We start from the raw sequence: 46,302 nt of genomic DNA, 5'->3' as shown, positions 1-46,302 counted from the left end.
GATTGGGTGTGGGCATGATCTGCTCTCGCCGCAACAACTTCAAAACTCGGCTTACCCACGGCGTCATTCCCGCGAAGGCGGGAATCCATTCTTGTTGCGTTGAAGAGTGGATCCCCGCCTTCGCGGGGATGACGGCGCGTTTGTTAGGTCTCCTTGGGCCAGGCTAAGCGTCGCTCTCCCCCCGCCCCAGGTTCAGCGCATATTTCGCCAGTTCGATCCCCATGCGCTCCTCTACGAACGGATACACCGCCGGGTCGAGCACGGACGAGCTCAGCGGAATGATGGTCTTGGGGACATGCAGCACGAAGACATACATGCCGCGCCCGAGTTGGCCCACCGACAGCGCCTGTCCCGCCGCATCAAGCGTGGTGATGACATCAGGGAAGGTCGCCAGCCGCGCGCCGCCCGCATCCTCCACCGCCATATACTCGTTCATCACATGCAGCGTAGTGGCTTTGTCGCCCTCGCCGATCGTGACGCGGCCAATATCGAAGGCCTCCTTGGTATAGGTCACGTCGATATCGGTGATGTAACCCTTCACCAGGATCGAGCCGCCCGTGGTCTCGACGATGGCGTCGATGACCGACCCCGGTCCCCTGCCCTCGGCTGCGATCATCGCCTCGCCCAGCTTCAGCGCCAGCGAAATGCCGCCCAAGGCGGCATGCTTCTGCACATAGCTGGCCCGCAGCGGGTTGCGGCAGGAGGCGATGAAACCGCCCGACATATCGGCCGCCGTGCGCAGGATGGGCGAGACCTTGGCCGTCGCGCCGCGCGTCACCAGCTCGATGTAGCGGTTCTCTGCCCGATTGCCGCCCACCGCCGTCTGGATCATCTGCTCGGGCGAGCCGGCCATGCCGATCGACCCCATGTCCCCCGTCGGATGGGCGCGGATATCGCCCACGGCGTCCACGACCTTGGTTCCCAGGATGGCTGACGGGAGCCAGCCGTTGAGCGTGGATGATTTGCCGTTCTGCCCCACCATCAATCCGCTGAGCTTCTCGCCCAGCGCATCCTGCAGCAGCGCGACGGCCTTCACATAGTCGACGCCCTGCATTTCCCAGGCCGTGGTCGAGGCCGGTGCACCGATTGCGGCAGCCGTCGCCACCCAGTCGTCGGGATTCAGTTCCTCGATACCAACCAGTTCCGGCTTGCCGATGCTCACGGCAGCATGGCCCAGCATGCGCCCATGGTCGGCCCAGCCGCCGCCGCCCGCCGCATAGACCGAGCCGCCACGCACGGCGGCCTCGACGTCCCTTTCGGTAAGGATGCGACCCATCAGGTGTTCCCTTGCAGTTTGGTGTCGAGCGCCAGCACCGCATCGAGCAGGACCGAGGCGCCCAGCGCGATATCGTCTGAGGTGGCGAACTCGTCCGGCGTGTGGCTGCGGCCATCGGCGCAGGGCACGAAGATCATCGCCGCCCTGGTGATCCGCGCCATCCAGGCCGTGTCGTGCCCGGCGCCGGAGGCCATGCGCCGGTGCCGGGCGCCCGCCGTTTCGCAGGCGGCGTCCAGCACATCGAGCAATTCGGCGTTGCAGGGCATTGGTTGATTGTCCGAGACGATGCGTGGCACCGAGACGGTGACACCTGTCTTCTGCGCAATCGCGGCGACGCCACGGTCGAGCTCGTCGACGAAGCGATCCATGTCGTCGCGCCGTTCTGCCCGGGCGTCGATGAGCATCCGCACCCGCGCCGGCACGACATTGGCGGCGTTGGGAGTCATCCCGAATTCGCCAACAGTGGCGGCGAAATGGGCCTCGCCGCTGGCCAGGGCCCGGCCCAGTTCCTCGACGCCGAGGGCGATCCAGGCCGCGGTGGTCAGCGCATCCTTGCGCGAGCTCATGGGCGTGGTTCCGGCATGGTCGGCGCGGCCTTCGACGATGATTTCGAGCCGCGTGATGCCTGCGATCGCCGTCACCACGCCGACATCCAACTTTTCGTCCTGCAGCACCGGGCCCTGCTCGATATGCAGTTCGAGAAATGCCTTGATATCATCGCGTTGCGCCGGAAGCCTCGCTTCGCCGCCGACCTGGGAAATGCCCTGCTCCAGTGTCAGTCCATCGGCGGTACGCGCCAACCATTCCGCGGGTCGCGTGCCGCTCATGCCGCGGCTGCCGATGCATGACACCCCGAAGATGGAGACCTCTTCGGCCAGGAAATCCACCACTTCCAGCGTGTGATCGAGCACCATGCCGCGGTCGAGCAGGCCCCTGGCCACTTCCAGCGCCGCGACGATTCCGGCAATGCCGTCAAACCGGCCGCCATCGGGGACGGTGTCGGAATGGCTGCCGAGCATGATGGTACCGAGTTCGGGGCGCTTGCCGGGGATGGTGCCGACCAGGTTGCCGGCCGCGTCGATCCGGGTGACGGCGCCGGCCTCCCGCATGGCTTTTTCAAGCCATTTCCGGCCCTCGAGGAACATCGGGGTGAAGGCGCGGCGGGTGTATGGACGGCCCGGCTCGGTGATGGCAGCCAGCGCGTCGATATCGGCGGCAATGCGATCGGCGCGGATGGGAGTGTTTGGAATCAAGACCTTAGCTCCGGTCTGACGAACCGCCCGGTGCCCGGCGGCGCTACTGTGGTTCCGTCGAAGACCTGTTGTCCGCGCAGGTAGGTGAGACCCACGGTCCAGGGCAGTTCGATGCCGTTATAGGGCGACCAGCCCACGACATTGTGGCCGCTGGCGGCGGCGTCGTAGCGGATGGGACGCGGAAAAAGCACCGTGATATCAGCATCTTTGCCCGCTGTGAGGGCGCCCTTGCGGTGGTCGAGGCGGAAGTGCCTGGCGGGATTTTCGGCCATCAGTCTTGCCGCCCAGGTCAGGGGGATGTTGCGCTGGAGCGCGCCCCTCACGAAGAGTGGCACCATGACTTCGAGGCCCGGCACGCCGGAAGCATTGGCCAGCATGCTGGGAGAATTCTTGCGGTTTTCTGACCAACTGACGTGATCCGTGCTGACCATGGTGACGTTCCCTGCCCGGACATGGTCCCAGAGCTTTTCGACCTCGGCACGCGGACGGATCGGCGGATTGATCTTGGCCTTGCCGCCGAGCCGGGCGACGTCGTTTTCCTCGTCCAGCGTGAGGTAGTGGATGCAGCACTCGATGGTGGCAGCGTAGCCCTGGTCGCGGTAGGCGCGGGCGATTTCGTAGCCGCGCCCCAGGGAGCAGTGCACGACATGGGCGGGGCAGCCGGTCTGGGCGCCGGTTTCGTAGATCTGCAGCGAGGCCAGCAGTTCGGTCAGCGGCGGGCGGCTCAGCGCGTGGGCGCGGTAGTCGGTGATGCCTGAAGCCTGGACCTTGGCCATGGCTGACCGGACCATCTCGTCGTCTTCGTTGTGAACGCCAGCGGTGAGGCCGGTTGGCGCGATGGCGGCGAAGCACTCTTCGAGCAGAGCGGGCGGGATACGGGGGAAGCGAATCGGGTCGGTGCCGAAGGTAGAGAACTTGAAGGCGGCGACACCGGCTTCGACCTGTTCCGGAATGCGGCTGGCGCCCTCTTCCGGATTGATGGTGCCATAGAGGGCGAAGTCGACGCGCGCCTGGGGCTCGGCGTGATCGATCTTTCGGCGCACGGCCTCGGCGGAGCACACCAGGTTGCCCTCGTCATAGGGCATGTCGACGATGGTTGTGACGCCGCCTGATGCGGCCGAGCGGGTCGACCAGATGAAATCCTCCTGGTTCTTCTGGCTCAGCGAGTGGGTCTGCGCATCGATGGCGCCGGGGAGGATGAGGGCGTTGCCGAGGTCGTGACGCTCGTGGGCCGAGGGCGCCCTGCCCTCGCCCACATGGATCACCTTGCCGCCGCGCACGGCCACGTAGCCATTCTCGATGATGAGGTCGGGGAGGACGACAGTACCGGCGAGGACGAGATCGAAATCGGACATGTCACGCACGTCTCAAGATGGGCGATGTCATTCCGGCGCAGGCCGGAATCCATGCGCGGAGGGGTCCGCAACCACCCAAGCGTAGGGCAACATTCGGACATGGATTCCGGCATGCGCCGGAATGACCCGGTGGATAGACGTCGCTTCTCAAGCCGCAGCCCTCCCCAATTGTCCGGTGCGCGCCATCAGCCAGCGCTCCAGCGCCGAGAGTGCGTCATAGATCAGCACGGCCAGGACGCCGACGATGAGACCGCCCTGCAGCACGAAGGCGGTGTTGCTCGACAGGAGCCCGGCAATGATCACCTCGCCCAGCGTGCGCGCGGCGACGGTGGAGCCGATCGTCGCCGTCGCCAGCGAGATTACCACCGATAGCCGTATGCCGGCGAGGATCACCGGCAAAGCCAGGGGCAGTTCGACCTTAATGAGCCGCTGCCAGCCCGTCATGCCCATGCCCTTGGCGGCGTCGGTCACCGCCGGTGGCAGGTTGGTGAGACCGGTCAGCGTGTTTTCGAAGATGGGCAGCAGTCCATAGAGGAACAAGGCCAGCAGCGTCGGCTGCCAGCCAAAGCCGAGCATGGGGACGGCCAGAGCGAGGACGGCGACCGGGGGGAAGGTCTGGCCGACATTGGCGATGCTGCGCGACAGCGGCAGGAATTCTGCGCCGAAGGGGCGGGTGACAATGATGGCGAGGCCAACCGCGATCAGCGTGGAGGCCAGGGTTGCCAGCAGGACCAGCTTGAGATGTTCGTAGGTGATATCGAGCAGGTTGCCCTGGTTGTAGATGGCCGGCTGGTTGTTCTTGGTGAAGAGTCCGAAGAAGCCGCCGAACAGGTCCGGCCTGACAAGCAGCAGCACCAGGGTGAGCAGGACCACGCCACGGATGAGGTTGCCCACTGTCATTGCGGCCGCGCCGCCAGTCGCGACAGCTGCGCGAGCGTCACCTGCCCGACGATCTGGCCCTCGTGCCGCACCGGCAAGGCCGGGCGGCCTGACCAGAGCAGTTCGGCATAGGCATCGCGCAGCGAGGCCGTGTCGTTGATCGCCTCGCCGTCCACGACGCCCGGCTCGATATGGTCGGCCACCCGTGCCAGCGACAGCAGCCGGAACGGCCGTTCGCTGGTGCCGATGAGTTCGGCCACGAAGGGCGTCGCCGGGTTGGCGATGATTTCGGCAGGCCTCGCAAACTGCAGCAGCTTGCCCTTGTCCATGACTGCGATCCTGTCGCCGAGGTGGATGGCTTCCTCCATGTCGTGCGTCACCAGCACGATGGTGGTGCCGAACCGGCGCTGGATGGACAGCAGGTCCTCCTGCGCCTTGGCACGGATCACCGGATCGAGCGCTCCATAGGGTTCGTCCATCAGCAGGATATTGGGCGAGGCGGCGAGCGCCCGCGCCACGCCGACGCGCTGCTGCTGGCCACCGGACAGCTCATGCGGCAGGCGATCGCGGAATTCGGCCGGGTCGAGCTGGAACAGGGTCAGCAGTTCATCGACGCGGTTGGCGATCTTCGCCTTGTCCCAGCCGAGCAGCTTGGGGACGGTGGCGATATTCTGCCCCACGGTGCGATGGGGAAACAAGCCATGGCCCTGGATGGCATAGCCGATGCGGCGCCGCAGCTCATAGGCCTGGATACCAGCGATGTCCTCGCCGTCGATGCGGATATGGCCGGAGGTGGGCTCGACGAGTTTGTTGATCATCCGCATCAGCGTGGTCTTGCCCGAGCCGGACGTGCCGACGATGACGCAGATGGTGTGCGGCTCGATGGTCAGGCTCACACGGTCGACCACGGCGGTGCCGCTATAGACCTTGGTGATGTCGTCGATCTCGATCATGCGGCACCAGGCTCCAGTGGCTGCGGCGAGATACCCCCACCGTTGATCCCTCCCCATAGGAGGGAGGGAGCGAGGATCGGGGCTTCCGGGCTCATCGTGCCCCTCCCCGGCTCGTCATTTCCACCAAGGCATCCAGCACGACCGCGGCGGCGAAGGCCAGGGCGACGGTTGGCACGGCGCCGAGCAGGACCAGGTCCATGGCCGTCTGGCCGATGCCCTGGAAGACGAAGACGCCGAAGCCGCCGCCGCCGATGAGGGCGGCAATGGTGGCGAGGCCAATATTCTGCACCAGCACGATGCGGATGCCGGTGAGGATGACCGGAAAGGCCAGCGGCAGCTCGATGCCGATCAGCCGCTGCGCCGCGGTCATGCCCATGCCCTTGGCGGCGTCGACAGCTGATGGCGAAACGCTTTGCAGGCCCACCACGGTGTTGGAGACAATGGGCAGCAGCGAATAGGCGAATAGGGCGACCATGGCGGGCGCCACGCCGATGCCGGATATGCCGATCTCGGAAGCACCGGGCACATTGGCGGCGACCCAGGCCAGCGGGGCGATCAGGAGGCCAAAAAGGGCAATGGAGGGTATGGTCTGGATGATGTTGAGGACGTTGAGCACGGCTGATCGCAGCGGCTTGACCTTGTAGCAGAGGATGCCCAGCGGCAGACCGGCTACGGTGGCGATGGCGACAGAGCCGAAGGCCAGCGCCAGATGGGTGCGCGCCTCGGCCCAGAATGCCGGCGCGCGGGTGCTGTATTCCTTGAGCATGGAGAGGTCATTCCAGCTGCCGCTCCAGAGCAGCAGGGCAATGGCGGCGGCCACAGCGACCAAAATGCCGATCCGCACCAGCGGGGCGAAGTGCAGCCGGGTCAGTGCGTCGGTGACCAACAGGGCGAAGGCAAAGATCAGCAGCCAGAAGCCGGCGCCCGGCGAGACGCGGGCGAAGGTGTCGCCTTCGGGGGTGAGGTGGCTGCCGGACCAGCCGATGAAGACGAGCAGCACCGCCAGGACGACGAAGCCGCCCACAAGCTTGGCGATGACGGGGAAGCGCAGCAGCGCTGTGACGATACCGAGCAAGAGCACGGCGGCAAGGACAATGGCGGGCGGCTGCGGCAAGGCCGTGAGCAAGGATTGTGCCTCGCCGGGAACGATGCGGTTGGCGCGGAACAGGGCAAAAGGGAGAGCGGCGCCGACGGCGGCGATGAGCGCGATGAGGACGCCCAGCTTGTCGAGCGCGAGCCAGCCGGGTCGGCTATCGGCGATGGTCGTGTCGGCGATGCTCATGCTGGCTCCGGCTGGTCAGTCGCTGGCTTCGCTGCGGTGGCGTTGGTTGGGATATGTCTTGTCCCCAAACACCGCGCGTCACCCTCGGGCTTGACCCGAGGGTTCTTCACTTGCTGCATGTCCGTCAAGTGCAGGGCCCTCGGGTCAAACCCGAGGGTGACGGCCGGTGGGAGGTTGGATCCGGTGGCGGAGCTACCGGATCCTGTTCAGCCTAGCTCAGGAACCCACCCTTGGTCAGGTAGTCGGTCGCCACGGCGGCAGCGGCTTCGCCGCCGACCTGGACGCGGCCGTTGAGGTCCTGAAGGACCTCAAGGGTCAGGCCTTCAAAGACGGGCTTGAGCAGTTCTTCGATCTGCGGGTATTCGGCCAGCACTTCCTCGCGGATGATCGGAGCGGGCTGGTAGACCGGCTGCACGCCCTTGTCGTCTTCGAGAACCTTGAGGCCCGAGGGAGCGATGCCACCATCGGTGCCATAGACCATGGCGGCGTTGACGCCGTTGGTCTGCTGGGCGGCGGCGGCAATCGTCGCCGCCGTGTCGCCACCCGAGAGGGTCACCAGCTGGTCGGGCGTGAGGGTGAAGCCGTAGACTTCCTGGAACTTGGGCAGGGCGGCCGGCGAGTTCACGAACTCAGCGGAAGCGGCCAGCTTGACCTCGCCACCGCCGGCAACCCAGGCGCCGAATTCAGTGAAGGTATTGAGGTTGTTGGCTTCCGCCACATCATTGCGGACCGCCACGGCCCAGGTGTTGTTTGCCGGCGACGGGCTCAGCCAGACGATCTTGTTGGCTTCGAAATCGAGCTTGGCGGCTTCGGCATAGGCCGAGGCGGCGTCGTTCCACAGCGGGTCATCGGCCTTTTCGAAGAAGAAGGCGGCATTGCCGGTATATTCGGGGTAGATGTCGATTTCGCCAGCGGTGATCGCCTCGCGCACGATGGGCGTGCCGCCGAGTTGGATGCGGTCTTCAACGGGAATATCGTTGGCTTCGAGCACCTGCTTGATGATGTTGCCCAGGACACCACCCTCGGTGTCGATCTTGGACGAGACGACCACTTGTGCATTGGCTGATGTCATCGTGATGGCGAGCGCGGCAACGGCGGTCAGCAGCTTGGATGAAAGGCGCATTGGTTTCTCCGTTTTCTCCGGGCTCCAAGCCCGGCTGTCCCTAACGTAACGTCTTGTCAGAATTGGGCGAGGCCGCAAATTCTAGGCAATCGGGCCCAGGGCGAAAAACTCGTCCAATTCCATAATCGTCGAGTGCGAAATAAGTTCGTTCATCAGCGCATCGGAGGCGAGGGCCTGTTCGACGGCTTCGACTTCGGCCGATAGCGGCCGATCCTGCCAGTATGTGTCAGCATGTTCGCGCACCAGCCGGTAGATGATGGCCGGCACATTGCCGGGCGTGTCGCCCGATATGTCCATGGCTTGCGCCGCCAGCATGGCCTCGAGCGCCGCCAGGCGTTGCAAAGCCAGCACCTGCCGCTCGAAGCGCTCCACCACCAGCGGCAGGAAGGCAGCTTCATCCTCGAGCCCGCCGGCCACGACCATGGAATTGGCGGAGATGGGGTTGGTCATGGTGAGGACGCGGGCAAACAGCTCGCCCGCCAGCTTGATGACCGGCCCGAAGCCGGTGGCGATCGCCCCGGGCATGACCAGATTGACTGGCAGGTCGCGCCGCCCGCCATTGCCCAGCAAGACGCAGCGATTGAACGAATTGCGCGCGACATGCGCCAGGCCCAGTTGCGCGGTCTGCAGGAACACAGTGACATCGAGCGGCAGCGAGCCCCCTGACGTCAGCACCTGCCCCCCGGCGACCACCGGATTGTCATCCGTCCGGCCGGTGGCGGCCAGGAGGATCTTGCCCGCCGCGACCAGTGTCTCAAAGCCGGTGGCAAAAACCTGGCTCATCATGCGCAGTGACAGCGGGTCCTGAATATGGGTGGCGTTGGGCCAGTCCCAGCCCATGGCGTTGAAATAGAGCCAGGCGCCGATGCCCGCCTCGCGCTCGGTGCCGACATGGGCCACGGCCTTCCACGGGTCGCGCGAGGCGCCCAGCGCCCCGGCGGTGGTCAGCCCCGTTGCCAGCATGACTCGCACGACGCCCGCCGCCGCGCGGATGGCGCTGGCGGCGGCGGCGTAGCCCACCGCATTGGTGGAAATGGAGGCGAGGCTATCGCGGGGCGCGAGGCGAAAGGCCTTGAGGCCCGCGGCTTCCAGCGCCTCGCCCGCCGGCTGGCGGCGGCCATCGAAGGTGGCTTCGCCCGCCCCGGTCAGCACGGCGCCGATCTGTCCCATCAGTCCGATATCGGCGCAGCCTATGGATCCGGTGCGGCGCACGACCGGAACGACATCGGCAGACAGGAGTGCCAGATAGGCATCCACCAGATCGGTGGTGCAGCCCACCCGGCCGGTCAGCGCCATATTGACCCTTATGGCCATGGCGGTGCGGACGATCTCGCTGGAAAAAGCCTCGCCTGTGCCGAAATGATGGGCGCGCACCAGGCCCATATTGAAGGCATCGAGCTGGTCATCGGACCATTCGACGTCCTTCATGGCGCCAACGCCGGTCGTCGAGCCATAGACGGGCTGGTGATTGTTGATGGCGGCCTCGACCACGAGGCGGGCCTCGGCCACGCGCTGGAGGGCGGCGGCATCGGCCACGAGGCGGGCCTTGCGGGCACCAATTCGCGCAATATCGGCAAAGCTCAACGGCTTGCCGCTGAGAGTGATGGGCGCGCCGCGCACTGTCATCGCCAGATCGTTCATGGGGTCACGCTATTGGATATCCCGAATGCTGAACAGGCTCATGCGGTTTTTGTGTGCACTGGTGATGCCTGCCCGGATGGGCAGGCAAGTCGATACGGTGGCACCTCGGCACTATCGACCAAAGTAGCGCGCCCGAAGGTCTCATTGCCAAGCCGGTCGGGTGAGTGCCTGATCGAGGGTGCCGCCGGAGCCTGCGCATGGTCGAAATTCACCCCGCCGATCACCCCTATCGCGATGCGATCATGGACGAAGTCCATGCGCGGCCGGTCGAGATCATCGCCGACACCTGCCGCCTGCGCCGGCTGGTCTTCGTCATGCCGGCCGAAGTTGGCGTCACGCAGCGCGTGTTCCACCGCTTTGCGGCCTTTTGCGCTGAGACTGACGCCCTCGTCCCCCGTCCGGGGGACCGCCAGCACAGCTTCGACACCCAGACGCGCCACGTCACCTGGGAGTTCCATACCGAGTTCGTCACTGTCACCTGGCGTACGGGCTTGGCCGACCGGCAGAACTGGCCCGATGATATTGGCCTTGATGCGCTGGGTGAGGGCCTGCTGATTGGCGCCATGCGCATCGATGTCATCGCCGATAGCTGCATTCCCGAGCGACTGGTGCCTGGCTTCAATCTGGCCAGCTTGTGCCTGGCCGATATCGAAGGTGGCAAGGCGCAGGTGGCCACCGACTTCATTCCCGATGCCAACCGGTTCACCCGTTTCGAGCTGGCGGCAGGCGGCCTGACCACGCTGCGCCGCTCGATCATTGTGCGGCGGCTGCTCGAGGTCGAGACCTATCGCACCATGGCGCTGCTCGGCCTGCCGTTAGCGCGCAGTGTCTCGCCGGACCTGCGCACCATCGAACTGGAGCTGACGGCCCTAGTCGAGAGCCTTTCTGCCGCGACTACACCCGCAGCGGTGCAGGCCGCGCTGACGTCGCTGCATGGCCTGTCGGTCCGCTCGGGCCAGCTTTCGGAACGTCTGGGCTACCGCTTCGCCGCCGGCCACGCCTATGGCGACATCCTGCGCATGCGGCTGGCAGGGCTGCGCGAAAGCGGCACGACGCGCGGCTCGACGCTGACCCACTATATCGGCAATCGCGTCGATCCGGGGCTGGCCACCTGTGCCGCCATGGAGAAGCGCCTCGCCGTGCTCGCGGCCAAAATCGAGCGCGCCATCGGCCTGCTGGATGTACGCATCGGCGTCGACATGCAGATGCAGAATGCCGCGGTGCTCGACAGCATTGCGCAGACCGCGCGCAGCCAGTTCCTGCTGCAACGCACCGTCGAAGGGCTCTCCACCATCGCCATCAGCTACTACCTGCTCGGCATCCTGAGCTACGCCCTGGCGGGCCCGCTCGAAGAGCTGCACTGGCAAAAGACCATGACCCTCTCGATCGCCGCGCCCTTCGTGGTGTTGGCCGTGTGGCTCATGGCCCGCGCCGTGCGCAAGGCCCACACGCCGCAAACGCTAAGGTGATCACTTAATAGTTCTGCCATTAGCCGAACCATGTTACTAAGGCGCTGGCTTAACTGAAGGAATGATCATGGCCGAGTTGCTCTGGACTATCATCGCCAACCGCAGGCGCGCATGGATTGCCCGCCTTGATCGGCTCGGCAAGCTGCTTGCGGGCTGACGGCTACTTCATCCAGAACATCGGGACGAGGTCGATGGCGATGGGCTCGTTCCTGTCGTTGGTCGCCATCACGTCGGCCATGTGGGCCCACCAGCGCTGCATGATCGCCGTGTTGGGCAGGTCGGCCATGGTGTGGTCCTTGCGGCGCCAGAGCACGCCGAAGAGGATGTTGGTCTCTTCGTCGAGGTGGATGGAATAGTCCTTCACCCCGGCCTCATGCAGCAGGTTGACGAGCTCGGGGAAAATTTCGTCATGGCGCTTGCGGTATTCGGCGGCCATGCCGGGATTGAGCTGCATCTTGAAGGCGTGCTTTTCGTAGTCCCCGTCCTCAATCATGCGCGCTGCCTCCACATGCGAAAGAGAATGGGCAGCGCGATCACCACGATCAGCAACGAGCCGGTGAAGATGGTCATGACAATGCCGGGGACATTGAGCAGGCCCAGGCCGAAGGTGACGAGGCCGACGATGAGCGCGGCGAGCACGACGCCGAGGATGGAGCCTGCACCGCCGAGGATGGAGACGCCGCCCAGGACCACCATGGTGATGGCTTCGAGCTCGAAGCCCTCGGCGATTGAGGGGCGGGTCGAGCCGAGCCGGGCGGTCAGCAGCACGGCGGCAATGCCACTCATCAGGCCGGTGAGGCAGAAGAGGATGAACTTGATGCGATCGACGCGCACGCCGGAGAATTGCGCGGCGACGTCGTTGTTGCCAATGGCGAAGATGCGGCGGCCGAATACGGTGCGGTGCAGCAGCACCCAGTAGATGAGCGCGCAGACCAGGAAGAGCACCAGCTCGAACGAGATCACCCACCAGACATAGCCCTGGCCGAACCAGGAGAAGCTGGGCGGATAGCCCTTGAAGCTCTGGTCACCCAGGATGATGAAGGCGATGCCGCGGAAGAGGCTCATGGTGCCTATCGTGACCACGATGGAGGGGAGCTTGAGGCCGGTGACGAGGAAGCCGTTGAAGGCACCGCAGAGGATGCCGACGCCGATGCCGACGGCGACCAAAGTGGGTGTGTCGGCGCCATATTGCAGCGCAAGCCCCATCATGGTGGAGGCCAGGGCGATAATGGCGGCGACCGAGAGGTCGATTTCACCCGAGATGATCAGCAGCGCCATGGCCAGCGCGATCAGGGCCTTTTCGGTGAAGTTGAAGGTGAGGTCGGAAAGGCTCCAGGCGTTGAGGAAATAGGGCGACGCGAAGGAATTGAGGATGAAGATGGCGACAGCCACGAGGACAAGCAGGCTCTCCCAGCTCAAAACCGCGGATTTGAGCGGGTTGTCGAGGCGGTCGGGGAGGCTGCGGTGGAGGGTGGTGTCGGTCATGTTGCCTCCGCCTTCTTGAGAATGATCCGCCCCTTGCGGCGCTCGCCGCGGGCGTTGAGGACGACGGCCAGCAGGATGGCGGTGCCCGAGATGGCCATCTGCCAGAACGGGCTGATGTTGATGACCGGCAGGGCGTTGTTGATGACGCCGAGGAAGATGGCGCCCAGCAGGACGCCGGCCACGCTGCCGATGCCGCCGGCGATCGAGACCCCGCCGATGACGCAGGCGGCGATGATGGTCAATTCATAGCCGCCCGCAACTTCGACGGAGGCGATGACGTAGCGCGAAACCCAGAGATAGCCGCAGAGCCCGGCCACTGCGCCGGAGATGACGAAAGCATAGAACTTGGTGCGGCCCACATTGATGCCGGTATAGACCGAGGCCGTCGGGTTCACGCCGATGGCATAGAGCGAGCGGCCCAGGGGCGTACGGGTCATCACGACCCAGAAGACCAGCGCCGTCGCGATGGCGAACCAGCTCAGCACCGGCAGGCCGAGGAAGACGGCGCGCTGCAGCCCGATGAAGTCGGCGCTCATCTGCGCTGCGTTCACCCATGCGCCACCGGAAATCACGAAGACGAGGCCGCGGAAAATGGTCAGCGTGCCCAAAGTCACCACGATGGGCGGAATATTGAGCTTCCACACCAGGATGCCGTTGAACGCGCCAAGGCCGGCCCCGATCACCACGCACATGGCCATCAGCAACGGGATGGGCACGCCAGGGAAGGCCGCATTGGTCATGGCGACGATCATGCCCGTCAGCGCCAGGTTTGCCGCCATGGAGAGGTCGATGGAGCGGGTCAGGATGACGGCCATCTGGCCCAGCGCCAGCATCATCAGGATGGAGGTATCGTTGAAGATGGTCAGGAGGTTTCCCGGCTGGGCGAAGCGCGGGAAGCGCGCGGTGACCAGCACGAGGACGAGCAGGATGGCGAGGGCGAGGAAGATTTCGCGATGCTTGAGCAACCGGTTCATGCTGCCTGCTCCTCGGCAATGCCGGCGGCCAGCCGCACCAACGTCTCGGGCCTGAGTCCCTTATTGTCGAGCGTGTCGATAACCCGGCCTTCGCGCATCACGACGATGCGGTCGCTCATGCCAAGGATTTCGGGGAGTTCGGAGGAGACCATGATGACGCTGAGCCCCTGCGCCACCAGCTCGGCCATGAAACCATGCACGGCAGCCTTGGAGCCGATATCGATGCCCTTGGTGGGTTCATCGAGGATGATGACCTTGGGCAGGGTCGCCAGCCATTTGGCGATGACCACCTTCTGCTGGTTACCGCCCGACAGGGTCGAGACATCCTGGCTCAGCGAAGACGCGCGCAGGTCCAGCCGCTCGGTATAGGTGCGAGCCAAGGCGAATTCCTCCGCCATGCGCAGGAAGCCGGACTTGCTGGTCTTGCCCAGCGAGGGGAGGGAAACGTTCTTGAAAATCGGTTCGCCCGTGATCACGCCCTGCTTGCCGCGTTCCTCGGGCACATAGACGATGCCAGCATCGACGGCATCGGCGGGAGACTTCGGCGCGATGACCTGTCCATCCAGGGTCAGCGTGCCCGCCGAGGTCTGGGTCAGGCCGAATACAGCCTGCATCACTTCGGAGCGCCCTGCCCCGACCAGGCCATAAAAGCCGAGGATTTCACCCTTGCGGACCGAGAATGAAATGTCCTCGAACTCGGTGGGGTGGCTCAGCCCCTTGGCCTCGAGCACGGCCTGGCCGATCACGGCAACGCGCTCTGGGAAAATGTGGTCCACCGCGCGACCCACCATCAGTTGCACGATCTGGCTTTGGCTGGTGTCCTTGATGAAGCCTTTGCCCACCTGCTCGCCATCGCGGAACACGGTGAAGCGGTCGGCGATGCGGTAGATCTCGTCGAACTTGTGGCTGATGAAGAGGATGGCCTTGCCGTCCTGCTTGAGCAGTTCGATGAGCACATAGAGCTCTTCGATCTCCTTCTGGCTCAATGCGGCGGTGGGTTCGTCCATGATGACGACCTGGGCATCGATGCTGAGCGCCCGCGCCACGGCCACCAGGTGCTTCTTGGCGATGCCGAGTTCCTTGAGCTGGATGCCGGCGTCGATGCCAGCTGCCATGGAGTCGAGCGTCTCCTGCGCTTCAGCCCGCATCTTGCGCCAATCGATCATCCCGAAGCGATTGCGCGGCGCGTGGCCCAGATAGATGTTCTCGGCTACGGTCATCTCATCGAACAGCACGGTTTCCTGATGGATGGCGGTGATGCCCAGCGCGGAAGCCGAATGCGCCGTGGGCAGGGTGACCAGCTGCCCGCCAACGCGGATTTCGCCGGCATCGGGCTGGTAGATGCCGGTCAGCGTCTTGACCAGCGTGGATTTCCCCGCCCCGTTCTCGCCGATCAGCGCGGTGACTTCGCCGGCATAGAGTTCCAGCGACACATCATGGAGCGCCCGCACTCCGGGAAAGCTCTTGGATATGCCTGACAGGGTGAGGATGGGGTCGGTCATGGTGCTTGGGCTGCCGTGGCTATGCCTACCACCACGTCATTCCCGCGAAGGCGGGAATCCATCCTTGCCGCAGGTCGGCAGAGAAAGAGTGGATTCCCGCCTTCGCGGGAATGACGCCGTAGACTGTTACAAGAGTGTGGCCGGGCGCGAACGCCCGGCCATTTCGGTCTTAGTAGATCTTGGAGAATTCTTCGATGTTGGACTTGTCGAAGGTGAAGGGAGCGGCCATGGCGCCCGAATTGGTGTCGTCGAGGGTCAGTTCGCCCATGCGGCCCATCGAGAGCGTTGCGCCCGGAGCAGCTTCACCACCTTCGACCAAGTCATTGGCCAGCATGACTGCGGCATAGCCCAGGTCGATCGGGTTCCACAAAGCCACGGCCTGCGAAGCGCCGTTGTCGACGAACTGCTTGAACTCGGACGGGAGCGCGAGGCCGGTAACGTTGACCTTGCCGATGAGGTTCTGGTCGGTGACGACCTGCGCGGCAGCCACGACGCCGACGGTGGTCGGGGCAATGATGGCCTTGAGGTCGGGGTAGGAGGCGATCAGGCCCTTGGCTTCGTCGGTCGACTTGACCGAGTCGTCATCGCCATAGACGACGGCGACGAGGTTGATATTGGCGAACTTCTCGGGCAGCGCGGCCTTGGCGGCTTCGATCCAGGCATTCTGGTTGGTCGCGGTCGAGGAGGCCGAGAGGATGGCGACATCGCCGCCCTCAGGCAGGTAATCGGCGGCCAGCTTGATGATGGTTTCGCCAATCAGGGCGGTTTCCGACGGGTTCAGGTGCAGCTGGCGGCCTTCCGGCGCCACGCCCGAATCCCAGCTGATGACCTTGATGCCGCGTTCCATGGCCTTCTGCAGGGCCGGGACGAGAGCGTCGGGATCGTTGGCCGAGATGGCGATGGCATCGACCTGCTGGGCGATCAGCGAGTTGATGACTTCGATCTGGGCTTCGGCGGTGGCAGCGGTCGGGCCGGTATAGATGACTTCGACGTCACCCAGTTCGGCGGCTGCTTCCTGGGCGCCTTTGTTGGCGGCGTCGAAGAAGCCGTTGCCGAGCGATTTGACGACCAGCGCGATGCGGGTCTGGGCATAGGCCGGGGCGGCAAGCAGCACTGCGACGGCAGTGGTAGCGGCCAAAATCTTCAAGAGCTTCATTGGTAATCCCTCCCTGGGACATTCTGGTCTTGGTCTTGCGATCTCAGGCGACCGTGGCTTGACGGTCGGCCTGAGCAGTCGTTTCCGCCACGATGAGCCGCACGCCTGCCGTTTCCAGCATTTGGCGGTCTTCGTCGCGAATGCCGCTGTCTGTTATGACGGCAGCTATCCGGTCGAGCCCACACAGGATGAGGCTCGATCTTCCCGAAAACTTGGATGAGTCAGCCAGGACGATCAGCTCGTCGGCCTGGCCAATCAGGCCGAGCTCGGACTGGACGATCATGGGATCGGCCTCCATCAGTCCGTGCGCGCCGATGCCCTGGCAGCCGATGAACATGCGCTTGGCATAGAAATGCGATGCCACCACGCCACCGAAGGGCGAGAGGATGACATTCTGCTCGCGATAGACCGTACCGCCTGGAATGACGACGGAGCAGCGCGAATTGTGGATGAGATATTCGGCGATGCCGAAGCTATTGGTGAAGACGCTCAAGCGGCGATCGGTCAGGTGATGCACCATCTGGTAGGTGGTGGTGCCGCCATTGATGATGATCGGCTCGCCATCGTTGCACAGGTCAACCGCGGCACGGGCGATGGCGCGTTTCTGCGCGATGTTGATCGTTTCATTGACGGAGAAGGGCCGACCCATCAGCCCGCCCTGTTCCGGAGGCGTCAGCGCCTCGGCGCCGCCGCGCACCCGGCGCAACCTGCCCTGTACATGCAGCGCCGCTATGTCCCGGCGAATGGTGGCTTCCGACGATCCGGTGACCTCGCAGAGCTCGGCAACGGTTGCCACCGGCCGGGTCTGGACGGCTGCAATGATCACTCTCTGGCGTTCGGTTTCGTGCAAGGCTGCTATCTCCCTGGCGCATTCCTTCACACCGATTTCAATCACTGTCAATCATCAAACCGTCAATTTCGACATATGTTGGTCAAACATGCGCGCTTCTGATCGTTTGTGATTGACACCGATGATCGATCGTGGCCATGTCCGGCCAATTCTTTGTCAAATTGCCCTCTGGGAGGAGTTTCATGTCCACTTCAGCGCCCAAGCGCCTCGCCAACCTTTGGGACGATGCCAAGGCTGCCGCCATGAGCGAGCCGGAGCGCCTCGTCTATCGCAGCAACCTGCTCGGCAGTGACAAGCGGGTGACCAATTATGGCGGCGGCAACACCTCCTCCAAGATCATGCAGAAGGACCCGCTGACCGGCGAAATGGTCGAGGTCCTGTGGGTCAAGGGGTCGGGCGGCGACAGCGCCTCGATCAAGCTTGATGGCTTCTCGACGCTCTACATGGACAAGCTGCGGGCGCTGAAGGGCCTCTATCGCGGGGTGGAATTCGAAGACGAGATGGTGGGCTACCTGCCCCACGCCACCTTCAACCTCAACCCGCGCGCGGCCTCGATCGATACGCCGCTGCATGCCTATGTGAACCGGCCGTTCGTCGATCACATGCATCCGGACGCGATCATCGCCATCGCAGCTTCGCAGAATTCACGCGAACTCACCCAGCAAATTTTCGGCGACACAATCGGCTGGCTGCCGTGGAAGAAGCCGGGCTTCGAGCTGGGCCTGTGGCTGGGCAAGTTCTGCGAGGAGAACCCCAATGCCAAGGGGCTGATCCTGGAGTCGCATGGTCTCTTCACCTGGGGCGACACGCCCAAGGAATGCTACGAGACCACCATCGGCATCATCAACCAGGCCATCGAGTGGTTCGAACAGCAGACCGAGGGCAAGACGATCTTTGGCGGCGCTACGGTGCAGTCGCTGCCCGCAGAGCAGCGCCGCGCCATTGCCGCGCGACTGATGCCGAAAATTCGTGGCTTCATTTCGGAAGACAGCCACAAGCTGGGCCATTTCGATGACTCGGCCGCAGTGCTGGAATTCGTCAATTCCAACAACCTGAGGCCGCTGGCGGCTTTGGGCACGTCGTGCCCGGACCACTTCCTGCGCACCAAGATCCGCCCGCTGGTCATCGACTTCGACCCAGCCAATCCTGATGTGGACAAGGTCATCGCCGGCTTGGCCGACCAGATCGCCGCCTATCGCGTCGACTATCAGGCCTATTACGACCGCTGCAAGCACGACAATTCGCCTGCCGTGCGCGACCCCAATGCGGTGGTGTACCTGATGCCGGGCGTGGGCATGTTCACCTTTGCCAAGGACAAGGCCACGGCCCGCATTTCCGGCGAGTTCTATGTCAACGCCATCAATGTGATGCGCGGCGCCTCGACAGTCTCCACCTATGTCGGCCTGCCCGAGCAGGAAGCCTTCGACATCGAATACTGGCTGCTCGAAGAGGCCAAGCTGGCGCGCATGCCCAAGCCGAAATCACTGGCCGGCAAGATTGCGCTGGTCACTGGCGGTGCCGGCGGCATCGGCAAGGCCACGGCGGTGCGCCTGCTGCGCGAGGGCGCCTGCGTTGTGCTCGCCGATATCGACGAGAACGCGCTGGCTGCCGCCACCGAGGAACTTGGCGGGGTGTTCGGCAAGGACTTCGTCCGTCCGGTAAAGCTCAACGTGACGCAGGAGGCCGTGGTGATCGCGGGCTTTGCCGAGGCGGTGGTGGAGTTTGGCGGGCTCGATATCCTCGTGTCCAATGCCGGCATCGCCTCGTCCGCGCCGATCGAGGAGACGTCGCTGGAACTGTGGAACAAGAACATGGACATCCTCAGCACGGGGTATTTCCTCGTGTCGCGGGAGGCGTTCCGGCTGTTCCGGGCGCAGAAGATCGGTGGCAATGTGGTGTTCGTGGCGTCCAAGAACGGCCTGGCGGCTTCGCCCAATGCCTCGGCCTATTGCACCGCCAAGGCGGCGGAAATCCATCTGGCCCGTTGCCTGGCGCTTGAAGGCGCGGGCGAGCAGATCCGGGTCAATGTCGTGAACCCCGATGCGGTGTTGCGTGGCTCGAAGATTTGGGCGGGCGAGTGGCTTGAGCAGCGCGCATCGACTTACAAGACCGACAAGGATGGCCTTGAGGAAATGTATCGCGAGCGCTCGATGCTCAAGCGGTCGGTCTTCCCCGAGGACATCGCCGAAGCCATCTACTTCTTCGCTTCGGAAGCCTCGGCCAAGTCGACCGGCAACATCATCAATGTCGACGCGGGCAATGCCCAGAGCTTTACGCGGTAAGAAACAAGGCCCCCTCACCCGCCGCTTCGCGGCGACCTCTCCCCCAGAGGGAGAGGTGGGTGCCGCCCGTCGCGTCAGCGACACCTCTCCCTTGGGGGGAGAGGTCGGCCCGCAGGGCCGGGTGAGGGGGCCTTCTGCATCGGCAGGAGGAGAACAAAATGACCGAACACATCATCGACCCATCCGTCGTCGACTCCGAGAACGAGAGGCACATTGCCGATCTCAATGCTGACTATGACACGCTGGGTGAGCGGCTCGACCGGCGCGGCATTTCTATCGATGCCGTCAAGACCATAGTGGCGGACTTCTCGGTCGCCGTGCCCTCCTGGGGCGTCGGCACCGGCGGCACGCGCTTTGCGCGTTTCCCCGGCAAGGGCGAGCCGCGCGATATCTTCGACAAGATCGAGGATTGCGCCGTCATCGCCCAGCTGACGCAGGCGACGAAAACCGTGTCGCTGCATATTCCGTGGGACAAGGCCGATCCGAACCGGCTGAAGCAGGCGGCCAGCCGCTTCAACCTCGGCTTCGACGCGATGAATTCCAACACCTTCGCCGATGCCAAGGGGCAGTTGCAGAGCTACAAGTTCGGCTCGCTGAGCCATGCCGACGCTGCCACACGCCAGCAGGCCATCGAGCACAATCTTGAATGCATCGAGATCGGCAAGACACTCGGCTCCAAGGCGCTGACGGTGTGGATCGGCGACGGCTCGAACTTCCCCGGCCAGGTGAACTTCACTCGCCAGTTCGAGCACTACCTCGACTCGATGAAGGCGATCTATGCCGAGTTGCCGCATGACTGGCGCATCTATACCGAACACAAGATGTATGAGCCGGCCTTCTATTCGACGGTCGTGCAGGACTGGGGCACCAATTACCTCATCGCCAAGGAACTGGGCGACAAGGCCTATTGCCTGGTCGATCTCGGGCACCATGCGCCCAACGTCAACATCGAGATGATCGTCGCGCGGCTGGCGCAGTTCGGCAAGCTGGGCGGCTTCCACTTCAACGACAGCAAATATGGCGATGACGATCTCGACGCCGGGTCGATCGATCCGTACCGGCTGTTCCTGGTGTTCAACGAACTGGTGGATGCCGAGGGCCGCGACAAGGATTTCCACCCTGCGCACATGCTCGACCAGTCGCACAATGTGACCGACCCGATCGAGTCGCTGATGCTGTCGGCGGCCGATGTGCAGCGCGCTTATGCCCAAGCGCTATTGGTGGATCGCCACGCGCTCAAGGCGGCGCAGGAGGGCAATGACGCGCTCGCCGCTACCCAGGCCTTGCGCCTGGCCTATCGCACCGATGTCGAGCCGATCCTGGCCATGGCACGCTACGAAGCGGGTGGCGCCATTGACCTGCTGGGCACCTATCGTGCCGCCGGCTACCGCCAGAAAGTCGCCGAGATCCGCCCCGAAGTCGCGGCCGGATCGAGCGGCATCGTCTAGGCATTTCCGCGTTCCTCCTCGCGCGGAAAAGCGAAGGCCCGGTGAGCGATTACCGGGCCTTTGTGTTATTCGCTTCGGCCCTGAGACGATCGCAGCCCCTCGGTCGCAGGCACGATCCAGTCACGAAATGCCTTGATCTTGGGCGAGTTGCGCCGTGCCTCGGGGTAGGTCAGGTAATAACCGTGTCCGTCCCAGCCTGTGATATCGAAGGGCCGCACCAGCCGGCCACTGGCGACGTCGTCGGCATAGAAAGCCGGCGTAACCATGGCCAACCCGCGCCCGGCGATAGCGGCGGCGGCCTCGAGGTTCTGCGCCCCAAGGCGACTGAATGGACGATCCGGGGTCGGGGGCACCGATACGCCAGCCAGCTCAAGCCAGGCGTATAGCCATGGATCATCAGGGGTAATCTGGGGTACGCGCAACAGGTCCGCTGGCTCGCGCACCTGGTATTGCTCGACCAGCCTGGGGCTGAGCATGGGGGCAAACTCGGCCTTGAGCAGCAGGTGCCAGACCAGCCCATCCTGGAGGCGACTGGTGGCCCGGATGGCGACGTCGAATTCTTCCGTACCGAAATCCACCAGATGCGGTGAGGCCTCCACCCGAACGGCGATTTCCGGATTGGCCAGCTGGAACAAGCCGATATTGGCCGCCAGCCAGTGGCTGGCAAAAGTGGGTACGCTGGAAATGCTGAGCATGCCATCGACCAGTCCGCGCGAGTCGGCAAAGGTCTCGCGCAGGGTGTCGAAGGCCTTGGTCACGTCCGGCGCAAGGCGAGCCCCAGTCTCGCTCAGCGCGATCTGCCGCGGCCTGCGCAGGAAGAGCGGCGCGCCGACGCGCTCCTCGAGAATCCTGATCTGATAGCTCACCGCAGCCTGGGTCATGCCCAGTTCCTCGGCGGCCCTGGTGAAGCTGAGGTGGCGCGCCACCGCTTCGAAGGCGCGGATAGAGGTCAGCGGCGGCAATGCAGACATGGATCAAATCTCCTTATGCATGCTTATCGAGCTTTAGTTGGAAATGGGCCGCGCTGCCAGCCATTCTTGGATCATGGAAACCAAAGCAGGAGCCATCCCCATAAGGATGGTCGTAGCCATGATCGCCATTGCCAAGCCAATCTCCACTGCCTTTCACCAGCCCCGCTGGGTGTTCCCGCGCCTGTGGGGCAGCGAGCGCCGCCGCAAGCAGGCCACTGTTGATCTGATCCACGCCTCGCCGCATCTGCTGCGCGACATCGGGGCGACGGAGGGCAATTTGGACGGACGCCGGTAGGTCCTCCCTGGCGTCATTCCCGCGCAGGCGGGAATCCATTCTTTACTTGCCGGCCTGTTGGCAAGAGTGGATTCCCGCCTGCGCGGGAATGACGTTGTGGTAGGGTGATGCATATCCATTGCAGACGCCCTGGCCTCATGTCCAAAACCACCCCCGCCACAATGGCGCTCAGCAAAGCTGGCGTCCCCTTTGCCACCGCGACCTATGACTATGATCCCGATGCCGATCGGGTCGGGTTGCAGGCGGCCGAGGCGATGGGGGTTTCGCCGTCCATCGTGCTCAAGACGCTGATGGCCGAGGTCGATGGCAAGCCGGTCTGCGTCGTCGTTCCCTCGGACGAAGAGGTGAACATGAAGAAGCTCGCCGCCGCCTTTGGCGGCAAGTCGGCGCATATGATGAAGCCTGCCGATGCCGAGCGGCTGACCGGCTACAAGGTGGGTGGCATCAGCCCGTTCGGGCAGAAGAAACAGGTGCCGACAGCCATCGAAGAACTGGCGACGCTGGAAGACGAAATCTTCCTCAATGGAGGCCAACGCGGGCTGCAAATCCGGATGAAGCCGGACGACCTGGTCGCGGCCCTGGGAGGGAAAGCGGCCGACCTCATTCGCTGAACACCCCTGTTCAGGGATAGGCGCCGTTGCCGCGTTACCTATTGTCCCTCATCCTCGGAGGGACAATTTCATGAACAAGTTCCTGGCGCTGGGCGTCGCGGCTTTGGCTGCAGTCGCATTGGCGGGCTGCAGTATTTCGGGTGGCGACCTGATACGGCCCGGCCAGCCGACAGCAACCCTGATCATCATCAATGGCAGCTATGGCTATCTCGACGCCATCGTCATTTCCGATTGCGACAACTTCACCTACGGCTTCAACCGCCTGTCCGACGGCGACTCGATCGCACCGGGAGATGCCCGCAGCTTCACGCTGTCAGCCGGTTGCTGGGATGTCGGTGGCGGCGAGTTCGGCGGGGGCGAGGCCTATGAGCGGATGACGCTCAGCGCCGGCAGCGTGACGCGATTCACGATCACGGACTGAGGCGAGGCACACGCCCACCTCAGGAAACGGAATCCCGGACAGACAAAAGGCGCCCGGATGGACGCCTTCATCTCAAGTCTGACTTGGTCGGCTTGGGCCGCTATTAGCGAGCGCAGGGCGCCGCTTAGCGAGCCAGGGCGCCGCGAGCGATGTTCTTGATATCGCCCTTGGTGATGCCGAGATCGTTCAGCTGACGCTGATCGAGGGCGCTCAGTTCGCGCATGGTACGCTGATACTGGGCAAACTGTGCAAGGCGCTGACGGATGTTCATTTCGGTTCCCCTTCGTTTTCGATGACCAATATCTATAGCTAGCCAGTCGTGATTAGAAGATGGACTCTGTGCACATCCGTTATGCACACAGTGCAAACAAAAGCGGCACCCTGTTCATACTCGCTTCAGGTGAAAATTGTCGCCGCCGGTCGGCAAGCGACAGCCGTACTGATCTAAACTCTTGTTTTTCCATAACAAAACGGGCGCATCCTCCGCTGCGCCCGCCTTAACCGATTTTTGACCATTTGGTCATGAGCCATGCGGCTAGCGCTGGGTCGGCTCCCTGCCCTGCTCCCGGGCGATGCGCCGGTCCTCGCGCATTTCAAACCACATGGCGTTGAGAATGGCGAAGCTGCAGGCGAGCCCAACGCCGAGTATCCAAGAGAAATACCACATGAGATTCTCCTAATAAGCGTTGGGGTTCTTTTCGAGCGACTGCGTGCTGACCGTGCCGCGCATCACGCGGAACACCCAGGCGGTGTAGGCGAGGACGATGGGCAGGAAGAACAGCGTCATCAGCAGCATGATGAAGAGCGTCAGGTGGCTCGAACTCGCATCCCACAGCGTCAGGCTCGATTCCGGTACGGTCGAGGATGGCAGCAAGAAGGGGAACAGCGACAGGCCGGCAGTGGAGATGATGCCGAAAATGCCCAGGCTCGATGCCAGCAGCGTCGGCAGCCGCAGCCTGGCCTGCAAGCCGGCCGCCGCACCCGCCATGCCGACAAAGCCGAGCACCGGCCCTGCTATCATCCAGGGATAGAGGCCGTAATTTGCCAGCCAGCCGCCACGGGTCAGTGCCACCGTCTTGGCCAGCGGATTGATGGCGCCGTTGCCATCCACCGTGCTGGTTATGGCATAGCCGTCAATGCCCAGGGCTACCCACACGCCACCGAGCGCAAACAGTGCAATCGTCACCAGGGCCGCCAGCGTACCATAGGTCCGCGCCCGCTCGGCCAGTGGACCAGTGGTCCGGCCGGCGATCACGGCTGCGCCCTGGGTCACGATCATGCCCAGGCTCACCAGCCCGCATAGCAGGGCGAAAGGCATCAGCAGCAAGAAGAAGTTGCCGGTGTAAAAGGCGCGCATGGTGTCATCGAGGTGGAATGGTGCCCCGAGCAGGACATTGCCCACTGCGACGCCCATGATCAGCGCCGGCACGGCGCCGCCCACGAACAGCGCCCAGTCCCAGGTGGCGCGCCACCTGGCATCGTGGATCTTGCCGCGGAACTTGAAGCCGACCGGTCGCAGGATGAGCGCAAGCAAGATGACGATCATCGCCAGGTAGAAGCCCGAAAAGCTCACTGCGTAGAGGGGAGGAAAGGCCGCGAAGATGGCGCCGCCGCCCAGGACCAGCCAGACCTGGTTGCCCTCCCAGGTGGGGCCCACCAGGTTGAGCAGGACACGCCGCTCATCATCGGTGCGGGCGGCGAAGGGCAGCAGCGCACCGACGCCGAGATCGCGCCCGCCCATGACGGCAAAGCCAATCAGCAGCACACCGAGCAGCAGCCACCAGATGAGGCGCAGGGTTTGATAGTCCAGTGGAATGGCGCTCACGATCCTAGCTCCCTGTTGGCTGGTGTTGCCGGCAAGGCCGCGACGACGAAATCGTCGTCATCGGTTGCGGCGAACAGCTTGTCCTGCGGGCCGGCCTTGATGATCTTGACCATCAGCATGACCATGATGACCAAGAGGACGGTGTAGAGGCTGACAAAGAAGGTCAGCGAGATGACCAGGTCCCAGAAGCTGAGGCCCGACGCCGCATAGAAGGTGGGCAACACGCCTTCCACCACCCAGGGCTGGCGCCCGTATTCGGCGATGAACCAGCCGAACTCGATGGCAATCCAGGGCAGCGGCAACATGGCAAAGCCGAACCACAGCATTGGCCGGTTGGTATCGAGCCAGCCGCGCGAGGCGCGGTAGAACCACACCGCAAAGAAGGCGATGAAGAAGAAGCCCAGCCCCATCATGATGCGGAAGGTCCAGAACAGCGGCCACACATCGGGCACGGTATCCTGGGCGGCCTGGGCGATTTCCGCGTCGGTGGCGTTGCCGACATCGTCGCGGTAGCGCTTAAGCAGCAGGCCATAGCCGAGATCGGGCCAATGTTCGTCGAATATGGCGCGGGCCTGGCTATTGGTGCCGTCCTCACGGATTTCCTGAAGCGCGTCATAGGCGATCATGCCCGAGCGGATGCGGGTCTGGGCATGTTCCACCAGCTCGTCGATGCCGGGCAGCGGTTTGTCCAGCGAGCGGGTGGTGATCAGGCCACCGACCCACGGCACCTTGATCGAGAAGCTGGGGGCGCCACCATCGGGGCCCGGCAAGGCGAAGAGTGTCCAGGGCGCGGGCGCCGGATCGGTCTCGTAGCTCGCCTCCATGGCGGCGATCTTCATCTTCTGGTGTTCGGTCGCCACGTAGCCGCTCTCGTCGCCGAGCACGACAACCGAGAGCGCCGAGGCCAGCCCGAAGCTGGCCGCCACCACCATCGAGCGCTTGGCCAGTTCCACATGCCGCCCCTGCAGCAGGAAGAGACACGAAATGGCGAAGATGAACACCGCGCCGGTCACATAGCCGGCGCTCACGGTGTGAACGAACTTGGCCTGCGCCACCTGGTTGAAAATGACAGCCATGAAATCGGTGACTTCCATGCGCATGGTGTCGGGGTTGAATTTGGACCCCACGGGATTCTGCATCCAGCCATTGGCGATCAGAATCCAGAGCGCCGAGAAATTGGCGCCCAATGCCGTCAGCCAGGTCACGGCCAGATGCCCCACCTTGCTCAGCCGGTCCCAGCCGAAGAAGAACAGCCCGATAAACGTGGCCTCGAGGAAGAAGGCCATCAGGCCCTCGATGGCCAGCGGGGCGCCAAACACGTCGCCGACATAGTGGCTGTAATAGCTCCAGTTCATGCCGAACTGGAATTCCATGACGATGCCGGTGGCCACGCCCATGGCGAAATTGACGCCGAACAGCGTGCCCCAGAACAGGGTCGCCTTGCGCCAGACGTCGCGCCCGGTCATCACATAGACGCTCTCCATGATGGCCATCATGAAGGACAGGCCCAGCGTCAACGGTACGAAGATGAAGTGATACATTGCCGTGGCGGCGAATTGCCACCGCGAGAGTTCGACAACGGTCATGTCGATCATGGCGTTACTGCCTCTATCGTTGGCGGCGCGCGAGTCGGCACCGTCGCTGTGCACTCTATGCCCGCTCAGACTTGCGCGCGCGTTGATTCAGATCAAGGCTTTCGAGCCGTATCCCTCTATGGTTGGCTGATGTTCCAGTTCGACACTCCCCCATTCCCTGGCCGACCATCTCCCTCGACGGGGGAAATGCCGCTCAGCGCATCGGACGGGCGATGTGACTGATACCGGACGCCGCAATAGCCGAACCCTTTCCGGCCTCCGCCACCAGGGCGGCCCAGCGCTGTGGCTTGCCATCGGCGCGCCGCTGCTGGGCGGTGCGCTGCTCGTCTGGCAGGCCTGGACGCTGGCCGATATCCTGGGCCGCAGCATTGAGGGCGGCGTCCCCCTCGCGACGCTTGCTCCCGGCATCCTTCTCATCCTGGCACTGCTGCTTGCGCGTGCGGCGCTGGGCGCCATTGGCGAGCGGGCGGGCACGACGGCGGCCGAAGCGATCAAGCTGCATGTCCGCGCCACGCTGTTCTCGCATCTGCTCGCCCGCTCGCCCCGCGCCGCCGAGCAGCCGCAGTCGGGCGCGGCCTCCGCGGCGATCATCGACCAGGTCGATGCGCTCGATGGCTTCTTTGCCCGCTACCTGCCGGCGATGGTCCAGGCCACCATCCTGCCCGTCGCCTTCGGCGCCATCATCCTGCCGCTCGATTGGCTGGCCGGCCTGCTGTTTCTCGTCACGGCGCCGCTGATTCCGGTGTTCATGGCGCTGGCCGGCTGGGGCGCCCAAATTGCCACCGACAGGCAGGCCCGCGCCCTCAGCCTGCTCAGCGGCCGCTTTGCCGACCGCCTGCGCGGCCTGCTCACCCTCAAGCTGTTCGGGCGGGCCGACGACGAAACCGCCGGCATCGTGGCGGCCAGCGACGAATTGCGCCGCCGGACCCTGCGGGTGCTGCGCATTGCGTTCCTGTCCTCGGCAGTGCTCGAATTCTTCGCTGCCCTGGGCGTGGCCGGCGTAGCGCTCTATGTCGGGCTGACATTTATCGACTACCTGCAGCTGCGGGCGACGCCGCTGAGCCTCGAACTCGGCCTGTTCCTGCTGCTGATGGCGCCCGAGGTCTATAGCCCGCTGCGCCTGCTGGCCGCCCATTATCACGACCGCGCTGCCGCCAAGGCGGCCATTGCCGAGATCGAAGCGCAGCTCGGCGTTCTCCCTTCTTCACCTCTCCCTCTGGGGGAGCGGTCGACCGAAGGCCCCCTCACCCGGCCTTCGGCCGACCTCTCCCCCAAGGGGAGAGGTGAAGAGCGCGGCCCCCTCGCGGTCACCGTGGCCGGGCTCACGCTGCGCACCCCCGACAGCGCCCGTATAATCCTCGCCGATACCGACCTGCACATCCCCCGCGGCGAACATGTCGCCATTCTCGGGCCCAGCGGCATCGGCAAATCCACCCTGCTGGAGGCGATTGCCCGGCTGCGCGCGCATGAAGGCGGGATTGCGCTGGACCAGCGTCCGCTCGTGGAGTGGCCCGAGGCGGAGCTGCGCGCCCGCGTCACCATGCTGGGCCAGAGGCCGCGCATCTTTGCCGGATCCCTGGCCGACAATATCGGCCTGGCGCGCCCGGGCGCTTCGCGCGCCGAGATCAGCCGCGCTGCCGAGCTGGCGCAGGTCGCGCCCTTTGCCGATGCCCTGCCCGAGGGTCTCGATACCCTGCTGGGCGAAGGCGGCCTTGGCCTGTCCGGTGGCCAGGCGCAGCGCATTGCGCTGGCCCGCATCTACCTGCGCGATGCCGGCCTGATCCTGCTCGATGAGCCAACGGCCCATCTGGATGCGGAGCTCGAACAGGCGGTGCTGGGAGATCTCAAGCGCTATGCCCGTGGTCGCACGCTCATCATCGCCACCCATTCGCTGGCGGTGGCGTCGCGCATGGACAAGGCCTGGCGCATTGCCGGCGAGCGCCTGCTGCCCATGCCGATGCCTGCGCACAAGGGCCGGAGCGTCGCATGAAACCGCTCCTCGCTTTCCGCAGCCTGTTCCTGGCCCAGGCCCGGGGATTTGCCATAGCGCTGCTGCTGTCACTGGTGGCGCTGGCGGCCGGCACGGCGCTACTCGGCGTTTCCGGTTGGTTCATCACGGCTGCGGCCCTGACCAGCGCCGGCCTTGCGTTCAACCTCTTCGTGCCGTCGGCGCTGGTCCGTGGCTTTTCCTTCATCCGTATCCTGGCGCGCTATGGCGAACGCCTCAGCGGTCATGACGCGACCCTGCGCCTGCTCGCCGATCTGCGCGGCTGGCTGTTTGCCCGCCTGTTCCCGCGGTTGCCGCTTGCCGATCGCAGCCTGCGCCATGGCGACCTCGTCAGCCGCCTGACCGCCGATATCGATGCGCTCGATACGGCCTTCCTCGTCGCCATCGGTCCGGTTGCCGCGGCCTTGGTCATCGGTACGGCGCTAACAGGGATGCTGGCCTGGCTGCTGCCCGGCGTGGCCCCGATCTACGCGATCTGTTTCGCGCTTGCCGTATTGGCGGTTCCCGCCGGCCTGGTTGTTGCCAGCCGCCGCGCCGGCCATGACGTGATCTCGCGCGCCGCCGATGCCCGCGCGGCTGTGCTCGACGGCATCGAAGGTCATGCCGATCTCACGGTCTTTGGGGTGCTAAGCAAGGCGCAGGCCGATTTCGTCGGCACGGCGGAGCGCCTCGCCGAAACCAGGGGGCGACTGTCGACGCTGAGCGCAATTGCCGGCTTCGCCGTGCAGTCCCTTGCCGCATTGGCACTGGCCGGCGCGCTGTGGCGCGGGCTCGATGCCCTCGCCGCCGGCACGGTGGGCGGACCCATCCTCGCCGGGCTGCTGCTGGCCATTGCAGGGAGTTTCGAGGCCACCAGCGTCATCGTGCGCAGCGTGGGCAAGCTCACCACGGCCATGGCCGCTGCCGATCGCCTCACCGCCATCGCCGACAGTCCCATCGCCATGATCGATCCGGCAGAACCCGCCACGCTGCCGGCCGACCTCACTCTCGTGGTCGACGGCATCTGCTTCAGCTATCCCGGCGGCCCACCGGTGCTGAGCGATCTCAGCCTCACGGCCGCGCCCGGCGAGCACATCGCCATAGCGGGCAGCAGCGGCAGCGGCAAATCGAGCCTGCTCGCCCTGCTGCTGCGCCTTGCCGAGCCGCAGCTGGGCCGCATCGCACTGGGCGGCATCGCCCTGCCTTCGCTGCGCCAGGCCGATATCCATCGGGCGATGGCCCTGCTCAGCCAGGACAGCCCGCTGTTCAACGATACGATCCGCGCCAACCTGCTGCTTGCCCGGCCAGGGGCAGACGACGCTGCGCTCTGGGCAGCCCTCAAGGCTGGGGGCATCGAATCCCTGGTTCGCGGGCTACCCCGCGGCCTAGACAGCCTTGTTGGCGAAGGGGGACGCACCGTCTCGGTGGGCCAGGCACGGCGTCTCTGCCTGGCGCGGGTGCTGCTGTCGCCCGCCCGTATCCTGCTGCTCGACGAGCCCACGACAGGGCTGGATCGCGCGGCCGAAGTGGCATTCTTCGAAACGCTGCATGCGGCCGCGCGGGACCGCACGGTGATTGTGGTGACCCATGCGGCGATCCCCGATGGAACGATGGATCGCGTGCTGACGATGCGGAATGGGAGGCTGGAGTGAGCGCCCTGCACCTCTCCCTTCGGGGAGAGGTGAGCCCCCTACCCGCACCGCACCCGCAGCCGGGCCAGATCCGGCACCGAGACGTGCCGGTGGTTCTCGATTTCCACCACGCCGTCGGCCTTGAGCTTGGTCATCTGCCGGCTCACCGTTTCGATGGTCAGTCCGAGGAAATCGCCGATATCGCCACGACCGAGTGGCAGGTCGAAGGTGGTGACCTCCCCCGTGGGATCGATGTGGCTGGCGATCAGGTAGAGGAAGCTCGCAACCTTTTCGGCCGCCGTCTTGCGCCCCAGCGTCACCATCCAGTCGCGTGCTTCGTCGAGTTCGCGCAGAGTCTGCAGCATGACGCGATGCTCAAGCGCCGGATTCTCGCGGACCAGCGTTTCCATAGCCGCCTTGGGGACCAGGCAGAGGTCGACATCAGACGCCGCCTCCGCCGTCACCCGGCTTTCATTGGCAAACAGCCGCCCGAGCAGGTCGGGCGCAAATTGCAGCCCGACAACCTGCTGCCGTCCGTCTTCGAGGATCTTGGAGAGCTTGACCACGCCATGCAGCACGTTGCCGTAGCTGGTGATCGGCTCCGCGTCGGCCAGCAGCTCGTCGCCAGCATCGTGGTGCACGCGGCGGGTATGCCGCGACAGCGCCAGCAATTGCTCGGGCGTCAGCGCACCGCAAAAGCCCTGGTGACGGGCCTCGCAGCTCTGGCAGAGCACGGGAATGGGCGAATTATGGATGTCGTTACGGACGGGCTGCATGGCATGTCGTCTCCTGACACGGTCGATATAGGCCCGCCCGATCAAGCCTTTAAGCGGCACAACTGTCGCAGCGCCAACCTGCCGCAGTTAAGACCGGCACTTCGCTTGCCCAATCGTTCATGACTGGTCGTATCATCACGCTATCGGGGCCAAACATACCCCCACCCTTGATCCCTCCCCACAAGGGGGAGGGAGACGAAGGAACCGGGACGGCTGTGCTGGCGCCTCCCTCCCCTCGATGGGGAGGGAACGAGGGTGGGGTGACGGGAGCCACGAAGGCCAGAGCAAGAACTTCAGAATTGCGTCTTGACCTTACCATGATTGGAAGGTCTATGTGGGTGAGGACGAGGTGATTGAAATGAATGAACACGTCCATCCCAAGCCAGTTTCCATCGATATTGAGGGCATGACCTGTGCCTCCTGCGTGTTGCGGGTGGAGAAGTCCCTGCTCAAGGTGCCCGGCGTCACGTCGGCCTCGGTCAACCTGGCGACCGAGCGGGCCACGGTAGAAGTCAGCGATACGGACAATGTCGATGCCCTGTTCAAGGCCATCGAGAAGGCCGGCTACAAGGCCAGCAGGACGCCCGAGGCGCACCATCACGACCATGCCGGCCATCAGCATCACGACGAAGATGTCGCCATCCTGCGTCGCGACACCCTGATCGCCGCCGTGCTCACCCTGCCGCTCTTCGTGCTGGAGATGGGGAGCCATCTCTATGATCCCATGCACCATTGGCTCTTGGGCCTGGTCCCGCAACAGGCGCTCTATATCGGCTATTTCGTGCTGGCCAGCGTGGTGCTGTTCTGGCCCGGCTGGCGCTTCTTCAGAATTGGCTTTCCGGCCCTGTTCCACGGCGCGCCCGAAATGAATTCGCTGGTCGCGCTGGGCGCTGGCGCGGCCTATCTCTATTCGGTCGTGGTGACCTTCGCGCCGCAATTGCTGCCGGCGCAGACGCAATATGTCTATTACGAAGCGGCCACGGTCATCGTGACGCTGATCCTGGTCGGGCGCTGGCTCGAGGCCCTGGCCAAGGGCCGCACCGGCGAGGCCATCCAGCGCCTGGTGCGCGAGCAGGCCAAGACGGCCCGGGTGCGGCGCGACGGCGGCATTGTCGAACTGCCCATCGAAGAGGTCAAAGCCGGCGACATCATCGTCGTGCGTCCGGGCGACAAGGTCGCCGTGGATGGCGAGATCGTCGAGGGCGCCAGCCATCTCGATGAATCGATGATTTCGGGCGAGTCCCTCCCCGTCTCCAAGACGGTCGGCGCCACAGTTATTGGCGGCACGCTCAATATGTCGGGCAGCTTCAGCTTCCGCGCCACCAAGGTGGGCGGCGATACCATGCTGGCGCAGATCATTCGCATGGTCGAAGAAGCCCAGGGCGGCAAGCTGCCGATCCAGGGCGTGGTGGACCAGATCACCGCCTGGTTCGTCCCTGTTGTCATTGGGCTGGCCATCGTCACCTTCGGCATCTGGACCATCTGGGGGCCGGAGCCGGCCTATGTGTTCGGCCTCGTCAATGCGGTGGCCGTGCTGATCATCGCCTGCCCGTGTGCGATGGGCCTCGCCACCCCCACCTCGATCATGGTCGGCACGGGCCGCGCCGCCGAGATGGGCGTGCTGTTCCGCAAGAGTGAGGCGCTGCAGCAGCTGCGCGACGCCAAGGTCGTGGCCTTCGACAAGACCGGCACGCTGACCGCCGGCAAGCCCGAATTGACCGATCTCATCCTCGACGACGATTTCGAGCATGACGAGGTGCTGGCGCTGGTCGCCGCTGTCGAAGCCCGGTCCGAGCACCCTATTGCCGGCGCCATCGTCGCGGCGGCAGAAAAGGCCGGGCTGGCCCTGGGCACGGTCACCGATTTCCGGTCCGATGCCGGCAATGGCGTGACCGCACGCGTCGATGGACGGCTGGTTTCGGTCGGCTCACAGCGCCATCTGGGGCATCTGGATTTCTCGGACTTTGCCGAGGCCATCGAGAAACTCGCCGACGAGGGCAAGACCCCGGTCTTTGCCGCCATCGACGACAAGCTGGCCGCTGCCATTGTGGTGGCCGACACGATCAAGCCCTCCAGCAAAGCGGTGATCGCGGCGCTGCACGCGATGGGCCTCAAGACCGTGATGATCTCGGGCGATAACAGGCGCACTGCCGAAGCCATTGCCCGCCAGCTGGGCATTGACGAGGTGCGCGCCGAGGTGCTGCCGGCCGACAAGGTGGCTGTCCTCAAGGCGTTGCGGCAATTCGGCAAGGTTGCCTATGTCGGCGACGGCATCAACGACGCGCCGGCCCTGGCCGAAGCCGATATCGGCATTGCCGTGGGCACGGGCACCGATGCCGCCATCGAGAGCGCCGACGTGGTGCTGCTGGGCGGCGATCTCAAGGGCGTGCTCAATGCCTTGACCATCAGCCGGGCCACCATGAAGAACATCTGGGAAAACCTGTTCTGGGCCTTCGGCTACAATGTGCTGCTGATCCCGGTTGCCGCCGGCGTGCTCTATCCGGGTTTCGGCATCTTGCTCAATCCGATGATCGGCGCCGGGGCCATGGCCCTGAGCTCGATCTTCGTCGTCAGCAATGCGCAGCGCCTGCGCGGCGTCAAAGGAGTCTCCGCATGAATATCGGGCAGGCAGCCAACGCGTCGGGAGTCTCGGCCAAGATGATCCGCTATTACGAATCCATTGGCCTCATAAGGGCGCCGCTGCGCACTGACAGCAATTATCGCGTCTATCGCGAGGACGAGGTGCATGTGCTGCGCTTCGTCAAGCGGGCCCGCACGCTCGGCTTCTCGGTGGAGGAAACCGCCACCCTGCTTGGCCTGTGGCAGGACAAGACGCGCGCCAGCGCCGAAGTCAAGGATGTAGCGACCAGCCATATCACCGCACTCGAGACCAAGATCGCCGAACTGCAGTCCATGGTCAAAACCCTCAAGCACCTCGCCCATTGCTGCGGCGGCGACAACCGCCCCGATTGCCCCATTCTCGACGATCTCGCCGGGGAACACCCCATTTCTGGAGCACACTGACATGACCGAAAAGACCATTCTCTCCGTCAACGACATGACCTGCGGCCATTGCGTCGGCACCGTCCGCAAGGCGCTGGAAGAGGCGCTGCCAGGCGCCGAGATCTCGGTGGATCTGGCGACGCACAAGGTCGAGTTCACCGGCGACCGCGCCAAGGGCGAGGAAGCCATCCGCGAGGCCGGGTATACGCCCGAAGCGGCCTAGGGGGATGCCAATCGTTGCCCACCGCACGTCACCCTCGGGCTTGACCCGAGGGGTCTGCACTGCCTGCACGTTTTGGTAAGTGCAGTGCCCTAGGATCCGGCCCGAGGGTGACGATCGAGGACGGTGAGGCGATCACGTACTCCCCACAAAACAAAGGGCGCCCCGAGGGGCGCCCTTCGCATGTCCGTTCTTGTTTCGCCATTCGGGCACAGCCCTCATGGCCTTCTCGCCTCAAATCGCTCCACCGGAGCGATTTGCCCTGCGGGACGGCTCAAAGTCAGAACGGGCTTTCAGGATCGAGGAACTCGGCGGCGTTGTCCTTGGTGATGACGGTCGAGTCGAGAATGTAGCGGCCGGCCACCTGGATGCCGCCGGTGAAGTGCGAGGTGGTCAGCTCGATGGCGGTGGCGATCATGGCCGGGCTGTAGCTTACGTCGATCGGGGTCAGGGTGCTGCCTTCGGCCACGGCCTGCAGGATCTGCTGCATGCCGGCGCCGCCGACGATGAACATCTCGTCTTCACGGCCCGCCTGCTTGATGGCTTCGATGGCGCCCAGGGCGATGTCGTCGTCCTGCGCCCACACGCCCTTGATGTCGGGGAAGCGGGTCAGGAAGTCCTGCATCACCTTGAAGCCGTCATCGCGGTTCCAGTTGGCGAATTCGTCGTCGAGAACGGTGATGTTGCTGCCTTCGATGCCGGCCATGAAGGCGTCGAAACGCTGGGCATCGATCGGGATCGGCAGGCCGCGCAGGATGACGATGTTGCCACCGTCAGGCATGGCCTGCTTGAAGTATTCGGCCGAGTTGGCGCCGAGGCCCGGATTGTCGCCGGCGACGTAGAGGTTTTCCACGCCATCGATCGACAGCTGGCGATCGACGACGGTCACGAACTTGCCGGCATCCTTGACCTGCTTGATGGCCGAGGTCATCGCATCCGGATCGCCCGGCAGGATGACCAGGGCATCGATGCCGCGGGTGGAGACCATGTCCTCGATGTCGGCGATCTGCTTGGGCGCGTCGGGCGCCGAGGCAAAGACGAATTCGACATTCGGATAGGTGGTGCCGAGGCGTTCGATGGCCTGCTGGGCGAAGTAGTTGACGCCGCCCGTCCAGCCATGGTCGGCCGCCGGCACGGAAACGCCGATCGTCACCTTGTCGTCCTGGGCGACGGCGACGCCGCCGAGGCTGCCGGCAATAACCGCCGAAGCCAGAAGGGATTTCACCAGTTTCATTTTAGTCCTCCCGTAAGTGCCCTTGGATGGGCGATGTAAACTTGTGTCTCGACTAGCTGGTGCGGCGACCGCGCTGCAGCAGCACTGCCAGAATGATGATGACGCCCTGGAATGCCCCGTTGAGGTAGGGACTGATGAGGCTTTGCAGGTTGAGGATGTTGCCGATGAGCCCGAGGATCACCACGCCCACCACCGTGCCCCAGATGCGGCCATAGCCGCCCTTGAGCGTGGTGCCGCCGATGATCACGCCGGCAATGGCTTCGAGTTCCCAAAGCACGCCGGTGGTGCTCGAGGCCGAGCCGAGGCGCGGCACATAGAGCAGCACGGCGACGCCCACCAGCACGCCCTGCAGGATGTAGGTCAGCAGCCGCACGTTATCGACGTTGATCGAGGAGTAGCGGGCGACCTGCTCGTTGGAGCCGATGGCGGCGCAGTAGCGGCCGAAGGCGGTGTAGCGCATGACGATTTCGCCACCGATCGCGACCAGCGCGAAGACGATGATCGGCCACGGCACGCCCAGCAGGCCATCGTAATAGACGGGCCGATAGACGTCGGCGACTTCGAAGTTCAGCGACAGCGTGCCGCCATTGGCCAAGAACGTCACCAGCGAGCGGAAGATGCCCATGGTGCCCAGCGTGACGATGAAGGCCTCGATGCGGCCGCGGGTGATCATCAATCCGTTGAACACGCCCGCCACGCCACCGAGCAGGATGCCCGCCGCCATACCCGCCAGCACGACGCTCCAGCCGATGCCCATGGTCGGGATCAGCCAGTTCATCACCATGATCATGACGCCGGCGATGACCGCCGCCATCGAGCCGACGGACAGGTCGAGCCCGCCCGCGGTGATGACGAAAGTGGCGCCGATGGCGATGATGCCGATGAAGGATGAGCGTGCCAGCACGTTGGTCAGGTTGCTGTAGCTCATGAAATTTTCGTTGAGCGAGATGCCGAGCAGGACCAGCAGCGCCAGGGCCAGCAAGGGTCCGACGGTCTTGAGGTCGACGCGGAAGGCGCGCGCGGGTTTTGCGGCCGTATCAGGCGCTGATGCGGTCATGATGTTCACTCTGTTTGATGCCGGCGGCGTACCGCATGATTTCGGATTCGGTGATCTCGGCGCCTTCGAGCACGCCGGCGAGACGCCCCTCGCGCATGACCACCACGCGGTGGCTGAGGCCGATGACTTCCTGCATCTCCGAGGAGATCAGGATGATCGATTTGCCCTCGGCCGCCAGCGCTGCGATGATGTGATAAATCTGCTGCTTGGTGCCCACGTCGATGCCGCGCGTCGGCTCATCCATGATGATGATGTCGGGCTCGCTCTCCATGGTCTTGCCCAGCATCAGCTTCTGCTGGTTGCCGCCCGACAGGCGGCCCACGGCGACGGCGGCGTCGCGCGCCCTGATGTCGAAGCGCCGCACCGCGCGCTCCAGCGCCCTGGCCTCGCTCGAGCCATCGAGAAAACCGAACTTGAGGTGCTTGTTCAGCGTCAGCAGCGTCAGGTTGGGCCGCAGGCCCATATTGAGCAGCAGGCCTTTGCCCTTGCGATCCTTGGTCATGTAGGCGAGCCCGGCATCGACCGACTGGGCGACGCGGGCGAAATGAGCCGGCTTGCCATTGAGCGTGATGTCGCCGCCGCTGCGGTGGTTGAGACCAACCACGGCCTCGGCGACGGCCGTGCGGCCCGAACCGATCAGCCCGGCAAAGCCAAGGATTTCGCCCTTGCGCAAGTCAAAGGAAATGTCCCTGACGCCCTTGGCCACCAGGTTGTGTACGGCGAGCACCACCGGTGCATCCACGTCGGGTTCGTGCTTGGGCGGATAGAGGTTGCTGAGTTCCCGTCCCACCATCATCTGGGCAATGGAATCGGGCGTCAGCGCCTCGGTGCCGACGGTGGCGATCAACTGGCCATCGCGCAGCACGGTGACGCGATTGGCCAGTTCCATGATCTCATCGAGCTTGTGGGAAATGAAGATCACTGCCACGCCGCGCGCTGTGAGGCGGCGGATCTGTTCAAACAGAGTCTGGGTCTCGGCGACCGACAGCACGGCCGTCGGCTCGTCCATGATCAGCACCCGCGCATCGCGGCTGATGGCCTTGGCGATCTCGACCATCTGCTTGTCGGCGACCGAAAGCGTATTGATGCGCGCGTCGGGATCGACATGCACATGCAGCATTTCCATGAAGGCACGCGCCCGAGCGCGCATCTGCCTGAGGTCGAGGAAGCCGAAGCGCTTGATCTCGCGGCCGAGGAAAATCGACTCCGACACCGTCAGGTGTTCGGCGAGATTCTGCTCCTGGTGGATGAGCACGATGCCCATGGCTTCGGCGGCGCCATTGGGTGGCAGCACCACGGTCTGGCCGTCATAGCTGATCGAGCCCGAGGTCGGCTGCTCGATGCCGGAGAGAATCTTGATGAGGGTGGATTTGCCCGCGCCGTTCTCGCCGATAATGGCGTGCACCTCACCCGGGCAGATATCGAAATCGACGCTGAACAGCACCGGGATCTCGCCAAACGACTTCGATATCCTGTTGGCTGACAGGATGATCGGCGCAGGCGTGCCTTCGGCACTGGACATGTCTGAACCCCTCCCTGGACGCGGCGGGCTCACCCCGTCTCTTCGTCCCTTGGGCAGTCGATGTAAAGGTTTTCATGATTGATGTAAAGGTTTACACGATCCAAAATCTGTATAAGCGTAGGGACTAGGTCTGGCGCAACCCGCGCCTTCTGCTAAGGCATCGAACAGCGGGACGCCGAGCCGGATCGCGCGGGGCGGAGCGCCAATTGCAGCACCACAAGCTGGCCACCATCGAGGACGTTGCGGCGATCGCCGGCGTATCCATCGCCACGGTCAGCCGGGCTATCAACGAGCCGACCAAGGTTGCCGACGAAACGCGCCGCCGCGTCAACGAGGCCATCGCCCGCACCGGCTACACCACCAATGCCATGGCGCGCTCGCTGCGCATGCGCCGCTCCAACATGATCCTGATTCTGGCGCCCGATGTGGGCGACCCGAACTTCTCCAATATCCTGGTGGGGCTGGAGACCGAGGCCAGCAAGCGCGGCTATGGCGTGCTGATCGGCAATACGCAGAACGACGCCACGCGCGAAACCGACTATCTGCGCTTCATCAGTTCCAACCAGGCCGATGGCTTGATCCTGTTTACCGGCCACCTGCCCTATGGCTTTGGCAGCGAAGGCGGCGACTCACGCCTGCCACCTATAGTCGCCGTCAACGAGCCGGTGCCCGATAGTGACGTGCCGTTCGTCGGCGTCGACAATTTCGAGGGCGCGCGGGTCGCCACCGAGCACCTGATCTCGCAGGGCCACCGCCGCATCGCCTTTATCGGCCATTCCACCAGCAAGGCGGTCAACCAATTGCGCGAGCAGGGCTACCGCGCCGCGCTGCAAGGCGCAGGCCTCGCCGTCGATCCGCGCCTGATCCTGGATGGTGACGGCACGACGGAATCGGGTCGGGCCGCGACCGAGCAGATGTTCGTGCGCGATGTGCTGCCCACCGCCTTTTTCTGCGTCAATGACGCCACCGCGCTGGGCGTCATCATCTCGCTCAATGCCCGCAAATACGACCTGCCGCGGCAGTTCTCAGTGATGGGCTTTGACGACATTTCCTTTGCGAGCTTCGTCACCCCCTCGCTGACCACCATGAAGCAGCCTCGGCTCAAGATCGGCGAGGAGGCCATGGACCTGTTGCTGGCGCTGCTTGAAGGCAAGCCGCCGAGGCGGCCGGAAGTGCTGCTGCGGGCCGAGCTGATCGTGCGCAATTCGGTGAGCCGACCTGGGAGTGATCGATCATGACCGAAGACCGATCCGTGCTGCTGTTTTCCTATGGCACATTGCAGCTGCCTGAGGTGCAGATGGCCCAGTTCGGCCGACTGCTAGAGGGCAGCGACGACGCCCTGCCCGGCTATGCGCAAACGCTGGTCGAGATCACCGATCCTGATGTCATCGCCAAGAGCAGCCAGCGCTTCCACCCCATCGTGACGGAAACGGGCAACCCTGCCGACGCAGTCGCCGGCAAGGTGTTCGCCATCAGCGCGGCTGAACTTGCAGCGGCGGATGAATATGAAGTCGACGACTACAGGCGCGTGCTGGTGCGCCTCAAATCGGGTCGCGACGCCTGGGTCTATGTAAAGGCCTAGTGGCCCTCTTCACCTCTCCCTCTGGGGAGCGCTCCACCAGAAGGGGCGGGTGGGTGCCTTCCTCAACACCCGGTCCAAAAAGGCCCCCTCACCCGTCTGCCACGCCGCCGACCACTCCCCCAAAGGAGAAGTGAGGCGTTCACAACCCCTTTTTGGCCAGCCACGCCTGCATCCAGGCGATTTCCTCTTCCTGGGCCGCGATCACGGCCTCGGCCAGCGCCTTCACCTCCGGGTCCTGCCCATGCTCGAGCACGGTCCGCGCCATGGCCACGGCGCCCTGGTGATGCGGGATCATGCTGCGGATGAAGTCCACGTCGGCATCGCCGCTGAACTCGATATCCATATCCATGTGCATCTGGGCATTGGCGGCCATGTAGGCCTCGGTGGCCGCGCTCCCCGCTCCAGCGGCTCCGTGGTCCATATGCTCCTGGGCCAAAACCGGGGTGCCGAGAGCAAGAACGATGGCGGAAACGAGCAGTAGGGTCTTCATGGCAGAAACTCCGTTCTAGGCTAATGGCGGAACCTTGCCAGTTTCCCCGATGGGAAGGTCAAGCGCGTTGACACTGGCCCTTCGGATTTGTTACTTAATACCATGCTTAACCAACCATCCAATCTTGACCTGATGTTCCAGGCGCTTGCCGATCCGACGCGGAGGGCGATGATCGACCGCCTCAGCCGCGGCCCGGCTTCGGTCAGCGAACTGGCAAAGCCCTTTGCCATGTCCCTGCCCGCCGTGGTGCAGCACCTGCAGGCGCTGGAGCATTCGGGGCTCGTCTCCTCGCAGAAGGTGGGCCGTGTCCGCACCGTGCAGATCCAGCCCGAAGCGCTCAGCCTTGCCGAGCAATGGCTCAATGATCGGCGCACCGCCTGGGTCAAGCGGCTCGACCGGCTGGGTGACTTCCTCGCTGAGACCGCGGACGAGCCGGAGACCAGGACGTGACAACCCGCAGCATCACCCATGGCAGCTTCACGCTGGAACGCCGCTGGAAGACCACGCCGGCCCGCGTCTACAAGGCGCTGAGCGACGAGGCGACCAAGCAGAAATGGTTCAATCCTCCCGAGACCTGGGGCAAGGACGAGCACCATCTGGATTTCCGTGTCGGCGGCATTGAGACCAGTGTGGGCGGGCCGCCCGGCGGCGCCGTGCACAAGTTCAAGGCGATCTACCAGGACATCGTGCCCAACGAGCGCATCATCTACACCTATGACATGCATCTGGACGACGTGCGCATCTCGGTGTCGCTGACCAGCTTCGAAATCCGGCCGGATGGCGACCACACCATCCTCGTGATGACCGAGCACGGCGCCTTTCTCGATGGCTTTGCCGGCGACGGCAACGAGATCCGCCGACAGGGCACCGCGCAGTTGCTGGAGCAGCTTGGCGCGTTTCTGGTGCGCGAAGGCGCGAATTGATTCAGCGCCCGGCGTCGCAGTCGACACCCTCCCCCTTGCAGGGAGGGATCACGGGTGGGGGATGTTTAGCCCGGATATCCGGGCCAACCCACACCCAATCCCAACCTCCCCCGTCACGGGGGAGGTGCCGCTCAGTGGATGCGGAATTATCCGGATTTACTTCTCCGCCTTCAGTCGCTCCAAAATCTCGTCGAACTTGACCATGGAGACATTGGCGCCCCATTCCATGCCGGTCTCCACGATGGCGTCGCGGGTGGCGATGGAGTCGACATTGCTGACCGAGCGGTAAAACGTCTTGCCGTCACGCTCCTCGAAATGGTGCTCCTCGTAGAATCGGGCATCTTCCTCGAACTGGCCTTCGACGACGAAGGTGTTGCGGATCATGGTCTTGGGCTCGACCGCCAGGTAGGTGCCGAACATCACCCACAGTGTGCCGTCGGGCGAGATGCCCTCGATGCGCCATTTTCCGCCGGTGCGCACGTCGTATTCGATCACCTCATTGTTGCCGAACCCCCACCAAAGGGCGACGTGCTCTTTCTCGGTCCACACCTTCCACACCAGGTCCAGCGGCGCATCGAAGGTGCGCGACATGATGATGAGGGGTTCGTCGGCGGGCAGCTCGGTCTTGAAGGGATTGGGGAAGGTCTGGGCGTCCATGTCTCGTCTCCTTGTCAGTTCTTCGTCCTGGTTTGCGGGGTCTGCAGTTTGGTGAGGTAGGCGTCGAGCTGATCGAGGTTCTGTTCCCAGAACTTGCGGTAGAATTCGACCAGGGCGGCCACGTCGCGCATGGGCGCGGCCTCAAGCTTGCAGGGGCGCCACTGCGCCTGCCTGCCCCGGCTGACCAGGCCTGCGCCTTCGAGCACCTTGATGTGCTTGGAGACGGCGGCCAGCGTCATGTCGAAGGGTTCGGCCAGTTCGTTCACGCTGGCGTCGCCCTGGGACAGCCGGGCGAGGATGGCCCGGCGTGTCGGGTCGACAAGGGCAGCGAGCGTGGTGCTCAATGGGTCGGCCATCTATATTCAACCGTTTTGTATAATACTAAATGGTTGAATAATGCGATCGAGCTGGCTTGTCAACACCTTCCTGCTCGGGCAAGAAACCGGCATGAAGACCATCCTCATCGTGGGCATCGGCACCGGCAATCCCGAGCATCTGACGGTGCAGGCCATCAATGCGCTCAACCGCGCCGATACACTGTTCATTCCCGACAAGGGCGCCGCCAAAGCCGACCTGGCTGACCTGCGCCGCGATATCGTCGCCCGCTATGTCACCAATCCCGCCAGCCGCACCGTGGAATACGCGGTGCCCAAGCGCGATGCCGCCAATCCCGACTACGGTGCCGGCGTCGATGACTGGCACGCCGCCCTGGCGCAGCGCTTCGAATCACTGCTGGCGGAAGTGCCCGACCACGGCGCCTGCGCCTTCCTGGTCTGGGGCGATCCGGGCCTTTACGATTCGACCATCCGCATCATCGAGCGGCTGGGCGATCGCTTCGCTGTCGAGATTATCCCCGGCATAACGGCCATCCAGGCGCTCACGGCCGCGCATGGCATCGCCCTCAACCGGATCGGCGAGCCGGTCCACATCACCACCGGCCGCCGCCTTGGTCCGGTGCTGGACGATACCATCGTCATGCTCGATGGCCAGACCGCCTTCATGACGGCCGATCCCGGGCTCGACATCTTCTGGGGCGCCTATCTCGGCACGCCGGACGAAATCACCATTGCGGGCAGGCTGGGCGAGGTGCGCGACCGAATCGTCGAGACCCGCAAGGCCGCGCGGGAGCGGCATGGCTGGATCATGGATACGTATCTGCTGCGGAAGCGCGACGCGGAGTGAGACATCGCGGCTGTTCCCCCCGCGCGCCCAATCCGCTAAACCCCTTCCATGTCTATCGCCCTGCCCATTGCCGGCGCGCGCCGCGGTGCCTGTCCGTCGCTCGATGCTCCCATGCAGACCGGAGACGGCCTGCTGGCCCGCCTGCGGGTTGCTGGCGGCCGGCTGACGCCGGCTGCGCTGGGGAAACTGGCCAGTATTGCCGGCAGTTTCGGCAATGGCGCGATTGAAATTACCGCGCGCGGCAACCTGCAGGTTCGCGGCCTCCGGGCAGCCGGAACTGCGCCGTTTGCCCGCGCTGTCGAGGCCGTGGTGGGCATCGAACGCGGCCTTGTGGTCGAGACACCGCCGCTCGCGGGCAGCGACCCCTATGAGGTGCTCGATCCGCGGCCGCTGGCCCGCACGATCCGCGATGGCTCGGCCGCACTGGCGCCGCGCCTGGGCCCCAAGGTCACCGTCATTGTCGACGGCAATGGACAGCTCAACCTGGCCGATCTGAAGACCGATATCAGGCTGGTCGCCATGGCCGGGGGCGGTTGGACCATCACTGCTGGCAGGCACTATTTCGGCGCCACCGCCCAGCCGGCGCAGGCGGCCCTGGCCGTGCTGTCGCTGCTGGCCAGCCATGGCCCGGACGCCCGCGCCACGGACCTGGATCATATCCAACTGCTTGCCGCGCTGGGCCATCTCTGCACCGACGCACCGGCACCGCTGCAGCCGGGTACCACCCCCATTGGCCGGCTCGATCTCAAGACCACTGGTGTCGTGGGCCTGGGCCTGCCCTTCGGTGCCAGCCCGTTCCGGGCGCTGGTCGACCTGGCCGCCATGGCGCCGCGCCACGGCGTCACCGAGTTCCGGCTTGCGCCACACCATGCGCTGCTGGCCATCGGCGCCGATTCACGGCTGATCGAGGATCTGACCGACAGCGATTTCATCATCGATCCGGCCGATCCGCGCCGCCGCATCAGCGCCTGCATCGGCAGCGCTGGCTGTGGCTCAGGGCATATTGCAGCGCGCCAGGTTGCCAACCGCCTGGCCGGGATCATGGACCATCACGCTGACCTGCATGTGGCGGGCTGCGCAAAGGGCTGCGCGCATCCGCGCCGCGCCGCATTGACGCTAGTCGGCCGGCCCGATGGATACGGCCTTGTCATATCGGGAACGGCGGGCGATACGCCCGTCACCGTGCTCCGCGCGGACCAGCTCGAGATCGCGCTCGGCGCCGCGGCGCAAGGATGACGATGCCCCACTACGACTACATCAAGGATGGCGACGAGATTTACCGCCAGTCCTTCGCCATCATCCGTGGCGAGGCCGATCTGGCCCGCTTTTCACCCGATGAAGCCGAAGTCGCCATCCGCATGATCCATGCCGCCGGCTCGGTCGAGGCAGCGCGGCATTTCGAATTCGGCCCGGGCTTTGTCGCAACCGCCAAGGCTGCGCTGGCAGCCGGGGCGCCGATCTTCTGCGATGCCGAAATGGTCGCGCGCGGCGTCACCGCCGCCCGCCTGCCATCAGGCAACGAGGTCATCTGCACGCTGCGCGACCCCGCGACGCCGGCGATTGCCGCCGAGATCGGCAATACCCGCTCGGCCGCCGCCCTGCGCCTCTGGCTGCCGCGCCTGGCCGGGTCCGTTGTGGCCATCGGCAATGCCCCCACCGCGCTGTTCTTCCTGCTCGAACTGCTGCGCGATGGCGCGCCCAGGCCCGCGGCCATCCTTGGCATGCCGGTCGGCTTTGTCGGCGCCGCAGAGTCCAAGGCGGCTCTATCGGAAAACACCTACGGCGTCCCGTATGCCATAGTGCGTGGCCGCCTGGGTGGCTCGGCGATGACCGCAGCCGCCCTCAATGCGCTGGCGAGGCCGGGCATATGATCGGCAAGCTTATCGGCGTAGGGACTGGCCCGGGCGATCCGGAACTGCTGACGATCAAGGCGGCGCGCGCCATCGAGAACGCCGATGTGGTCGCCTATTTCGCCAAGCTGGGCAATGCCAGCAATGCGCGCGGCATCGTGGCCGATCTCATCACCACGCAGATCGAGGAACAGCTCGGCTATCCCGTCACGACCGAGATCGATCGCCGCCACGACGACTACAAGGCCGCTACATCGGCCTTCTACGCCGAGGCCGCCAATCGTGTCGCCGACCATCTCGACGCCGGCCGCACCGTTGCCGTGCTGAGCGAGGGCGACCCGCTGTTCTATGGCAGCTACATGCACATCCATGTCCGGCTCGCCAGCCGCTATCCCACCGAGGTCATTCCCGGCATTACCGCCATGTCCGGCTGCTGGTCGGCTGCCGGCCTGCCGCTGGTGCAGGGCGACGATATTCTCTCGGTGCTTCCCGGTACGTTGGACGAGGTCGATCTCCGTGCGCGCCTCGAAGGCACCGATGGCGCCGTCATCATGAAGGTCGGCCGCAACCTGCCCAAGATCCGGCGCGCGCTGGAACTGGCCGGGCGGCTTGATAGTGCGGTCTATGTCGAGCGCGGCACGATGGCCAATGGTCACTCCATGCGCCTCATCGACAAGGCTGACGACGTGGCGCCCTATTTCGCCATCGTCCTGGTGCCTGGCTGGAGCACGCGGCCATGACCGGCCGGCTCGTTGTGGTCGGCACCGGCCCAGGCAACCCCGAGCAGACCACGCCCGAGGCGCTGGCGGCCATCGAGGCCTCACATGTATTCTTCGGCTACGGCCCGTATCTCGACCGCCTGACCCTGCGTCCCGACCAGCGTCGCGTGGCCTCGGACAATCGCGAGGAGCTTGCTCGCGCCAAGGATGCGCTGCATACCGCCGCCTCGGGCGAACAGGTCTGCGTGGTTTCGGGTGGCGACCCCGGCGTCTTCGCCATGGCCGCAGCAATCCTTGAAGCGCTCGAAGCCGGCCCACCGGCCTGGCGCGCTGTCGACCTCACCATCGTCCCCGGCGTCACTGCCATGCTGGCGGTGGCGGCGCGCGCCGGGGCACCGCTCGGCCACGATTTCTGCGCCATTTCGCTGTCGGACAATCTCAAGCCCTGGACCGTCATCGAAGCCCGCCTGCGCGCCGTGGCCACGGCCGGGCTGGTGATCGCGCTCTACAACCCCATCAGCAAGGCCCGGCCCTGGCAGCTGGGCACTGCTTTTGCCCTCCTGCGCGAAGTGCTGCCGTGGTCGACGCCGGTCATTTTCGGCCGCGCCGCCGGCCGGCCTGACGAGGCCATCACCATCATGACACTGGCCGAGGCCGACCCTGCCAAAGCCGACATGGCGACCTGCGTCATCATCGGCTCGCCCGAGACCCGGGTGATCACCCGCGATGGCCTGCCGCCGCTGGTCTATTCGCCGCGTGGAGCCAGATCGTGAGAGGCCTATACTCTTTCGCCTCCCTCCCCCTTGAGGGGAGGGACCGAGGG

General features: G+C 64.6%; 46 protein-coding genes. 20 read left to right on the top strand and 26 right to left on the bottom strand.

From position 1 onward, the window contains the following. Window positions 1-163 precede the first annotated feature (163 nt). The 8 genes from IH615_RS09605 to IH615_RS09570 form a co-directional block, all read right to left on the bottom strand. The gene (locus IH615_RS09605; protein WP_291361648.1) at window positions 164-1,276 is read right to left on the bottom strand and encodes a DUF917 domain-containing protein; all 1,113 of its coding nucleotides are present in this window, start codon (window positions 1,274-1,276) and stop codon (window positions 164-166) included. Next, window positions 1,276-2,529, bottom strand: coding sequence for a Zn-dependent hydrolase (locus IH615_RS09600; RefSeq protein WP_291361647.1), 1,254 nt, complete (start codon window positions 2,527-2,529; stop codon window positions 1,276-1,278). Before IH615_RS09600 ends, IH615_RS09605 begins: the two co-directional genes overlap by 1 nt. After that, window positions 2,526-3,884 (bottom strand): amidohydrolase family protein, encoded by a 1,359-nt coding sequence (locus IH615_RS09595; RefSeq protein ID WP_291361646.1) that lies wholly within the window; start codon window positions 3,882-3,884, stop codon window positions 2,526-2,528. The genes IH615_RS09600 and IH615_RS09595 overlap by 4 nt, the downstream gene beginning before the upstream one ends. 147 nt (window positions 3,885-4,031) lie before the next feature. Next, window positions 4,032-4,784: an ABC transporter permease gene (locus IH615_RS09590; protein WP_291361645.1), complete on the bottom strand. Its 753-nt coding sequence runs from the start codon at window positions 4,782-4,784 to the stop codon at window positions 4,032-4,034. Continuing rightward, window positions 4,781-5,716: an ABC transporter ATP-binding protein gene (locus IH615_RS09585; protein ID WP_291361644.1), complete on the bottom strand. Its 936-nt coding sequence runs from the start codon at window positions 5,714-5,716 to the stop codon at window positions 4,781-4,783. The genes IH615_RS09590 and IH615_RS09585 overlap by 4 nt, the downstream gene beginning before the upstream one ends. Before the next feature lie 91 nt (window positions 5,717-5,807). Further along, window positions 5,808-6,998 carry an ABC transporter permease gene (locus tag IH615_RS09580; protein WP_291361643.1) on the bottom strand — a complete coding sequence of 397 codons (1,191 nt, stop codon included), beginning with the start codon at window positions 6,996-6,998 and terminating at the stop codon, window positions 5,808-5,810. 211 nt (window positions 6,999-7,209) lie between these two features. Further along, on the bottom strand, window positions 7,210-8,121 hold the full coding sequence (locus IH615_RS09575) for an ABC transporter substrate-binding protein (RefSeq protein ID WP_291361642.1): 912 nt from the start codon (window positions 8,119-8,121) through the stop codon (window positions 7,210-7,212). An 81-nt stretch (window positions 8,122-8,202) separates the two neighbouring features. Next, window positions 8,203-9,762 (bottom strand): aromatic amino acid lyase, encoded by a 1,560-nt coding sequence (locus tag IH615_RS09570; protein WP_291361641.1) that lies wholly within the window; start codon window positions 9,760-9,762, stop codon window positions 8,203-8,205. 197 nt (window positions 9,763-9,959) lie between these two features. On the opposite strand from IH615_RS09570, the gene IH615_RS09565 reads away from it, so the two are divergent. Then, window positions 9,960-11,231 (top strand): DUF3422 domain-containing protein, encoded by a 1,272-nt coding sequence (locus tag IH615_RS09565; RefSeq protein ID WP_291361640.1) that lies wholly within the window; start codon window positions 9,960-9,962, stop codon window positions 11,229-11,231. A gap of 160 nt (window positions 11,232-11,391) precedes the next feature. On the opposite strand, the gene rhaM is transcribed toward IH615_RS09565, so the two are convergent. The 6 genes from rhaM to IH615_RS09535 form a co-directional block, all read right to left on the bottom strand. Next, on the bottom strand, window positions 11,392-11,724 hold the full coding sequence (gene rhaM / locus IH615_RS09560) for an L-rhamnose mutarotase (protein WP_291361639.1): 333 nt from the start codon (window positions 11,722-11,724) through the stop codon (window positions 11,392-11,394). Further along, window positions 11,721-12,716, bottom strand: coding sequence for an ABC transporter permease (locus tag IH615_RS09555; protein WP_291361638.1), 996 nt, complete (start codon window positions 12,714-12,716; stop codon window positions 11,721-11,723). Before IH615_RS09555 ends, rhaM begins: the two co-directional genes overlap by 4 nt. After that, complete coding sequence (locus IH615_RS09550) at window positions 12,713-13,690, bottom strand: ABC transporter permease (protein WP_291361637.1); 978 nt, start codon at window positions 13,688-13,690, stop codon at window positions 12,713-12,715. Before IH615_RS09550 ends, IH615_RS09555 begins: the two co-directional genes overlap by 4 nt. Next, window positions 13,687-15,192 carry a sugar ABC transporter ATP-binding protein gene (locus IH615_RS09545; protein WP_291361636.1) on the bottom strand — a complete coding sequence of 502 codons (1,506 nt, stop codon included), beginning with the start codon at window positions 15,190-15,192 and terminating at the stop codon, window positions 13,687-13,689. The genes IH615_RS09550 and IH615_RS09545 overlap by 4 nt, the downstream gene beginning before the upstream one ends. Before the next feature lie 169 nt (window positions 15,193-15,361). Next, window positions 15,362-16,348 (bottom strand): rhamnose ABC transporter substrate-binding protein, encoded by a 987-nt coding sequence (gene rhaS / locus IH615_RS09540; protein WP_291361635.1) that lies wholly within the window; start codon window positions 16,346-16,348, stop codon window positions 15,362-15,364. Window positions 16,349-16,391: 43 nt separating this feature from the next. Next, the gene (locus IH615_RS09535; RefSeq protein ID WP_291361634.1) at window positions 16,392-17,198 is read right to left on the bottom strand and encodes a DeoR/GlpR family DNA-binding transcription regulator; all 807 of its coding nucleotides are present in this window, start codon (window positions 17,196-17,198) and stop codon (window positions 16,392-16,394) included. Window positions 17,199-17,380: 182 nt separating this feature from the next. On the opposite strand from IH615_RS09535, the gene IH615_RS09530 reads away from it, so the two are divergent. After that, the gene (locus IH615_RS09530; protein WP_291361633.1) at window positions 17,381-19,480 is read left to right on the top strand and encodes a bifunctional rhamnulose-1-phosphate aldolase/short-chain dehydrogenase; all 2,100 of its coding nucleotides are present in this window, start codon (window positions 17,381-17,383) and stop codon (window positions 19,478-19,480) included. A 158-nt stretch (window positions 19,481-19,638) separates the two neighbouring features. After that, the gene (gene rhaI, locus IH615_RS09525) at window positions 19,639-20,928 is read left to right on the top strand and encodes an L-rhamnose catabolism isomerase (RefSeq protein WP_291361632.1); all 1,290 of its coding nucleotides are present in this window, start codon (window positions 19,639-19,641) and stop codon (window positions 20,926-20,928) included. A gap of 65 nt (window positions 20,929-20,993) precedes the next feature. On the opposite strand, the gene IH615_RS09520 is transcribed toward rhaI, so the two are convergent. Beyond that, window positions 20,994-21,899 (bottom strand): LysR substrate-binding domain-containing protein, encoded by a 906-nt coding sequence (locus IH615_RS09520; protein ID WP_291361631.1) that lies wholly within the window; start codon window positions 21,897-21,899, stop codon window positions 20,994-20,996. A 118-nt stretch (window positions 21,900-22,017) separates the two neighbouring features. On the opposite strand from IH615_RS09520, the gene IH615_RS09515 reads away from it, so the two are divergent. The 3 genes from IH615_RS09515 (at window position 22,018) to IH615_RS09505 (ending at window position 23,226) form a co-directional block, all read left to right on the top strand. Next, entirely contained in the window at window positions 22,018-22,194 is a 177-nt protein-coding gene (locus IH615_RS09515; RefSeq protein ID WP_291361630.1) for a hypothetical protein, read from the top strand. A gap of 137 nt (window positions 22,195-22,331) precedes the next feature. Next, window positions 22,332-22,805: a Cys-tRNA(Pro) deacylase gene (gene ybaK / locus IH615_RS09510; RefSeq protein ID WP_291361629.1), complete on the top strand. Its 474-nt coding sequence runs from the start codon at window positions 22,332-22,334 to the stop codon at window positions 22,803-22,805. Window positions 22,806-22,875: 70 nt separating this feature from the next. Continuing rightward, window positions 22,876-23,226, top strand: coding sequence for a hypothetical protein (locus IH615_RS09505; RefSeq protein ID WP_291361628.1), 351 nt, complete (start codon window positions 22,876-22,878; stop codon window positions 23,224-23,226). A 124-nt stretch (window positions 23,227-23,350) separates the two neighbouring features. Here IH615_RS09505 and IH615_RS09500 read toward each other — a convergent pair whose 3' ends face one another. The 4 genes from IH615_RS09500 to IH615_RS09485 form a co-directional block, all read right to left on the bottom strand. Beyond that, window positions 23,351-23,497: a DUF1127 domain-containing protein gene (locus IH615_RS09500; RefSeq protein ID WP_082530989.1), complete on the bottom strand. Its 147-nt coding sequence runs from the start codon at window positions 23,495-23,497 to the stop codon at window positions 23,351-23,353. Between the two features lie 264 nt (window positions 23,498-23,761). Then, the gene (gene cydX / locus IH615_RS09495) at window positions 23,762-23,893 is read right to left on the bottom strand and encodes a cytochrome bd-I oxidase subunit CydX (protein ID WP_291361627.1); all 132 of its coding nucleotides are present in this window, start codon (window positions 23,891-23,893) and stop codon (window positions 23,762-23,764) included. A 9-nt stretch (window positions 23,894-23,902) separates the two neighbouring features. Beyond that, a complete protein-coding gene (gene cydB, locus IH615_RS09490; protein WP_291361626.1) occupies window positions 23,903-25,051 on the bottom strand; it encodes a cytochrome d ubiquinol oxidase subunit II in 1,149 nt (382 codons plus the stop codon). Then, window positions 25,048-26,646, bottom strand: coding sequence for a cytochrome ubiquinol oxidase subunit I (locus IH615_RS09485; RefSeq protein ID WP_366484957.1), 1,599 nt, complete (start codon window positions 26,644-26,646; stop codon window positions 25,048-25,050). The genes cydB and IH615_RS09485 overlap by 4 nt, the downstream gene beginning before the upstream one ends. Before the next feature lie 214 nt (window positions 26,647-26,860). Here IH615_RS09485 and cydD point away from each other — a divergent pair, with 214 nt between their 5' ends. Together cydD and cydC are read left to right on the top strand one after the other, a co-directional pair. After that, a complete protein-coding gene (cydD, locus tag IH615_RS09480) occupies window positions 26,861-28,636 on the top strand; it encodes a thiol reductant ABC exporter subunit CydD (protein WP_291361625.1) in 1,776 nt (591 codons plus the stop codon). Beyond that, window positions 28,633-30,285 (top strand): thiol reductant ABC exporter subunit CydC, encoded by a 1,653-nt coding sequence (cydC, locus tag IH615_RS09475; protein ID WP_291361624.1) that lies wholly within the window; start codon window positions 28,633-28,635, stop codon window positions 30,283-30,285. The genes cydD and cydC overlap by 4 nt, the downstream gene beginning before the upstream one ends. A 38-nt stretch (window positions 30,286-30,323) precedes the next feature. On the opposite strand, the gene IH615_RS09470 is transcribed toward cydC, so the two are convergent. Next, on the bottom strand, window positions 30,324-31,040 hold the full coding sequence (locus IH615_RS09470; protein ID WP_291361623.1) for a Crp/Fnr family transcriptional regulator: 717 nt from the start codon (window positions 31,038-31,040) through the stop codon (window positions 30,324-30,326). A 358-nt stretch (window positions 31,041-31,398) separates the two neighbouring features. Here IH615_RS09470 and IH615_RS09465 point away from each other — a divergent pair, with 358 nt between their 5' ends. The 3 genes from IH615_RS09465 to IH615_RS09455 are packed head-to-tail and all read left to right on the top strand — an operon-like array spanning window position 31,399 to window position 34,266. Then, window positions 31,399-33,657, top strand: coding sequence for a heavy metal translocating P-type ATPase (locus IH615_RS09465; RefSeq protein WP_291361622.1), 2,259 nt, complete (start codon window positions 31,399-31,401; stop codon window positions 33,655-33,657). After that, entirely contained in the window at window positions 33,654-34,064 is a 411-nt protein-coding gene (gene cueR, locus IH615_RS09460) for a Cu(I)-responsive transcriptional regulator (protein WP_291361621.1), read from the top strand. Before IH615_RS09465 ends, cueR begins: the two co-directional genes overlap by 4 nt. Window position 34,065: 1 nt before the next feature. After that, complete coding sequence (locus tag IH615_RS09455) at window positions 34,066-34,266, top strand: heavy-metal-associated domain-containing protein (RefSeq protein WP_291361620.1); 201 nt, start codon at window positions 34,066-34,068, stop codon at window positions 34,264-34,266. A 277-nt stretch (window positions 34,267-34,543) separates the two neighbouring features. Here IH615_RS09455 and IH615_RS09450 read toward each other — a convergent pair whose 3' ends face one another. The 3 genes from IH615_RS09450 to IH615_RS09440 are packed head-to-tail and all read right to left on the bottom strand — an operon-like array spanning window position 34,544 to window position 38,076. Beyond that, window positions 34,544-35,497: a substrate-binding domain-containing protein gene (locus IH615_RS09450; protein WP_291361619.1), complete on the bottom strand. Its 954-nt coding sequence runs from the start codon at window positions 35,495-35,497 to the stop codon at window positions 34,544-34,546. Between the two features lie 52 nt (window positions 35,498-35,549). Then, a complete protein-coding gene (locus tag IH615_RS09445; RefSeq protein WP_291361618.1) occupies window positions 35,550-36,554 on the bottom strand; it encodes an ABC transporter permease in 1,005 nt (334 codons plus the stop codon). Beyond that, window positions 36,535-38,076: a sugar ABC transporter ATP-binding protein gene (locus tag IH615_RS09440; RefSeq protein ID WP_291361617.1), complete on the bottom strand. Its 1,542-nt coding sequence runs from the start codon at window positions 38,074-38,076 to the stop codon at window positions 36,535-36,537. Before IH615_RS09440 ends, IH615_RS09445 begins: the two co-directional genes overlap by 20 nt. Window positions 38,077-38,282: 206 nt before the next feature. Here IH615_RS09440 and IH615_RS09435 point away from each other — a divergent pair, with 206 nt between their 5' ends. Next, window positions 38,283-39,314 (top strand): LacI family DNA-binding transcriptional regulator, encoded by a 1,032-nt coding sequence (locus tag IH615_RS09435; RefSeq protein WP_291361616.1) that lies wholly within the window; start codon window positions 38,283-38,285, stop codon window positions 39,312-39,314. Then, a complete protein-coding gene (locus IH615_RS09430; protein ID WP_291361615.1) occupies window positions 39,311-39,658 on the top strand; it encodes a gamma-glutamylcyclotransferase family protein in 348 nt (115 codons plus the stop codon). The genes IH615_RS09435 and IH615_RS09430 overlap by 4 nt, the downstream gene beginning before the upstream one ends. 139 nt (window positions 39,659-39,797) lie before the next feature. Here the strand turns inward: IH615_RS09430 and IH615_RS09425 are convergent, their stop codons facing one another. Further along, the gene (locus tag IH615_RS09425; protein WP_291361614.1) at window positions 39,798-40,148 is read right to left on the bottom strand and encodes a DUF305 domain-containing protein; all 351 of its coding nucleotides are present in this window, start codon (window positions 40,146-40,148) and stop codon (window positions 39,798-39,800) included. A 102-nt stretch (window positions 40,149-40,250) separates the two neighbouring features. On the opposite strand from IH615_RS09425, the gene IH615_RS09420 reads away from it, so the two are divergent. Together IH615_RS09420 and IH615_RS09415 are read left to right on the top strand one after the other, a co-directional pair. After that, complete coding sequence (locus IH615_RS09420) at window positions 40,251-40,598, top strand: metalloregulator ArsR/SmtB family transcription factor (RefSeq protein ID WP_291361613.1); 348 nt, start codon at window positions 40,251-40,253, stop codon at window positions 40,596-40,598. Continuing rightward, the gene (locus IH615_RS09415; protein WP_291361612.1) at window positions 40,595-41,071 is read left to right on the top strand and encodes an SRPBCC family protein; all 477 of its coding nucleotides are present in this window, start codon (window positions 40,595-40,597) and stop codon (window positions 41,069-41,071) included. Before IH615_RS09420 ends, IH615_RS09415 begins: the two co-directional genes overlap by 4 nt. A 156-nt stretch (window positions 41,072-41,227) precedes the next feature. Here IH615_RS09415 and IH615_RS09410 read toward each other — a convergent pair whose 3' ends face one another. Both IH615_RS09410 and IH615_RS09405 read right to left on the bottom strand, forming a co-directional pair. After that, window positions 41,228-41,728, bottom strand: a complete 501-nt coding sequence (locus IH615_RS09410; protein ID WP_291361611.1) for an SRPBCC domain-containing protein — start codon at window positions 41,726-41,728, stop codon at window positions 41,228-41,230. Window positions 41,729-41,742: 14 nt separating this feature from the next. Continuing rightward, window positions 41,743-42,084 (bottom strand): metalloregulator ArsR/SmtB family transcription factor, encoded by a 342-nt coding sequence (locus IH615_RS09405; RefSeq protein ID WP_291361610.1) that lies wholly within the window; start codon window positions 42,082-42,084, stop codon window positions 41,743-41,745. Window positions 42,085-42,175: 91 nt separating this feature from the next. On the opposite strand from IH615_RS09405, the gene cobF reads away from it, so the two are divergent. The 5 genes from cobF to IH615_RS09380 are packed head-to-tail and all read left to right on the top strand — an operon-like array spanning window position 42,176 to window position 46,252. After that, entirely contained in the window at window positions 42,176-42,910 is a 735-nt protein-coding gene (gene cobF, locus IH615_RS09400) for a precorrin-6A synthase (deacetylating) (protein WP_291361609.1), read from the top strand. Window positions 42,911-42,958: 48 nt separating this feature from the next. Beyond that, complete coding sequence (cobG, locus tag IH615_RS09395) at window positions 42,959-44,146, top strand: precorrin-3B synthase (RefSeq protein ID WP_291361608.1); 1,188 nt, start codon at window positions 42,959-42,961, stop codon at window positions 44,144-44,146. A 2-nt stretch (window positions 44,147-44,148) separates the two neighbouring features. Next, entirely contained in the window at window positions 44,149-44,781 is a 633-nt protein-coding gene (locus tag IH615_RS09390) for a precorrin-8X methylmutase (RefSeq protein WP_291361649.1), read from the top strand. Continuing rightward, window positions 44,778-45,500, top strand: coding sequence for a precorrin-2 C(20)-methyltransferase (locus IH615_RS09385; RefSeq protein ID WP_291361607.1), 723 nt, complete (start codon window positions 44,778-44,780; stop codon window positions 45,498-45,500). Before IH615_RS09390 ends, IH615_RS09385 begins: the two co-directional genes overlap by 4 nt. Further along, window positions 45,497-46,252 (top strand): precorrin-3B C(17)-methyltransferase, encoded by a 756-nt coding sequence (locus tag IH615_RS09380; protein ID WP_291361606.1) that lies wholly within the window; start codon window positions 45,497-45,499, stop codon window positions 46,250-46,252. Before IH615_RS09385 ends, IH615_RS09380 begins: the two co-directional genes overlap by 4 nt. The last annotated feature ends 50 nt before the right edge of the window (window positions 46,253-46,302 follow it).

This window comes from Devosia sp. (genome assembly GCF_014860165.1).
In the GTDB taxonomy this organism is placed as follows: domain Bacteria; phylum Pseudomonadota; class Alphaproteobacteria; order Rhizobiales; family Devosiaceae; genus Devosia.
This window is presented reverse-complemented; position numbering and strand designations above follow the sequence as displayed.

Coding starts and splice junctions, on each gene's coding strand:
- IH615_RS09605 (WP_291361648.1), bottom strand. CDS start 1,276: ATGGGTCGCATCCTTACCGAAAGGGACGTCGAGGCCGCCGTGCGTGGC.
- IH615_RS09595 (WP_291361646.1), bottom strand. CDS start 3,884: ATGTCCGATTTCGATCTCGTCCTCGCCGGTACTGTCGTCCTCCCCGAC.
- IH615_RS09590 (WP_291361645.1), bottom strand. CDS start 4,784: ATGACAGTGGGCAACCTCATCCGTGGCGTGGTCCTGCTCACCCTGGTG.
- IH615_RS09585 (WP_291361644.1), bottom strand. CDS start 5,716: ATGATCGAGATCGACGACATCACCAAGGTCTATAGCGGCACCGCCGTG.
- IH615_RS09580 (WP_291361643.1), bottom strand. CDS start 6,998: ATGAGCATCGCCGACACGACCATCGCCGATAGCCGACCCGGCTGGCTC.
- IH615_RS09575 (WP_291361642.1), bottom strand. CDS start 8,121: ATGCGCCTTTCATCCAAGCTGCTGACCGCCGTTGCCGCGCTCGCCATC.
- IH615_RS09570 (WP_291361641.1), bottom strand. CDS start 9,762: ATGAACGATCTGGCGATGACAGTGCGCGGCGCGCCCATCACTCTCAGC.
- IH615_RS09565 (WP_291361640.1), top strand. CDS start 9,960: ATGGTCGAAATTCACCCCGCCGATCACCCCTATCGCGATGCGATCATG.
- rhaM (WP_291361639.1), bottom strand. CDS start 11,724: ATGATTGAGGACGGGGACTACGAAAAGCACGCCTTCAAGATGCAGCTC.
- IH615_RS09555 (WP_291361638.1), bottom strand. CDS start 12,716: ATGACCGACACCACCCTCCACCGCAGCCTCCCCGACCGCCTCGACAAC.
- IH615_RS09550 (WP_291361637.1), bottom strand. CDS start 13,690: ATGAACCGGTTGCTCAAGCATCGCGAAATCTTCCTCGCCCTCGCCATC.
- IH615_RS09545 (WP_291361636.1), bottom strand. CDS start 15,192: ATGACCGACCCCATCCTCACCCTGTCAGGCATATCCAAGAGCTTTCCC.
- rhaS (WP_291361635.1), bottom strand. CDS start 16,348: ATGAAGCTCTTGAAGATTTTGGCCGCTACCACTGCCGTCGCAGTGCTG.
- IH615_RS09530 (WP_291361633.1), top strand. CDS start 17,381: ATGTCCACTTCAGCGCCCAAGCGCCTCGCCAACCTTTGGGACGATGCC.
- rhaI (WP_291361632.1), top strand. CDS start 19,639: ATGACCGAACACATCATCGACCCATCCGTCGTCGACTCCGAGAACGAG.
- IH615_RS09520 (WP_291361631.1), bottom strand. CDS start 21,899: ATGTCTGCATTGCCGCCGCTGACCTCTATCCGCGCCTTCGAAGCGGTG.
- IH615_RS09515 (WP_291361630.1), top strand. CDS start 22,018: ATGATCGCCATTGCCAAGCCAATCTCCACTGCCTTTCACCAGCCCCGC.
- ybaK (WP_291361629.1), top strand. CDS start 22,332: ATGTCCAAAACCACCCCCGCCACAATGGCGCTCAGCAAAGCTGGCGTC.
- IH615_RS09505 (WP_291361628.1), top strand. CDS start 22,876: ATGAACAAGTTCCTGGCGCTGGGCGTCGCGGCTTTGGCTGCAGTCGCA.
- IH615_RS09500 (WP_082530989.1), bottom strand. CDS start 23,497: ATGAACATCCGTCAGCGCCTTGCACAGTTTGCCCAGTATCAGCGTACC.
- cydX (WP_291361627.1), bottom strand. CDS start 23,893: ATGTGGTATTTCTCTTGGATACTCGGCGTTGGGCTCGCCTGCAGCTTC.
- IH615_RS09485 (WP_366484957.1), bottom strand. CDS start 26,646: ATGATCGACATGACCGTTGTCGAACTCTCGCGGTGGCAATTCGCCGCC.
- cydC (WP_291361624.1), top strand. CDS start 28,633: ATGAAACCGCTCCTCGCTTTCCGCAGCCTGTTCCTGGCCCAGGCCCGG.
- IH615_RS09470 (WP_291361623.1), bottom strand. CDS start 31,040: ATGCAGCCCGTCCGTAACGACATCCATAATTCGCCCATTCCCGTGCTC.
- IH615_RS09465 (WP_291361622.1), top strand. CDS start 31,399: ATGAATGAACACGTCCATCCCAAGCCAGTTTCCATCGATATTGAGGGC.
- cueR (WP_291361621.1), top strand. CDS start 33,654: ATGAATATCGGGCAGGCAGCCAACGCGTCGGGAGTCTCGGCCAAGATG.
- IH615_RS09455 (WP_291361620.1), top strand. CDS start 34,066: ATGACCGAAAAGACCATTCTCTCCGTCAACGACATGACCTGCGGCCAT.
- IH615_RS09450 (WP_291361619.1), bottom strand. CDS start 35,497: ATGAAACTGGTGAAATCCCTTCTGGCTTCGGCGGTTATTGCCGGCAGC.
- IH615_RS09445 (WP_291361618.1), bottom strand. CDS start 36,554: ATGACCGCATCAGCGCCTGATACGGCCGCAAAACCCGCGCGCGCCTTC.
- IH615_RS09440 (WP_291361617.1), bottom strand. CDS start 38,076: ATGTCCAGTGCCGAAGGCACGCCTGCGCCGATCATCCTGTCAGCCAAC.
- IH615_RS09430 (WP_291361615.1), top strand. CDS start 39,311: ATGACCGAAGACCGATCCGTGCTGCTGTTTTCCTATGGCACATTGCAG.
- IH615_RS09425 (WP_291361614.1), bottom strand. CDS start 40,148: ATGAAGACCCTACTGCTCGTTTCCGCCATCGTTCTTGCTCTCGGCACC.
- IH615_RS09420 (WP_291361613.1), top strand. CDS start 40,251: ATGCTTAACCAACCATCCAATCTTGACCTGATGTTCCAGGCGCTTGCC.
- IH615_RS09410 (WP_291361611.1), bottom strand. CDS start 41,728: ATGGACGCCCAGACCTTCCCCAATCCCTTCAAGACCGAGCTGCCCGCC.
- IH615_RS09405 (WP_291361610.1), bottom strand. CDS start 42,084: ATGGCCGACCCATTGAGCACCACGCTCGCTGCCCTTGTCGACCCGACA.
- cobF (WP_291361609.1), top strand. CDS start 42,176: ATGAAGACCATCCTCATCGTGGGCATCGGCACCGGCAATCCCGAGCAT.
- cobG (WP_291361608.1), top strand. CDS start 42,959: ATGTCTATCGCCCTGCCCATTGCCGGCGCGCGCCGCGGTGCCTGTCCG.
- IH615_RS09390 (WP_291361649.1), top strand. CDS start 44,149: ATGCCCCACTACGACTACATCAAGGATGGCGACGAGATTTACCGCCAG.
- IH615_RS09385 (WP_291361607.1), top strand. CDS start 44,778: ATGATCGGCAAGCTTATCGGCGTAGGGACTGGCCCGGGCGATCCGGAA.
- IH615_RS09380 (WP_291361606.1), top strand. CDS start 45,497: ATGACCGGCCGGCTCGTTGTGGTCGGCACCGGCCCAGGCAACCCCGAG.